The sequence below is a fragment of the Pacificibacter sp. AS14 genome (genome assembly GCF_038899935.1).
Taxonomy (GTDB): domain Bacteria; phylum Pseudomonadota; class Alphaproteobacteria; order Rhodobacterales; family Rhodobacteraceae; genus Celeribacter.
The window spans coordinates 228,604-285,061 of sequence record NZ_JBBMQI010000002.1 but is presented as its reverse complement, the minus strand read 5'-3'; the positions used below and the strand labels follow the sequence as shown (position 1 = coordinate 285,061).

At 52.3% G+C, this 56,458-nt stretch carries 53 protein-coding genes and 1 tRNA gene (1 of these 54 cut by a window edge); 27 read left to right on the top strand and 27 right to left on the bottom strand.

Annotation, left to right across the window (positions count from 1 at the left end; all coding sequences use genetic code 11):
* Nucleotides 1–116 precede the first annotated feature (116 nt).
* The 6 genes from WNY38_RS04220 (at nucleotide 117) to WNY38_RS04195 (ending at nucleotide 4,493) form a co-directional block, all read left to right on the top strand.
* On the top strand, nucleotides 117–1,127 hold the full coding sequence (locus WNY38_RS04220) for an NAD-dependent epimerase/dehydratase family protein (protein WP_342856077.1): 1,011 nt from the start codon (nucleotides 117–119) through the stop codon (nucleotides 1,125–1,127).
* A gap of 106 nt (nucleotides 1,128–1,233) precedes the next feature.
* A tRNA-Ser gene (locus tag WNY38_RS04215) sits at nucleotides 1,234–1,323 on the top strand.
* Nucleotides 1,324–1,472: 149 nt separating this feature from the next.
* A complete protein-coding gene (locus WNY38_RS04210) occupies nucleotides 1,473–2,339 on the top strand; it encodes an integrase arm-type DNA-binding domain-containing protein (protein WP_342856076.1) in 867 nt (288 codons plus the stop codon).
* Nucleotides 2,340–2,658: 319 nt separating this feature from the next.
* Nucleotides 2,659–3,354, top strand: coding sequence for a hypothetical protein (locus WNY38_RS04205; RefSeq protein WP_342856075.1), 696 nt, complete (start codon nucleotides 2,659–2,661; stop codon nucleotides 3,352–3,354).
* Nucleotides 3,355–3,392: 38 nt separating this feature from the next.
* Complete coding sequence (locus WNY38_RS04200) at nucleotides 3,393–3,611, top strand: MerR family transcriptional regulator (RefSeq protein WP_342856074.1); 219 nt, start codon at nucleotides 3,393–3,395, stop codon at nucleotides 3,609–3,611.
* A gap of 438 nt (nucleotides 3,612–4,049) precedes the next feature.
* Nucleotides 4,050–4,493: a hypothetical protein gene (locus tag WNY38_RS04195; RefSeq protein WP_342856073.1), complete on the top strand. Its 444-nt coding sequence runs from the start codon at nucleotides 4,050–4,052 to the stop codon at nucleotides 4,491–4,493.
* A 322-nt stretch (nucleotides 4,494–4,815) separates the two neighbouring features.
* On the opposite strand, the gene WNY38_RS04190 is transcribed toward WNY38_RS04195, so the two are convergent.
* Nucleotides 4,816–5,484 carry a TonB family protein gene (locus tag WNY38_RS04190; protein ID WP_342856072.1) on the bottom strand — a complete coding sequence of 223 codons (669 nt, stop codon included), beginning with the start codon at nucleotides 5,482–5,484 and terminating at the stop codon, nucleotides 4,816–4,818.
* A 224-nt stretch (nucleotides 5,485–5,708) separates the two neighbouring features.
* Here WNY38_RS04190 and WNY38_RS04185 point away from each other — a divergent pair, with 224 nt between their 5' ends.
* Complete coding sequence (locus WNY38_RS04185; RefSeq protein ID WP_342856071.1) at nucleotides 5,709–6,203, top strand: MarR family winged helix-turn-helix transcriptional regulator; 495 nt, start codon at nucleotides 5,709–5,711, stop codon at nucleotides 6,201–6,203.
* Between the two features lie 16 nt (nucleotides 6,204–6,219).
* Here the strand turns inward: WNY38_RS04185 and WNY38_RS04180 are convergent, their stop codons facing one another.
* The 5 genes from WNY38_RS04180 to WNY38_RS04160 form a co-directional block, all read right to left on the bottom strand.
* Entirely contained in the window at nucleotides 6,220–8,181 is a 1,962-nt protein-coding gene (locus tag WNY38_RS04180) for a TonB-dependent receptor (RefSeq protein ID WP_342856070.1), read from the bottom strand.
* Between the two features lie 143 nt (nucleotides 8,182–8,324).
* Complete coding sequence (locus tag WNY38_RS04175) at nucleotides 8,325–9,089, bottom strand: ATP-binding cassette domain-containing protein (protein WP_342856069.1); 765 nt, start codon at nucleotides 9,087–9,089, stop codon at nucleotides 8,325–8,327.
* Complete coding sequence (locus WNY38_RS04170) at nucleotides 9,086–10,030, bottom strand: iron chelate uptake ABC transporter family permease subunit (RefSeq protein ID WP_342856068.1); 945 nt, start codon at nucleotides 10,028–10,030, stop codon at nucleotides 9,086–9,088. Before WNY38_RS04170 ends, WNY38_RS04175 begins: the two co-directional genes overlap by 4 nt.
* Entirely contained in the window at nucleotides 10,023–10,952 is a 930-nt protein-coding gene (locus WNY38_RS04165; RefSeq protein WP_342856090.1) for an iron chelate uptake ABC transporter family permease subunit, read from the bottom strand. Before WNY38_RS04165 ends, WNY38_RS04170 begins: the two co-directional genes overlap by 8 nt.
* 22 nt (nucleotides 10,953–10,974) lie before the next feature.
* Nucleotides 10,975–11,889: a siderophore ABC transporter substrate-binding protein gene (locus WNY38_RS04160; protein WP_342856066.1), complete on the bottom strand. Its 915-nt coding sequence runs from the start codon at nucleotides 11,887–11,889 to the stop codon at nucleotides 10,975–10,977.
* A gap of 430 nt (nucleotides 11,890–12,319) precedes the next feature.
* Between WNY38_RS04160 and WNY38_RS04155 the strand changes: the two genes are divergently transcribed.
* Genes WNY38_RS04155 through WNY38_RS04145 form a run of 3 tightly spaced genes read left to right on the top strand, consistent with a single transcriptional unit; the run spans nucleotide 12,320 to nucleotide 13,818 of the window.
* Nucleotides 12,320–13,015 carry a MotA/TolQ/ExbB proton channel family protein gene (locus WNY38_RS04155; RefSeq protein ID WP_342856065.1) on the top strand — a complete coding sequence of 232 codons (696 nt, stop codon included), beginning with the start codon at nucleotides 12,320–12,322 and terminating at the stop codon, nucleotides 13,013–13,015.
* A gap of 12 nt (nucleotides 13,016–13,027) precedes the next feature.
* Entirely contained in the window at nucleotides 13,028–13,402 is a 375-nt protein-coding gene (locus WNY38_RS04150; protein WP_342856064.1) for a biopolymer transporter ExbD, read from the top strand.
* A complete protein-coding gene (locus WNY38_RS04145) occupies nucleotides 13,402–13,818 on the top strand; it encodes a biopolymer transporter ExbD (RefSeq protein WP_342856063.1) in 417 nt (138 codons plus the stop codon). The genes WNY38_RS04150 and WNY38_RS04145 overlap by 1 nt, the downstream gene beginning before the upstream one ends.
* Before the next feature lie 11 nt (nucleotides 13,819–13,829).
* Here WNY38_RS04145 and WNY38_RS04140 read toward each other — a convergent pair whose 3' ends face one another.
* From WNY38_RS04140 to WNY38_RS04085, 12 genes are all read right to left on the bottom strand, one after another.
* Entirely contained in the window at nucleotides 13,830–14,369 is a 540-nt protein-coding gene (locus tag WNY38_RS04140) for a siderophore-interacting protein (RefSeq protein WP_342856062.1), read from the bottom strand.
* On the bottom strand, nucleotides 14,366–14,605 hold the full coding sequence (locus WNY38_RS04135) for a toprim domain-containing protein (protein WP_342856089.1): 240 nt from the start codon (nucleotides 14,603–14,605) through the stop codon (nucleotides 14,366–14,368). Before WNY38_RS04135 ends, WNY38_RS04140 begins: the two co-directional genes overlap by 4 nt.
* Before the next feature lie 97 nt (nucleotides 14,606–14,702).
* Entirely contained in the window at nucleotides 14,703–15,863 is a 1,161-nt protein-coding gene (locus WNY38_RS04130; RefSeq protein WP_342856061.1) for a Gfo/Idh/MocA family oxidoreductase, read from the bottom strand.
* 16 nt (nucleotides 15,864–15,879) lie between these two features.
* Nucleotides 15,880–16,965, bottom strand: a complete 1,086-nt coding sequence (gene ugpC, locus WNY38_RS04125) for a sn-glycerol-3-phosphate ABC transporter ATP-binding protein UgpC (RefSeq protein ID WP_342856060.1) — start codon at nucleotides 16,963–16,965, stop codon at nucleotides 15,880–15,882.
* 1 nt (nucleotide 16,966) lies between these two features.
* Entirely contained in the window at nucleotides 16,967–18,166 is a 1,200-nt protein-coding gene (locus WNY38_RS04120; protein WP_342856059.1) for an ROK family protein, read from the bottom strand.
* On the bottom strand, nucleotides 18,163–19,026 hold the full coding sequence (locus tag WNY38_RS04115; RefSeq protein WP_342856058.1) for a carbohydrate ABC transporter permease: 864 nt from the start codon (nucleotides 19,024–19,026) through the stop codon (nucleotides 18,163–18,165). The genes WNY38_RS04120 and WNY38_RS04115 overlap by 4 nt, the downstream gene beginning before the upstream one ends.
* Nucleotides 19,019–19,894 carry a sugar ABC transporter permease gene (locus WNY38_RS04110; protein ID WP_342856057.1) on the bottom strand — a complete coding sequence of 292 codons (876 nt, stop codon included), beginning with the start codon at nucleotides 19,892–19,894 and terminating at the stop codon, nucleotides 19,019–19,021. The genes WNY38_RS04115 and WNY38_RS04110 overlap by 8 nt, the downstream gene beginning before the upstream one ends.
* Nucleotides 19,895–19,947: 53 nt before the next feature.
* On the bottom strand, nucleotides 19,948–21,228 hold the full coding sequence (locus tag WNY38_RS04105; RefSeq protein WP_342856056.1) for a sugar ABC transporter substrate-binding protein: 1,281 nt from the start codon (nucleotides 21,226–21,228) through the stop codon (nucleotides 19,948–19,950).
* Nucleotides 21,229–22,230: 1,002 nt separating this feature from the next.
* Nucleotides 22,231–23,163, bottom strand: a complete 933-nt coding sequence (locus WNY38_RS04100) for an ABC transporter permease (RefSeq protein WP_342856055.1) — start codon at nucleotides 23,161–23,163, stop codon at nucleotides 22,231–22,233.
* A 1-nt stretch (nucleotide 23,164) separates the two neighbouring features.
* Nucleotides 23,165–24,247 carry an ABC transporter permease gene (locus WNY38_RS04095; RefSeq protein ID WP_342856054.1) on the bottom strand — a complete coding sequence of 361 codons (1,083 nt, stop codon included), beginning with the start codon at nucleotides 24,245–24,247 and terminating at the stop codon, nucleotides 23,165–23,167.
* Nucleotides 24,244–25,827 carry an ABC transporter ATP-binding protein gene (locus WNY38_RS04090; protein WP_342856053.1) on the bottom strand — a complete coding sequence of 528 codons (1,584 nt, stop codon included), beginning with the start codon at nucleotides 25,825–25,827 and terminating at the stop codon, nucleotides 24,244–24,246. The genes WNY38_RS04095 and WNY38_RS04090 overlap by 4 nt, the downstream gene beginning before the upstream one ends.
* A 67-nt stretch (nucleotides 25,828–25,894) precedes the next feature.
* Nucleotides 25,895–26,929: a BMP family protein gene (locus tag WNY38_RS04085; protein ID WP_342856052.1), complete on the bottom strand. Its 1,035-nt coding sequence runs from the start codon at nucleotides 26,927–26,929 to the stop codon at nucleotides 25,895–25,897.
* Between the two features lie 103 nt (nucleotides 26,930–27,032).
* Here WNY38_RS04085 and WNY38_RS04080 point away from each other — a divergent pair, with 103 nt between their 5' ends.
* The 8 genes from WNY38_RS04080 to WNY38_RS04045 all read left to right on the top strand — a co-directional run bounded on the left by WNY38_RS04080 (nucleotide 27,033) and on the right by WNY38_RS04045 (nucleotide 35,459).
* Complete coding sequence (locus WNY38_RS04080; RefSeq protein WP_342856051.1) at nucleotides 27,033–27,500, top strand: hypothetical protein; 468 nt, start codon at nucleotides 27,033–27,035, stop codon at nucleotides 27,498–27,500.
* 576 nt (nucleotides 27,501–28,076) lie between these two features.
* Nucleotides 28,077–29,564 carry a 4-hydroxyphenylacetate 3-hydroxylase N-terminal domain-containing protein gene (locus tag WNY38_RS04075; RefSeq protein ID WP_342856050.1) on the top strand — a complete coding sequence of 496 codons (1,488 nt, stop codon included), beginning with the start codon at nucleotides 28,077–28,079 and terminating at the stop codon, nucleotides 29,562–29,564.
* 78 nt (nucleotides 29,565–29,642) lie between these two features.
* Nucleotides 29,643–30,053 (top strand): nuclear transport factor 2 family protein, encoded by a 411-nt coding sequence (locus tag WNY38_RS04070; protein ID WP_342856049.1) that lies wholly within the window; start codon nucleotides 29,643–29,645, stop codon nucleotides 30,051–30,053.
* Between the two features lies 1 nt (nucleotide 30,054).
* Nucleotides 30,055–31,494, top strand: coding sequence for an amidase (locus tag WNY38_RS04065; RefSeq protein WP_342856048.1), 1,440 nt, complete (start codon nucleotides 30,055–30,057; stop codon nucleotides 31,492–31,494).
* A complete protein-coding gene (locus WNY38_RS04060; protein WP_342856047.1) occupies nucleotides 31,491–32,795 on the top strand; it encodes an amidase in 1,305 nt (434 codons plus the stop codon). Before WNY38_RS04065 ends, WNY38_RS04060 begins: the two co-directional genes overlap by 4 nt.
* The gene (locus tag WNY38_RS04055) at nucleotides 32,792–33,901 is read left to right on the top strand and encodes an AbrB family transcriptional regulator (protein ID WP_342856046.1); all 1,110 of its coding nucleotides are present in this window, start codon (nucleotides 32,792–32,794) and stop codon (nucleotides 33,899–33,901) included. Before WNY38_RS04060 ends, WNY38_RS04055 begins: the two co-directional genes overlap by 4 nt.
* On the top strand, nucleotides 33,898–34,410 hold the full coding sequence (locus WNY38_RS04050; RefSeq protein WP_342856045.1) for a flavin reductase family protein: 513 nt from the start codon (nucleotides 33,898–33,900) through the stop codon (nucleotides 34,408–34,410). The genes WNY38_RS04055 and WNY38_RS04050 overlap by 4 nt, the downstream gene beginning before the upstream one ends.
* A gap of 14 nt (nucleotides 34,411–34,424) precedes the next feature.
* On the top strand, nucleotides 34,425–35,459 hold the full coding sequence (locus WNY38_RS04045) for a 2,5-dihydroxypyridine 5,6-dioxygenase (RefSeq protein ID WP_342856044.1): 1,035 nt from the start codon (nucleotides 34,425–34,427) through the stop codon (nucleotides 35,457–35,459).
* Nucleotides 35,460–35,546: 87 nt separating this feature from the next.
* On the opposite strand, the gene WNY38_RS04040 is transcribed toward WNY38_RS04045, so the two are convergent.
* Complete coding sequence (locus tag WNY38_RS04040) at nucleotides 35,547–36,731, bottom strand: alanine--glyoxylate aminotransferase family protein (RefSeq protein WP_342856043.1); 1,185 nt, start codon at nucleotides 36,729–36,731, stop codon at nucleotides 35,547–35,549.
* A 290-nt stretch (nucleotides 36,732–37,021) separates the two neighbouring features.
* Between WNY38_RS04040 and WNY38_RS04035 the strand changes: the two genes are divergently transcribed.
* Together WNY38_RS04035 and WNY38_RS04030 are read left to right on the top strand one after the other, a co-directional pair.
* Nucleotides 37,022–37,687: an FCD domain-containing protein gene (locus tag WNY38_RS04035; protein ID WP_342856042.1), complete on the top strand. Its 666-nt coding sequence runs from the start codon at nucleotides 37,022–37,024 to the stop codon at nucleotides 37,685–37,687.
* The gene (locus WNY38_RS04030) at nucleotides 37,677–39,227 is read left to right on the top strand and encodes a GMC family oxidoreductase N-terminal domain-containing protein (RefSeq protein ID WP_342856041.1); all 1,551 of its coding nucleotides are present in this window, start codon (nucleotides 37,677–37,679) and stop codon (nucleotides 39,225–39,227) included. The genes WNY38_RS04035 and WNY38_RS04030 overlap by 11 nt, the downstream gene beginning before the upstream one ends.
* Before the next feature lie 351 nt (nucleotides 39,228–39,578).
* Here WNY38_RS04030 and WNY38_RS04025 read toward each other — a convergent pair whose 3' ends face one another.
* Nucleotides 39,579–41,285, bottom strand: a complete 1,707-nt coding sequence (locus tag WNY38_RS04025; RefSeq protein ID WP_342856040.1) for an aconitase family protein — start codon at nucleotides 41,283–41,285, stop codon at nucleotides 39,579–39,581.
* Nucleotides 41,286–41,500: 215 nt separating this feature from the next.
* On the opposite strand from WNY38_RS04025, the gene WNY38_RS04020 reads away from it, so the two are divergent.
* The 5 genes from WNY38_RS04020 to WNY38_RS04000 are packed head-to-tail and all read left to right on the top strand — an operon-like array spanning nucleotide 41,501 to nucleotide 45,469.
* Nucleotides 41,501–42,313: a transporter substrate-binding domain-containing protein gene (locus tag WNY38_RS04020; RefSeq protein WP_342856039.1), complete on the top strand. Its 813-nt coding sequence runs from the start codon at nucleotides 41,501–41,503 to the stop codon at nucleotides 42,311–42,313.
* Nucleotides 42,314–42,373: 60 nt separating this feature from the next.
* Nucleotides 42,374–43,036, top strand: coding sequence for an amino acid ABC transporter permease (locus WNY38_RS04015; RefSeq protein ID WP_342856038.1), 663 nt, complete (start codon nucleotides 42,374–42,376; stop codon nucleotides 43,034–43,036).
* Between the two features lie 10 nt (nucleotides 43,037–43,046).
* Nucleotides 43,047–43,709: an amino acid ABC transporter permease gene (locus WNY38_RS04010; protein ID WP_342856037.1), complete on the top strand. Its 663-nt coding sequence runs from the start codon at nucleotides 43,047–43,049 to the stop codon at nucleotides 43,707–43,709.
* Nucleotides 43,706–44,428, top strand: a complete 723-nt coding sequence (locus WNY38_RS04005) for an amino acid ABC transporter ATP-binding protein (RefSeq protein ID WP_342856036.1) — start codon at nucleotides 43,706–43,708, stop codon at nucleotides 44,426–44,428. Before WNY38_RS04010 ends, WNY38_RS04005 begins: the two co-directional genes overlap by 4 nt.
* Nucleotides 44,429–44,437: 9 nt before the next feature.
* The gene (locus WNY38_RS04000) at nucleotides 44,438–45,469 is read left to right on the top strand and encodes a proline racemase family protein (protein WP_342856035.1); all 1,032 of its coding nucleotides are present in this window, start codon (nucleotides 44,438–44,440) and stop codon (nucleotides 45,467–45,469) included.
* Nucleotides 45,470–45,504: 35 nt separating this feature from the next.
* Here WNY38_RS04000 and WNY38_RS03995 read toward each other — a convergent pair whose 3' ends face one another.
* Complete coding sequence (locus tag WNY38_RS03995) at nucleotides 45,505–46,185, bottom strand: GntR family transcriptional regulator (protein ID WP_342856034.1); 681 nt, start codon at nucleotides 46,183–46,185, stop codon at nucleotides 45,505–45,507.
* A 162-nt stretch (nucleotides 46,186–46,347) separates the two neighbouring features.
* Between WNY38_RS03995 and WNY38_RS03990 the strand changes: the two genes are divergently transcribed.
* Nucleotides 46,348–47,364 carry an Ldh family oxidoreductase gene (locus WNY38_RS03990; RefSeq protein ID WP_342856033.1) on the top strand — a complete coding sequence of 339 codons (1,017 nt, stop codon included), beginning with the start codon at nucleotides 46,348–46,350 and terminating at the stop codon, nucleotides 47,362–47,364.
* A 48-nt stretch (nucleotides 47,365–47,412) separates the two neighbouring features.
* Here WNY38_RS03990 and WNY38_RS03985 read toward each other — a convergent pair whose 3' ends face one another.
* The 6 genes from WNY38_RS03985 to WNY38_RS03960 all read right to left on the bottom strand — a co-directional run bounded on the left by WNY38_RS03985 (nucleotide 47,413) and on the right by WNY38_RS03960 (nucleotide 53,593).
* Complete coding sequence (locus tag WNY38_RS03985; protein WP_342856088.1) at nucleotides 47,413–48,654, bottom strand: FAD-binding oxidoreductase; 1,242 nt, start codon at nucleotides 48,652–48,654, stop codon at nucleotides 47,413–47,415.
* Nucleotides 48,654–49,964 (bottom strand): TRAP transporter large permease subunit, encoded by a 1,311-nt coding sequence (locus WNY38_RS03980; RefSeq protein WP_342856032.1) that lies wholly within the window; start codon nucleotides 49,962–49,964, stop codon nucleotides 48,654–48,656. The genes WNY38_RS03985 and WNY38_RS03980 overlap by 1 nt, the downstream gene beginning before the upstream one ends.
* Nucleotides 49,965–49,967: 3 nt before the next feature.
* Complete coding sequence (locus tag WNY38_RS03975) at nucleotides 49,968–50,501, bottom strand: TRAP transporter small permease subunit (RefSeq protein WP_342856031.1); 534 nt, start codon at nucleotides 50,499–50,501, stop codon at nucleotides 49,968–49,970.
* Between the two features lie 56 nt (nucleotides 50,502–50,557).
* Nucleotides 50,558–51,622 carry a TRAP transporter substrate-binding protein DctP gene (gene dctP, locus WNY38_RS03970; protein ID WP_342856030.1) on the bottom strand — a complete coding sequence of 355 codons (1,065 nt, stop codon included), beginning with the start codon at nucleotides 51,620–51,622 and terminating at the stop codon, nucleotides 50,558–50,560.
* Between the two features lie 67 nt (nucleotides 51,623–51,689).
* Nucleotides 51,690–52,646 (bottom strand): proline racemase family protein, encoded by a 957-nt coding sequence (locus tag WNY38_RS03965; RefSeq protein ID WP_342856029.1) that lies wholly within the window; start codon nucleotides 52,644–52,646, stop codon nucleotides 51,690–51,692.
* Nucleotides 52,637–53,593, bottom strand: a complete 957-nt coding sequence (locus WNY38_RS03960) for a dihydrodipicolinate synthase family protein (RefSeq protein WP_342856028.1) — start codon at nucleotides 53,591–53,593, stop codon at nucleotides 52,637–52,639. Before WNY38_RS03960 ends, WNY38_RS03965 begins: the two co-directional genes overlap by 10 nt.
* Before the next feature lie 834 nt (nucleotides 53,594–54,427).
* Here WNY38_RS03960 and putA point away from each other — a divergent pair.
* Nucleotides 54,428–56,458, top strand: partial view of a bifunctional proline dehydrogenase/L-glutamate gamma-semialdehyde dehydrogenase PutA gene (putA, locus tag WNY38_RS03955; protein WP_342856027.1) — the 5' portion only. The gene runs 1,575 nt beyond the window's last position; the window shows 2,031 of its 3,606 coding nt (coding positions 1–2,031); its start codon is at nucleotides 54,428–54,430; its stop codon lies beyond the right edge, outside the window.

Genomic DNA, 56,458 nt, shown 5'->3' with positions numbered 1-56,458 from the left:
TCGCCAACCGCGTCACCGATGACATCGCCGATGCCCCCGACAAAATCTTCACCCGCGACCTCTTCGGCGCGGATTGATATCTCAATCGTCTCTTAAAGACCTCTCAAGGACTTATCATGCGCACAGCACTTGTCACCGGTTCTGCCGGTTTTATCGGCTCTTTCGTTTGTCGCCGCCTGCTCGATGACGGCTTTCGGGTGATCGGCCTCGATTGCCTGTCTGACTATTATGATGTGGCGCTCAAAGAGCGGCGTCATGCAATGCTGATGCAGTCTGAGAATTTCCGCGCTGTGATCGATAAGGTGGAAACGCCTGGTCTGTTGATGGATCTGTTTTCTGACGAAAAACCCGACGTGGTGATCCATCTCGCAGCCCAAGCTGGTGTGCGCTATTCGATCGAGAACCCGCGGTCCTATTTGGAAAGCAACATCATCGGCACGTTCGAGCTGCTTGAGGCCGCGCGCGCCTATCCGCCCGAACACATGTTGCTGGCGTCCACGTCGTCTGCTTTTGGGGCTAACACCCAGATGCCTTATGCCGAAACCGACAAAGCCGACCACCAGATGTCGTTCTATGCAGCAACCAAAAAATCGACCGAAAATATGGCGCATTCCTACGCTCATTTGTTCGATTTACCGATCACCATGTTCCGGTTCTTTACCGTCTACGGCCCTTGGGGGCGCCCCGATATGGCGCTGTTCAAGTTCACCAAAGCCATTCTCGAAGACACGCCAATCGATGTCTACAACTACGGCGATATGAGCCGCGATTTCACCTATGTTGAAGATCTCGTCCACGCCATTCGCTTGCTGATCGATACCCCGCCTGTGCGCCCCGTAGATGGTATCGTGGCTGAGGGCGACAGCCTATCGCCTGTTGCACCGCACCGCGTGGTCAACATCGGCAACTCAGATGCTGTGCAACTGATCGCCTTTATCGAAGCCATCGAGGCCGCCACCGGCAAAACCGCCAAACGCAACCTGATGCCGATGCAAGCCGGCGATGTCCCTGCCACTTGGGCCAACGCGGACCTGCTGAAATCTCTCACAGGCTACACCCCCAAAACCGCCGTACCTGAAGGCGTGACGAAGTTCGTTGAGTGGTACAAAGACTATTACAACGTTTAGTGTTTGTTAGGATTTCGCATCCGCAGTCCAGTTTTTTTGACAAGAATATGAAGTCACAGCTTTTTTGATCTTGTCTCCCCTTTGCTGGACCGTTAGACGGGTCAGCGGAGACGTGGCCGAGTGGTCGAAGGCGCTCCCCTGCTAAGGGAGTAGGCCCGGAAGGGTCTCGAGGGTTCGAATCCCTTCGTCTCCGCCATCATACCTTTTTGTACGATTTGAAAGAGCCGCTTTGAGCGGATTTTTTCTTTTGTTTGCATGGATTTAATCTCTTTTTTCGATTTCCTTGAGTTTTGTCCAATTGCGTCTATATTTGCTCCTTGAGTGGTAGAGAATGTGGTATGTATTATGGCCCTGTCTGGTAAGTTGACTAAGAAACTCGTCGAGAATCTACGCGCTGGGCGGTACGGCGATGGCAGTGGGCTGTACCTCGTTGTTGACCCCAGCGGTGCGCGACGTTGGATCGTTCGCGTTGTGGTCAAGGGCCAGAAGAATAAGAAGGGCGCGCCTCTACGCACTGATTTTGGTCTCGGCGGCGCTGACATCGTCACACTGAATCAAGCGCGCGAGCGGGCGCTTGAGTATCGCCGGATGGCAAAGCAGGGTCTCAATCCTCGTTTCAACGCGCACAAAGAGGTGCCAACTTTCGAGGAAGTCGCCCAACAAGTTCACATTGACCGCATGCCCACTTGGAAAAACCAGAAGCATGGACAGCAATGGATTAACACGTTGCGTGATTACGCCTTTCCTAAAATTGGCCGCATGCCGATCGATAGCATTGACCAGCCCGAGGTGCTGATGTGCCTGTCCCCGATCTGGACCGAAAAGCACGAAACCGCACGACGCTTGTCTCAACGGATTAAGATCGTTCTCGACGTCGCAAAATCCAAAGGATTGCGATCTGGTGAAAACCCCGTGACGGCGATCAAAGATGCGCAGGTCCTTCCGAAAGTAAAAGCAAAGCCAAAACATCACCTCGCAATGAGGTGGCAGGATGTGCCTGCGTTCTATGCCGATCTGACATCCCGCAATGCGATGTCAGCACGTGCGCTGCGCTTTACCTGCCTGACAGGGTCGCGCACCAATGAGGTTCTAGGCATGCGCTGGCCGGAAATCGACTTTGATGAACGGCTGTGGACCTGCCCTGAAGAGCGGATGAAAACCGGCGAGGTGCACCGGGTGCCGTTGACTGATGAGTTGCTGGCGATCATTTAACCGCTACTTGAGCTAAAGTCGGATTTTGTTTTTGAAGGGCAAAAGCGCCATAAGCCGATGTCAAACATGTCGATGCTGATGTTGTTGCGGCGGATGAATGTCGAGGGGGTTACAGTTCACGGGTTCCGATCGACATTCCGGGATTGGGCGTCTGAGGTGGCGAGCGCGCCGCGTGAGGTTGCCGAGATGAGCCTTTCGCATCGCGTGGGATCAGAGGTTGAACGCGCGTACGCTCGGTCCGACTTGCTGGAGAAGCGCAGAGCGCTGATGGATCAGTGGTCGCGGTTTGTGGCATCGGGGCAGTCTGTGGAGGCTCAAGATGATTAAGGTCACCTTAAACGAACTTGGCCTGGATTCCATTGACCTCATTAGGACTGCCTTGAGCGAAGAAACGTCGGATCTGCGCGAACGGGCCATCAAGAATGTAACCCATGATGTCGTGGCCCGTGGGGTCGATTTGCTCATACAGCAGCTGGGCCCAAAGTGGCAATCTGACCCGGCGAATTCAGAGTTTATTCAGTGGGTGGCTACGACGTCGGCCAAGAGAATTGATGCAGCGTATGAGCTTTCAGAGACTGGCAAGCGATACGATAGCAAGAACGAGAAGAAACTCAACATTGCGGAACATATCGGATACATCGTTTGTCTGTCAATTTGGGATGGAAAATTTGAAGGCGTTCAGGTGGACGGTGGCATTCTTGATCAGGTTCGCGCGGAGGCAAAGAGAGATAAGATAACTGGCGCGCGCGACAAGGACACAATCAGAGAAATTTGGAAAACTTACCGCGGCGTTGTGCATTTGGGCATGGCGTTAAAGTATTGCGAAGACAATCCGGAGCAAGGTTGGAATGTCCTGCATTTAGCTGAGGAGTTCCGGCGCTGCTTGAGTGAGCATTGCCCGAGGGGCACCAAAGTGCCGTACATCGATCCAGAAGAGCAAATTTCTTTTCTTTATATATCAGAGCTTTGGGGTCCCCGATTTGGAAGTCGGGGACTGACGTTTGATGTAGATTAGCGGGCATCCATTCGTTGTAAACCAAAGCAACCGAATGGATGTTGGCAGTGACGAACATATTTGAAAACAATCGTAGCTATGTCTTGGGTGATCCTGAGCTTGAGCTGCTGGGTGATCGTGACAAGCTGGCGCAATGGCGCCACAAAGGGATGGGCCCCGCCTATTACCGTCTGGGTCGTAAGATCGTTTACCGTGGTTGTGATCTCAATCAGTGGGTTGAAGCGCACCGCGTCGACCCCAATGCGGGTGGCAAGTAATGGTCCCCGCATTTCTTCTTTCGAGCCAATCATGGGTTATGTGCGCCCCGACGGTTTTCCCGCGCGATGAATTTGTGTTTGGAAACCTACAAGATTTGGGGGTCTAGCATTGCCCGCAAATTCGCCTCATAGCCAGCTGAACCTGTTCTCATCAGATCCTAACCCGGTAAAATCGGCTCAAGTACCTCGTCAGAAAAAAACACCTCGGTGCGAGAGCTGCGCTGAGTGCTTTCTTTCCGATCGCGAAGTGGCAAAACGCTACGACGTCTCGCGCGCGTCAGTTTGGCGTTGGTTGGCCAATGAGCCAACGTTTCCGGCACCCGTCAAGCTGAGCGCGGGCACATCGCGCTGGAAGCTAAGCGACCTCGTTCTGTTTGAAGCAAAGGGGCGTAAAGCCGAACGCAAAAAGCGCTCAGCAACGAAGTTGGGTGCGGGCTAATGGCAAAGTCCTACAAAAACGTGTTCCTTAAGAAGAATCGCGTCTACTCGGTCGAGCAGCTGATGATCGCGTACGGCGTTACCGCCAACACGGTCTCTAACTGGGTGAAGGAGGGGTTGATTCCCTCTGATGCGCAGAAGCCATATGTGTTCCGTGGGGCTGTTGTTGTCGCGTTCCACAAGCATCAACGGTCGTTGAAAGGCCGCAAACTTTTGCCTGCTGAGTTTTGGTGTCGGACGTGCCAAGCATCGGTCGAGCCCGGTCCAGAAGCCGTGACTAAAATCCGCGCAGCCAATGGACGCCCTATGCTCCAGGCGGCTTGCCCAGTGTGTTCACTCGCAGGCGCGAACGGCCCAAACCGGACCTTCGCTTCGACTTCAAATGCCGCGCTGCAGTCCGTCATTGCGGACATTCGTGCATCATTCAGCATTTTTGAAACCTAAGATATGATAAGCGGACATACCGCACGCGTGGCGAAGCAGGATGTGTTCGCCTGCATTGAAATGCTCGACAACCCAAACCGTAAGCACACCAACAATGTCATATTGTTGCCAGTTGATTATAGAACAGCACAAAAGAAAATGAACACGGCAGTCGTTTATAGAACTAGAGGCTATTCACCTAGCCTTTGGCGTATTAAACGATTTTCGACTTCAATCTGCCCAACACCCTAACGAATGCGCCGAGATCTAGGTGCGAAATTCGACTTTTAAAAGCCTAACACGGTGCGAATCATCAAGGTGGCGTATTGTGGATATTGACGGCCTATGGTGTAAATTTCAGAGTTAAATTATAGTCCAATGTGGGCCGTGAGACACCTTTGGGAACACGAGGAAAACGGCCAGATCGTTTGACGGCTTCAAGGGCGGCGGCATCGATCACAGCAACGCCTGATGATTTCACGACAGAGACAGATTTAAGATGACCGGTCGTTGCGAGTGAAATGCGGACGACGACGGTTGCCGCTTTATCCGTGCCGCGTGGATACCGCATTCGGCTATGAACGCGCGCGTTGATTTTTGCTTGCCATGCGGCTTCAAGGCGTTTGGACTTCCCTGATGTCGCAGCGGGCGCCGCAGCAGTCGATTGCGCGGCTCCCGTTCCTCCACCGGTGCCGGTAGCACGTTGTTCTCTTTGTCCAGAACTGGGGTTGGGCTGAGGCTGGGCTTGTTGCGCAGCGGGTTTTACTTCTGGCTTTTGCAATGGCTTAGGGGTTGGTTTTTCGACGACTTTGGGTGCAGCAGGCGTAGGCGGCGACGGCGGTGTTGGGGCCTCAAGAGCTATAGGCGCTTGCATGGTCTGCGGAATGGTTTGTGAGAAGTTGGTCGTCTGTATTGGCAAAGGGATTGCATCTGGTAACGGCGGTAACTTCAAGCCAAGCGGTGCGATAGACGTCATCGGCGGTGCATCCCATGTGTCTACAAGCGTGCTCAAGCTCTGGGAGGCTCCGACAAGGGTGACGGCGCTGGTCCCTTGAGTTCCGCCGGAGCTTGCGCTTTGCTCCGTAGAGACGAACGCCACAAGATGCAATCCGACCGCGGCGGCTCCAAATACAATTGCTTCGGCCGCCCATTTCATTGTGATAGCCCCATGGAAAGGCGTGTTGGCAGTTGGTCTTCTAAGCGGGTATAGAACATGTAATCAACGCAGGCAGCACAATGACTAAACCAGAAAAAGTTGACTACAAACAGTTCTTTGGCGATAGCGATCCAAGGATTGGCTACAACCGCGTATGGTTTTTCCTGATGCGAGCTCACCGAAAACTGCAGCCGCAGATCGCCAAAGTGCTGCGTGATCAGGGCATATCTGATCCGATTTGGTATGAAGTTTTGCTTCATGTCGAGGAGGCTGGAGAGCAAGGCCATCTTATGGTTGAACTTGAGACAAAACTGTTCGTAACGCAGTATGCTCTGTCGCGCCACATCACGAGGATTGAAAAGGCGGGATATATTCGCCGTGCCTACCTGTCGGACGGCCGGCGCAGGCAAGTGTTGTTTGTGACGGACAAAGGTCGTGGTTTGCATGACCGTATTTGGCCCGCCTATATGGAGGCGATGCAGACTGAACTGTCGCCTTTGATGAGCTGCGATGAAGCGTATGAGTTGGCATATATGATGCTGCGGATGTTGCCCCGCGATGGACCGGAAGAGTGAACCGCGGGGCATAAGCTTAGAATTCAATCGTTGCGATGACTGAGATCGTACGACCTGGCTCATCAAGTGTCGTGAGGCTAGAGTAGAGATCGCCATAATCGCTGCCGTAAGTGGCGCGGTCTGCATAATCTACATCAAACAGATTGTTGATTTCAGCACGGATTGTCATGTTAACGAGGCTTGTTGGCGGTGTGTATTCCGCAAAGACGTTCACAACTGTATAGGCCGGTGCTTCAACTGTGTAAGCGACGCCCGTGTCGTAAGCGAGCGCTGCATCGATGCTACCACCGATAAGCAGATTTGCGTTTGGCAGTTCTTGTTGAACTTCCAAAGCAATAATGTCGCCCAACGGCATGCCGTAGTCGAGCAAGTAGTAGCTCGCAACCAGTTCGCCATCAATCAGGCCTTCAGAGCGCGTGAAGGAAGCGCGCGCGAAACCACTGCCCCAATCGTATGTGCTGCTGAGGTTGAAGCCACGCGTTTCAAAGTCGATGTTACCATCATCGCTCCGTGCGTCTGTGATCTGAGTTTTGAACAATTCTGCACCTAGCGTCCAATCACCTGCGGCGTAATCAGCCCCCAGAATGAAGTTTTCAGACCGCGCCGTTTCCAAACCGCTGTAGTCCCAGTCATAGGTTGGGCTGTAGGCAGCGCGGTCCCAAAGGTCGTAGTTATCTGCAAGTTGAATACCGCCAAAGACGTTTGAATAGCCAGCGTTCACAGTCAGACCCGGGGCCACTTCATACACGGCAGATGCGTTGCTGCTGAGACCTGAGACGCTGTCTTCGTAGTCATCATACGCGCCAGAGAAATCTTGCCAATCAGCGCGCAGGCCACCGGATAATTTCAAACGCTCAGTTGGTTCAACACGGGCTTGTACGAAGAGACCAAAGTTGGTTTTTTCTTCTTCAGCTTCAAAAGTGGTGCCATCTTTGTAGTTGCTGGTTTGGTTGATGAAGTCCGCTCCAACAGTCAAAGTGCTGACATCAGAGAAGTGGAATACGTTTTGCACTTTTGCATTGAGCGTGCGGGTTGTCCCTTGGCTGTCTTCGTAATTGGGCGCATCAACCGTGTTTTCAGAAAAGCCGATGGATGCAGAAGGATCCCACATGCCGCCGCCATTGGTATTTTCATACTGCAAGGCGATCGTTGTACGTGTGGTGTCGTACTGAATTAAGTCACTGCCCGTGTAACCGAAGTTTGCTTTCGGGTTGCGCAACCCAGAATCGCTTGCTTTTTGCGCGGAGAACTCTACGCGGTGGCCCGCATCGGATTCATGCGCGAGTTTCACCAGGGCACTTTGAAGATCGGTTTCTGTCCCAAGCTCTTCTGCGCCGCTGCCGTCTGTGTAGTTATCGCCAGATGCGCGTTTGAAATACCCGAGCGCCTCATAGCCATCTTTGCGCGCAGCAACGGTGGTCGCGATTGTCGCCGTGCCGCCATTATCGCTAAAGCTTATGCGGGTGTTACCACCGAAATTGTCTCCATCTTCAAGGATATCGGCAACGTCCACAGTTTCCATAACAACAGCGCCGGCCACCGCATTTGGCCCAGCATCAGCAGCTGCAACACCAGGATCAACACGCACTGACTTCATCAAGCCAGGATCAAAAGCGTTTGAGCTTGCGTGGTGGAATACGCGGTTATTTTGAGACACACCGTCGACCGTCACAGCAAGGTTTAGCATATCGACGCCGTTAACGAAAATCTTTTGTGCAATAGGGATACCGCCACCAACTGAAACAGAAGAAAGGCCTGCGAAGAGATCTTTCAAGTCACCCATAGCTGCGCGCTCAAGTTCAGCTTCAGACACATAAACGGATGCTGCGTGATCCGCAGCATCGCCCAATGGATCGGCGCGCTGCACCTCAATTGGGTCAAGGGACACAACGTTTTGCGCGAACGCAGTCGTCGCCGCACAGATTGATAGAGCCGTGCTGCACAGCAAACGCGCAGCAGAATTGGATTTGTATGCCATGATACACCCTTCCAAATAGATTGAATTTTGCTGGAGTGGTGCCTCTGGCTTGCCTGTCAGGCGAGGTTTTAGTAGGCGTGCGGACCTTTGCATGCAAGTGCATGTCATTAATTTTTTACGCATATCACGTAAATGCAACACATTTAGAGCGGGCCGTGATGCGCAACAAAAAACTGTTCTCCTTGAGCGTGTATTTGGACATCGGTGTTGTAAAGATCCGACAACGATGAGGCGTGTGCCACGTCTCGTGTTGGGCCTGAAAACGCGACCTGTCCATTTTTCAAAGCGACGATGTGGTCTGCCCAAGACATTGCGAAATTGAGATCGTGCAACACGATGACGATGCTTTTCCCATGTTGGGCGGACATTTGTTTTAAATGCGCCATCAATGCGCGTGCGTGACGCAAGTCTAAGTTGTTGAGCGGCTCGTCCAACAGGACCCAATCCGTGTCCTGAACAAATCCCATCGCCACAAAAGCACGTTGCCGTTGCCCTCCTGACAGCTCATCGACAAACCGGTGAGCAAGAGGTTCAAGATCAAATTGGCTTAGCGCTTCGTCTATTTTATCCACGTCTATCTGTGTGGGACGACCGTGGTTGTGCGGCCAGCGGCCAAACCCGATCAGATCTCGCACGCGCAAGCGGCTGGCAACGCCGACGTGTTGGCTAACGATGGCCATTTTGTGTGCCAAAATACGGGGGTCGGTTTGTGTGACATCAAGTCCATCAATCTCAACGGTGCCCGTCGTCGCAGTGGCTTGCCGCGCAATGATGTTCAAAAGGGATGATTTTCCAGCGCCATTTGGCCCGATCAATGCGGTGACCTTACCCTTAGGTAAAGCCGTGGTAACATCCGAAATAATAGGCGTATCGCCAATTTTATAACTGACATGCTCAATAGAGATCATAGGGTTTTTCCTCGTGCCAGAAGAATAAGGAATAGCAACCCACCACCAAATTCGATGGCCACCGAAAGGGTTGATTGAAGGCGCATGATGCGTTCGAAATAGGTCTGCCCAACAACCAAAACCAGAGCTGAAATGAGAGCGGCTGCGGGTAAGATTAACGCATGTCGGTGGCTTTTCATCAAACTGTGCGCGAGGGTCGAAACCAATAAACCTAGAAAGGTGATCGGCCCAACGAGAGCGGTCGACACCGATACCAGCGCAGCGATGACGCACAATGTGGTGAATTGGAACCGGTCGTAATTGATACCCAATCCACGTGCCGTATCACGGCCAAGGGCAACAACATCCAGAACGGCACAGTGGCGCGCCAGCCAAATGCCGATCATGACAAGGACCACGACGGACGCGATCAATTCAATGCCGTTGATCGCGCTAAATTGAGCGAACATTGCGCCTTGGATATAGGAGAATTCAGATGGGTTGATCATCCGTTGGAGAAAGGCTGAAATTGCTCGGAACATCAGTCCGAACACGACCCCAACAAGGATCATCAAGTGGATATCTTTTCGACTGCGTCGCAGGATCATTCCAAACAGAGCAACTGCTGCGACGACCATCACCAAAGTATTTGCAGCAAACAAAGTGAGATCGGAAAGCCCAGCGTACCCAACCCCGCCTAAACTAAAAACGAAACTGGTTTGCACCAACAAAAACAAGGCATCAAACCCCATGATCGAGGGGGTCAAAATGCGATTTCCCGAGAGCGTTTGGAAGAGAACAGTCGCCAAACCTATCGAGATGCCAACTGATATCAGGGCCACTAATTTGACGCTACGAAGCTCTAGAATGAACCAGATACGCCCTGTTAATCCCCATGTTAGAAACACGCCAGAGGCCAAAGCAAGGCAGATGAAAAGAACGATGAGCCGTTTATCAAACATGTGACCGCCGCCCTAGCAAGAGCCACAAAAACACAGCTGCGCCCAAGATGCCGAAAACCGTGCCCGCTGGGATTTCATATGGAAAGCGCGCAACGCGTCCGATAATGTCGGATAGCAGAACGCAACCAGCCCCAAGCCCCGCCACAACTGGCAGGCTTTGACGTAGGTTGTCCCCCATGATCCGTGAGACAATGTTGGGCACAACCAACCCGACAAATGGCAGCATTCCGACGGTCACAACAACCAGCGCTGACACCAAGGCAACCGTCGAAACACCGAGGGCAAGCACATAGCCATACCGCAGGCCGAGCGCGCGGCTTGTATCGCGTCCAAGCCCTGCTACGGTGAATTGATCTGCAGAGAAATAAGCGAGCAAGGTTAGTCCGCCGGCCAACCAAAGCAGTTCATATCGGCCTGCCAAAACGCCTGAGAATTCACCGCTCATCCAAACGCCAATATACTGAATGAGATCGGCCTGATAGGCGATGAAGGTTGCCCCCGCGCCAAGAATCCCGCCGTAAATCAAGCCAACAATAGGGATCATTAGCGGGCGTTGGGGAGGTAATTTACGCACCAAGAAAACGAAGCCTAAGACTCCCAATAGTGCCGTGAGGGCGGCGACCGCCATCTTGGCAAAAATGGGCCACTGTGGTGCGAATACAGTGACCAAGAGTAATCCCAGCATCGCAGATTCTGTCGTGCCGGTCGTGCCCGGTTCAACAAACTTATTGCGCACCAAAAGCTGCATAATGACCCCTGATACGGCTATGCTGGCGCCGCTCAAAAGAGCCGCAAAAGTGCGAGGGCCGCGGCTTATCAATAGGAGCTGCATTTCACTTGGATTCAACCAAAGGCCAGAAAATGTCATGTCTCCTACGCCAACGAAAATGCTCACCCCAGATAGGATGAGCAACGTTGCGATAGTCCAAGCATAAGGGCGTGTCTTATGCACCGCCGCCGAAACCTGTGATGAAGGTATCAAACGTATGCATCATCGACTGATATCCACCGCCTGCGATGTAAACATTTGCGGAATTCAGGTAGATAACGTTCCCATTTTGCCATGCTGTGGTGCCCGCAACCAATGCGTTGTCCAATGTCACGGATGCGGCGTCGCCGTCTTGACCGATGGCCGCTGCGCGATCGATCACGATCAACCAGTCAGGATTTGCTTTCGCGATGAACTCAAACGAAATCGCTTCACCGTGGGTTTGCTCATCAACACCCTCGACGGCTTCAGGCAAATCGAGAACGTCGTGAATCCAGCCGAAACGAGACCCCGCGCCATAGGCGGAAACCTTTGGGCCGTTGGTCATCACGATCAGGCCGTTCCCTTTATTCGCGGCGGCGGCTTTGGCTGCGGCTGCTTTGGTACGAAACTCATTGGCAAGATGCATGGCCGTGTCTTCGGTGCCGGTCAATGTGCCAAAGGCGGCCAGACGGGATAGGGATTGCTCCATGAGAGTTGAGTTTTCGTCCGCCCAAATCGTCATATCAATCGTGGGTGCGATCTTGGAGAGAGGCTCAACTTGGCGCGAAGATCTGCCGCCAGCAATGATCAAATCAACTCCTAGGTTTGCGAGGCCTTCAAAGTCTGGTTCAAACAAAGATCCCACAGAAACGGCATTGTCAGCAACATGATCGAGGTAGTCGACATAATGGGGCGTTGAGATCCCTGCGATGTCAACACCCAGCGCATCTAGCGTGTCCACAGCAGCCATATCTAGAACCGCAATAGATGCAGGCGACGTCGCGACAGATACATCGCCAGCGTAAGTTGCGATGGGGGTGTCGGAAAAAGCGGGTGATGACAATGATACTGCGGCGACAAGTGCAGTTAATTTGAATGCAATAGACATAAGGGGCCCTCTGAGGATTTGCGTATGAGGGCTGGCGAGAGGCTTGCATCATTTTGATCGGATATATTTCGTCATAAGCGAGTCGTAAAGCATAATCTGACTTAAATAGTAAGGATATATTTTCATCTCTCCTTCTCAATCTTGACAGTTTACATAGGATACCCTAGCTCGTACTCACCTCGTCTGAGGCACAGCCCGCCAGATTTCTCGGCCAGCCAAATTTTGCTCTGACATGTGTCGGGGATATCACAGCGCAGCAATAGATACGCTGCAGCAGGCAAAGGGGCTCGAGCATGGCATGTCATTCTAATTTTTTATCGTGTGGTGGCGCTCCCCAGCGTTCATCTCTCGGGGCCTGTGATCCGGATCGGCCACTTGCCGCCCCGATAGACCTCGCAATGTTGACTTATCTGTCTGTTGGAGGCCAGCCATGTTAGCCGCACTTCACGCCTTCTGGGACCAATCATGGTCTGGCGCAGTTGGCTTTTTGGCCAATGGCGGTCCCTCGATTTGGGCCATTGCAGGGTTATCTGTGATCACTGTGAGCTTGATACTCTGGAAGACGTATCGGCTGATCGTCCTTGGTGCGTGGTCCGGTGGGGGCCGCGTCAATCGTGCTGTCGCTCTTTGGTCGCAAGGTCAAGAGATCCAAGCCGCACAAACGCTGGCAAGCCGCAAGACAATCCGCGCAGTCCTGATCCGAGCCGCGATGGAAGCTCGCCTAGATGACAGTCTTGATCACGCCGCAGCACAAGCTGAAACTGGGCGAGTGGCCCGCGAGCAGCTGGCGCGCGCAAAATCGGGTCTTCGCCCACTTGAATTGATCGCGACCATCGCGCCACTGTTGGGACTACTTGGAACGGTTCTTGGTATGATAGCTGCATTTCAGGCCTTACAGGAGGCGGGATCTCGCGCTGATCCGGCGGATCTTGCAGGCGGAATATGGGAAGCTTTATTGACCACTGCAGCTGGCATGGCGGTCGCCATTCCGGCCTCAATGGCATTGACTTGGTTTGAAAGTATTATTGACCGCCTTCGCCTTCAGATGGAGAGCGCTGCGACGATTATATTTTTGCGCCCAACGTCACCGAAGCAGTCACACCAAGCCGCAACCAAGACCGAGTAAGGGGCTAAGTGCATGGATTTTTCGCAACCCCGAAAAGCACGCAAACCGAGCCTGACGCCCATGATCGATGTTGTGTTTTTGTTGCTGGTGTTTTTCATGCTCGCCTCAAGGTTTGGAGCGGACATGCATATCCCAATGCAGATTTCAGGCGCTGGCACGGGATACTCTGGTCCGCCTCGTTTGGTCGATGTTCGGCCAGAAACGCTGTCGGTCAACGGCATCTCTGTGTCCGAGGACGGGATGATAACAGCGCTCAAGGGGCTCATTGATACGGCTGATGACATTGTCATCATCCGGCCGCGCGAAGCAGCTTCATTGCAGCGGGTTGTGACCGTCATGGGCTTATTGGGAGACGCGGGATTTTCTCGCGTTGTTTTGGTCAAGTGATGCAGTTTATTGACCCCGAGCGGCGCACACCCCCTGAATCAATAGTGCCAATGATCAATGTTGTCTTCTTGCTGTTGATCTTTTTTCTGATGACAGCGCAAATCGCGCCACCTGAACCTTTTCCGGTGGCGCCACCTTCTGCGGTTTCGGACAGCCAGGCCGATGGAGACCTCATCTTATATGTCAACGCAGATGGGTTGATTGCATTTCAGGACATCGAAGGCGAAGACACCGCACTACTTACACTTCAGCACGCATTAGATCGCCACTGTAAAGTCGAAAGCTGTGCCAGCGCGACGCCGCCCGTGTTGCTCCGTGCAGATGGGGACGTGTCAGCTGAGACAATTGCGGCGCTGTTGCCCAAGCTCGGCAGTGCTGGGTTTACAGCTGTTCAGCTCATCACGGCCTTGGACTAAGGGGCCTACCTTCAGGCGGCCTTGTTCTTTGCCTTTTGGTGTTCATCTTCTTTGAGGCCAATTTTCCAATATCCGGAAATATACATGTCCGATTTTGGCAACCTGCGGCGATTGACCAACTCTTCTCGAAGGGTCTTGATCATAGCACTTTCACCGGCAATGCAAGTCTGCACGGATCCTAGAAAGTCGGGAAGAGCTTTTATTTTTTCGACACTCTGCACCGACGGTTGATGTGGTGATGGCTGGATGATCCAGTCGATCGTCACGCCAACAGGTGCATCGATTACTTGTTGATCTTCAGGCGAGGTGATTTCAATAAATGCCAGTCCTTTAGCGTCTCGCGGCATGGCTTCAAGCGTGGCGGCGACCACGGCAAGCGCCGACATATCCGCCGCCAAAACATATGCGTCGGCAAAGAAGCTCTGGAGTTTGACTGTGCCAGCCCTAAGTGGCCCTAGTGCGCTTGTGGGATATGCTGCGCCTGCAGGGGTGCTCCGCAAAAGAGGTTGCGGGCCTTCGGCATTATATGGTGTTGGGGTGATTGCGTTCATGCTGCACCGCCTTTCATGTTTAAATAATCATTCCAATCTTGTCCTTGCGGGGCTGGGAGTAGAGATACAGCCCAGCCCAATGCGCTTGCTCTTTGTGCCAATGCCTGCGCAGCCCTAAGCCCAGCGCCTTTGTCGTCACTGTCGGATGCAATAATCATGTCGTGCGGTTGTGCTGGCAGGGATAGCGCCTGCATTCCTGACGTGGAAAGTGCCGCCCAGAGCGTAGCTCCCTGCAACAACGCCAATGCTATCAAAGGAGCGGCATCAAACTGCGACAGGTCCAGTGCGAATGCCGCGATGTAGGCGGCCGGGCACCCCGGAATGCGCGACCTCTTAAGTGACGGCCGATGACCGCAGCTTATAGCTGTCAAACCGCTGCCATAGTTCAGTGAGATCCAGCATATCCCCAGATTCTCGTGCCTGATCGAGGGCCATCGCGCAAATCCCTGCTTCCAGCGCGTCAACAACCGAAACGGGCAGATGGTCCGTTTCTTTTCGCAAATAGGCCGCAAGGTCTCGGCCCATTTTCGCGTCGGCACCGTAGTGGTCTGTCAGGCCATCAGGGCCCTTGGAATAATCCTTATCAAGCAGGCATTTGCCGGATGGGGATGCTGTCACGCGCATGACACCCCGCTGGAAATCACCTTCAGCCGTGCCTTTGGTGCCCGCGACGAGAAAACGGCGGTGCTGATCAGGGATGTTGAGGTTTGTATGGAATGTCATCGAGACGCCATTCTCATAGGAAATCAGGGCCGTTTGGTGATCGATGATATCAGCTTCAGCATTGAATGGGTCGTCGTTACTTTCCCAACGCGACTTTTTTAAATGAAGAATTTCCATATCCGAATTGTTGGCGGGCGCGTTCTCACAGAGGAAAGAACGTCGTCCCCCAAAGCTCGCGACCTTGCGGGGGCGCGAACGGGTAATCATGTTGTAAAGATCCAGATCGTGAACGCATTTTTCCACCATGAAGCCACCGGAATAGTGAACAAAACGGCGCCAATCTCGCATAAAGAATGCTCCATGAGCGGGCTCGATATGCTCGTTGGCTTCGAGAGAAACCACATCGCCGAGTTGTCCAGCCTCAAGTGCTTTGCGCAAATCCACCATTTGAGGTGCATATCGCAACACAAGGCCCACGAGGATCTGATCAGACCCGTATTCCTTGAGCAGCTCAGCAATTTTCCAAGTTTGCTCAAGCGTTGAAACGACAGGCTTCTCCGCAAACACCCGCACACCAGCATCTAGACCCATTCGGATCTGATCGAGGTGGACATGATTAGGTGATCCGACAAAGAACAGATCCGGTTTCGACTCTGCCAACATCGTTTCAATTGAATCGAACTGCGGAATGTCGCGATCACTCTCAAGCTCGCTGTGCAAACACGGTTGCGGATCGAAGTACCCGACATACTCAATCTCGGGCATCGCTTTTTTCATGTATTTGAGCACTTTTATTGATCGCAGACCAACGCCGGAAACAGCTACTTTCATTGTTCTTCTTGTCCTATTAAGAGATTTTGCACAGGGCCTTGCCGCTCTTCGTAAAGAGGTGGGCGTGTGCGACGTCGTATTTCAGCCAAATGCATCCTGTGTCAGGAAGATCCCGTAATCCGTCGAATGATGCGATCACCCGCGTGCCGTCCTTGAGGTTCGCGTGGATCAAGGAATTGCCACCGAGGCGTTCAACCAGCCGGACATCTGCCTCTAGTCCGTTTCCTGGCTCGCAAAGCTCAAAAAATTCCGGTCTCACACCGAGTTCGAGCTTGTCGTTGATGTTGACACCTTCGGGCCGCACCGGAATGATCGATTGTGTTCCGCTCGCAGTCTCAATGGCAATATGTTTCCCGACAGCCGTGACATCGACCGGGATAAAATTCATGCCGGGCTGTCCTATGAAGCCTGCGACAAACTTTGAGTTCGGGTAATGATAGAGGTCCATTGGAGAACCGAACTGCTCCACAACCCCATCACGCAGCACAACGATCCGATCCGCCATGGTCATCGCTTCCACTTGGTCATGTGTCACGTAGATCATTGTGGTCTTGAGGTCCTTGTGCAGCTCCGAAAGCTCCACGCGCATCTGGCCACGCAAAGAAGCGTCTAGATTGGACAAGGGCTCATCTAAGAGGAAGACTTCTGGGTTTCGGACGATTGCACGACCGATAGCAACGCGCTGGCGTTGACCGCCCGACAGCGTGCCGGGTTTATACTGCAGCCGCTTGCCGAGATCGAGGATGCGAGCCGCATTGGCCACGGCCTTCTCGATTTCCTCTTTGGACTTCTTCTGTAGGCGTAATGGGAAAGCGATATTCTCATAAACGCTGAGGTGCGGGTAGAGAGCGTAGGACTGGAAGACCATCGCGATGCCGCGCTCCACCGGCTCAAGACCGGTGACGTCGCGCCCACCAATATGCAGCGTGCCGTCAGAAATATCCTCTAAACCGGCAATCAGCTTCAAGAGTGTACTTTTGCCACAGCCGGATGGGCCCACAAAGACAACGAACTCGCCATCCTCAATTTCCAATGAAATATTCTTGAGAACTTCTGTCGTACCATATGATTTACAGATTGAATTGAGTGTCAGACCGGACATATCAAAGTCCCTCTTTTCGTGTTTCAGCATTGATAGGCGCTGGTATTTCTTGAGTTTTTGAGACGAATTGTTCCGGTTCCAAAAAGCTCTTCATGGCAATGCGTCCGGCAAGCAGGCTCATTGATGCAATGGGCTTGGCAACAATTTCTGGCGATGGCAGGGCAATCTCGAAATGCGCGTCTTTCGATGCGATTCCGAGCTTTTTGACTTCAACCTTGTCGGCAAGCATTTCCAATAGGTCTTCTGGCATACACGAACCGATGTAGACCGTGTCAAAATCCACGACTGCGATACACAACTCGAGTGCGCGTGAAATAGCCGATGAGGCCTGCGTCATCCATTCATTAAGGTTTTGGTGCTTTGCGTTTGTAAGTGCGTCAACACCTTGCCATAAAGACCAGTCGGGCAAATCTAGTGCTGCAAGCAACGCTGTTTCGGTTGGGCGAAACGGCCCGTCTTCAAAGAACTTCCCTAGCTCACCTGCATTGCCTGTTGCCCCGCCCAAGATGCGGCCGTCGCAGATAATACCACCGCCGATGCCACTTCCCAAAAGCAGCCCGATGAAATTTCGGTTGAAAGGCGACCCTATCAGACTGGCTGCGAATGCGCGCCCATCGTTGACCAAAGAGACCGGTAGCCCGATGAACTCCGATAGCTCGCCGTGCAGATTAATCCTTGACCAACCCAGTGGGTCGGAGCGCCCCACAATACGTTTGCCGGGTTCAAGGAAGTACCCTTGAACAAGGACCGCAGCCGCCACGATCCGGCCTGCGGGTGGATTATTCTTGATGAGATCTGCAATTGCATGACGCACCCCATCAAGCTGTTCTTGAGCATTAGGATATGGCTTTGTGATGCTGTTGCGGGCGATCCGTCGTCCAGAAAAATCTGTCAGATCGACAATACTGCATCCTTCTGCCACTGTGATGCCGAGGGTCAAGAGCGCTCCCGACCGTACGGACATCAGCCGCGGTGGCTTTCCTCGTCCTCCCGAAAGCTCCTCCACTTCATTGATGATCCCCAGATCGACCAGCGGATTAATGGCCCGCATCATTGTTTGCGGGGAAAAACCCAAGGTCTCTGCGACGTCGATGCGTCGGACGTTCTGGTTGCGCGACAGCACATCGAGGATTCCGCGCTGGTTTTTCGTCAGATCGAGTGTGGGGCAGTCGAGAATATCGATCAGTTTTAATCCGCTCATCCTTTCACACCCCCGCCGACAAAACCTTGCAGGATGTAGCGCTGCGTTAGCATGTAGATCAAAATCAGGGGTACGGTTGAGATCACCGAACCAGCCATAAGAAGCGTCCAGGAAGCCTCATATTGGTTGACAAAGGACATCAGACCCAATGGCACTGTGAACTTTTCCGGTGAATTCAAAAAAAGCAGCGGCCGCAGCAACTCGTTCCAGTTGTTGATGAAAGCGATCACGAACACGGACACAAGAGCGGGCTGTGCGAGTGGTAAATACACCTTATAGAAAATTTGAAAGGGTGAAGCCCCATCAACATAGGCGGCATCCGCGTAGTCACTTGGCAAACTCGCAAAATACTCCCGCAACATGAACGTTCCGAAGGCACCGACGAGGAAGGACGGAACAATCAACGACGCGAACGTATCAATCCAACCGATCCAACGCATCATCAAGAATTCCGGCATGATCGTCACCTCTGTTGGAACGAAGGCTGTTGCCAGAACAATCGCAAAGAGCACGTTCTTGCCCGGCAATTCGAGGCGGGCAAATGCATAGCCCGCGAGAGATGTGGTGAAGACCTGACCGATCGAGGCCATGAAGGCGACCCATGTGGAATTCAGAAAGAAAGACACAAAGCTCCGCTCCGTCCAGACTGTCGCATAGTTTGCAAATGGCGTGTCAGAAAAGAGCATCGACGGGACAAAGCTGGGGGGGATCTTGAAGACGTCCGACGGCTCTTTGAAACTGGTGATCAACATCCACATAAAGGGCGCCAACGTGACGAGTGAATATACTGCCAGCACCGAGTAAAGAAGAAACAGCGTTCCATTTTTACGACTGTATCTGGCCAAATTAAAGTTATTCATGGACCCATTTCCTCCGGAAATAGAAGCTGACCAGTGTCAAGAAGCCCAGAATGACGCACATGATATAGGACAGTGCCGCCGCATACCCGACCTCGAAATCGACAAAGGCTTTCTGATAGACAAAGAATGCCAGTGTCGTAGATGCTCTGTTTGGACCACCGTTTGTCAAAGCGTATGTGATCTCGAAAGTCTGCGTTGAGCGGACAAGCGCGATGATCAACACGAAGAACAGGCTGCGTGTAAGAAGCGGGACGGTGACTTTGCGGAAGCGTGCAATGGGCCCTGCTCCGTCGACGCGCGCGGCCTGATAAAGGGTCGGATCAATCGTTTGAAGCCCAGCAAGCAGCAAGATCATGTAAAACCCCACGTCTTTCCAGATCGAGACCAGTGCCACCGCGGGAAGCGCCCAGGCTGGGTCGGCGAGCCAAGCAGGCGGATTTTCGACACCGAGCGCAATCAGAAGGTTGTTCAGGACCCCGAACCTTGTCGAGAAGATCCAACGCCAAGCCAGCGCGATCGCAACCGTTGCGGTAATGTAGGGCACGAAGAACGCACCGCGAAAGAACGCTGAGCTGCGTAGGCCATTGTTCAAAACAACCGCGAGTACAAGCGCGAGAGCAAGAGAGCCAGCAACATAAATGACCGAAAAAATAGCCGAGTTTACAAAAACATCGAGCGAAATACTTGAGGTGAAGATATGCGCGTAGTTTTTCCAACCGACGAAGACGGCTTTGTCGAACACTTTCCACTCGTAAAAGGACAAGGCAAAGGACCAAATGATCGGGATAAGTCTGAAAATCAGCGTTCCCACAATCGTTGGCAATAGAAATACGAGCGCCGTGATTACTATTCTTCGACGGTTCTGCATATCGCAACTCCGGTTCAGGGGAATGGTCGGGCGCTTGCGCCCGACCATTCTGTTTACTGGCGTGAAAGAACGTCGTTACCGAATTCGACGAATGCTGTGACCGCGTCATCCAGTGTCTTGCGACCGTTGAAAACCTCGTCAAGTTCGCCGTTCATGCCGCCGGACCCAGAGGCCGCATAGCCGCGCCATGCGCTCCAACCTGGGGAAAAGCCTGCATAGATAGTGGATGCGCCGATATCGAGCAGCACACCCTTGTTTGCTGGGAGCTGATCCGTTTCGAGCCATTCTTCGCTTTCCGCGACAGGAATATAGGCCGGCACCTTACCGCCAAGGAAATCATCCGCTTCGACACCCTCGCCAGCGAGGGCTTGAATGAGCTCCCAGGCCAGTTCGGGATGTTCGGATGTGGCAGAAACGGCCAACATATCCGCCCAAGCGTATGAGGCGACTGTTTCGTCCGTTGCATCTGGACCGCGTGGAACTTCTGCGATGCCCCATTGGAACTGATCGCCGACAATCTCGCGACTATTTGCGATATTCCAGGAACCGTCGACCCACATCGCTGCCATGCCTAGTGGAAAAATATCTTGTTGGCGGATACCTTCCATATCTTGCGGCTTGGGTGCGACACCCTCAACATTTACCAAATCGGTCAGGAACTGCAGCGCATTGATGGCTTCTTCATTCAGCTCCAATGCCGAAAGATCGTCATTGAGATACCGCCCGCCATTGCGGAAAACCCAAGGCTCGATATGCGCGTAGCGGCCATAGAGGGAAAAGCCAAAGATTTCCGGACGCCCATCATCATTTTCATCGATCGTCAGCGCGTGCGCGGCCTTTAAAAAATCATCCCAAGTCCAATCAGCATTAGGAACTTCAATTCCAGCAGCTTCGAACATGTCTATGTTGTAGAAGAGCACAGGAGCGACCCAGTTCTGTGGGAAGGCGACACGTTTGCCGTTCACAACACCAACGCTTGCCGCTCCTTCGTAGTAGTTTGTCCATTCATCGTCGGAGACCAAAGACGACAGGTCGAGTAGATTTTCGGCCTGAGCCCATTCCTGCACGAATCCAGATGACATCATCATGACGTCAGGAAGATCGCCTGAGGCTGCTTGAGCAGTCAATTTGGGCCAGTAGCCGCCATTTGAAGGGATCGCCTGCGCTTTAACGATCACACCGGGGTGCGATTCTTCAAACGCCTCGATTGTCGACTGCTCCACTTCAAGCTGTGAAGGGTCCCAAGACATATACTGCAATACGATGTCCTGAGCCAACAACGGCGATGCCGTAACGCACAACATTAGTGCTGTCGTAAGTTTGAATTTTTGCATGCTTTCTCCATCCACAAAGTTTTATTCCTACATGGAAGTTATTTATTGGCTGCTCATGACGAGTTAATGAAGATCTGATGAAAAGCTCAATTTTCGTCTCGGGGAAATAGTAACTTTTCCGGCAATCAAGAAAGGTCTGGGGCGTCACACAACGTCGGCTTCGTCCGGAGGCTGTGCGAAAACTCGGCGAGCGTGAAATTCCAAAGAATCCCGTCCCTGCAGCAGCTCGTTCATCTGCATACCTGAGAACAAATTTTTGCAATACTCAGCATGTGGGGGAATCGTTCTCGTGGATTTGGCCCGGGAGGCGTTTTTACACAGCCTCTTTGCACACCGGACCTTATGACTGTTCCAAAAACATGACTGTTCCAAAAACGGCCCTTTGCACCAGTGACACAAACGTAGGGCCTTGGCCGAATTTAGACCAAAGTTGCCGCCCACTTGGTCCTCATGGGACGAGCATAGTGCGGACAAATTTGAGTTTCGGTGCCCTTGCGCCAATGTCGGCTAAGCTGATTAGGTAATCATGTTTTGATTCAGCGCTAAGGCACTTGCTGTCTGATTGAGCTGTTCCACATCCCCTGCATGCCTTTTCTGAAGCATTGACATATATCGCTCGATCATATCTTTCATGATCGTTTTACCTTCGGGTTGACGCTCAAGACCAAACACAAAAGATGGGAAATCAAGTTTTTCCTGAATCGCCCAGATATCCTCGTGCTGATCGGAAGGATGCTTGCTGGGTCCCTGACAGCAAGCCAGCCAAGCGGAACCATAGCACCTGCTTTGATCCTGGTTCGCAGGTGTACGATGGCATTTATCCTGATCTCAGCACGGGTGTCGATAGTCGTCCCGTTGAAGATCGTTGCTGCTGTGGCAATGAAGACTTCATCCTCAATAATGCAGCCATTTCAAACAGCACGCGCGCCAATCAATACGTTTTGGCCAATCGTCAGCGGACATGTGTAATGCATCGGTGATATATATGGCAAGGCGTCAGTCTCAACGTTCACCTCTGACATAGCTGGCACCTAAGGCGGCGGGAAGTTTTGCGTTGCGACCTGCAATCAATAGGACAAGCATCACTGCCGCAAAGGGAAGCATTTGTACGATATCCGTCGGTATATCTACTCCAGCAACTTGTAGGGCTGTCGCGGCTGACAGACACGTTCCAAAAAGCACCGCACCAAAGAGCACCCAAAGAGGGCGTCCGCGTGCGAGCATGGCGAGCACAATCCCCATAAACCCGTTGCCGTGCGTCATAAATGGTACGAAAACGCCCGCACCAACAATGGACATAAACGCACCGCCCAAGCCGACCAAAGCGCCACACCCGAGAACGGCATAGCTGCGGATTGCCAACACGTTTTGACCGGCAGAATCCAATGCTGCGGGTTTGTCGCCTGCGGCCTGAAGAGCAAGGCCGAAATGGGTGCGGTGGTAGATGTAAAACAGGATCGGCACCAATGCGATTGCCAAGTAAACTAAGGGTTCACGGTCAAAAAGCGCGGATCCGATGATCGGAATGTCCGCTAAAAATGGAATGCGCCATGTCGTAACATCAGGCAGACGCGGGTAAAGGCGGCTGAATTTTACATGGTGTAACAGGGCCGTGGCCCCTTCGGCTCCCAGTGTCAGCGCGATGCCGATGACGATCTGGTTGAGCCCCATCCGCACACAAAAAATCACCATCATCGACGAAACAAGCATCCCGCCCATAATGCCGCCTAAAATGCCAAGCCCGACACTTTCGGTTGCCCAAGCGACGTAAAATCCAAGATAGGCGCCGCCCAGCATCATGCCTTCGATGCCGACATTTAACACGCCTGCTTTTTCGGAGAGCTGTTCACCTAGGCCCGCAAACAAAAGCGGTACCCCAGCGGCAACGATGCCTGCGATCAGAGCAATAAGAAAGGTATCTGTAAACAGGGTCATGTTACGCACCTGCTTTCTGGCGTTTTGCGCCGTAATATTCAGAGATTGCCAACATCACGAGAAGAATGGCAACGGTGACGAGAGTAAAATAGTTGGGCACGCCAGTGCGCCGTGCTGCACTTTCAGCGCCAATGGATAGGACTGAAAACAGCCCCACAAAACCGATGGATGCAAAGCCATTAAACCGCGCCAAAAACACCAACGGAACGACTGCAAGCGAGTATCCTGGGTTCCAATCGGCACGAACATTTCCGTATTGCCCAAGGATCGCCACACCGCCAGACAAGCCAGCCAAACCACCTGAGATCGCAAAGACAGCAACTGTTAGCAATGGGACTGATAGCCCTGCGTGGATCGCGGCACTGGCATTGCCACCAACCACTCGCAAACGCAGACCAAATGCGGTGCGTGTCATCATATAGTGGACCAAAATGATCGCAACCAAACCAACGATCAAGCCACTTGATATGGTTGTTCCAAATAGGCTTGGCAAACGTGCATCAACCGGCAGGGTGCGGGTTTGAGGCACAGTGGTGCTTGGGTCAAGAAAGGCCAGTTTGACCAAAACAGACGCGAAAGAAATGCCCAAAAAGTTCATCATAAGCGTCGTGATGATCTCGTTCACGCCTTGATACGCCCGCAGGAATGCAGGCACCAAGGCCCAAATTGCGCCGAAGGCAGCAGACACCACCATGCCAATTAATAACCCGCACCACACAGGCATATGTGGTGCCAGCAAAGGTGTGATCGCCGCACAAAATACCGCGCCGATCAAAAATTGCGCGTCTCCGCCAAGGTTCCAAATGCCCGCGCGAAAGGCCACGATGAGTGCGGCTGCAATCAGCAAAAGTGGTCCCATCCGCGTGAGCGTTGCCTGCACGCCTGTGGGCGACATGAGCCCGCGACCGAATACATATCCATAATAAGAAAATGGGTTCACCTTCAATAACATAAGGATCATACCTGACAGGATAAATGCCGCAACAACAGGTCCTAGGCTCATCATAAATACGCGGGAAAGTGCTTTGAATTTTTGTTGTATATCTTTTGTCACTTTGGCTTCAGTCATTGTACCCGTATTCATTTTTCTGCCCCACTCATGAGTGCGCCAATCTTGTGTCGTGCCCCATTTGTATTTTCTACGATACCAACGATACGGCCCTGATCCATCACAGCAATGCGGTGACTTAAGCTTAATAGTTCATCGAGTTCAGTTGAAATTAAAAGGACGGCCGCACCGTTCTGTGCGGTTTCTCGAATACGCGTTTGGGTTGCTGCGATATTTGCGAGATCAAGCCCATACGTCGGTTTTTCAAAGATCACGGCCCGAACATCATCTGACAGCTCGCGCGCCAATAAAACCTTTTGGATATTGCCGCCTGAAAGCTTTGCAATAGGTGTGTCAATCGACGGTGTCCTGATGTCGAAGTCTTTCACTTTGGTCATAGCGTTTTCTTTGATCGCCGCAGTGTTTTCCAACCCTCTTTGCCAATATGGAACCTTGCCTATTTCCTTCAAAAGCAGGTTGATCGACATCGGAAAGGTTCCAACTGTGCCTTCTCCCATGCGGTCATCAGTGACATAGCGCAATCCACACGCTCGGCGTTGGCCAATACTTTTTTGGTCGATAAAGTCACCATCCATGACGATGCGTCCATCAGAGATTTTGGTTTGGCCGGCAAGGGTTTTGGCCAATTGTTTTTGACCGTTTCCGTCGATGCCTGCGATACCAAAGACCTCGCCGGGCCAAACTTTGAATTCGATATTGGACAAAGGCACACGCCCGCTCTCGTCATAGAGTGCAAGTACTTCCAGCCTAGGTTTGACTGTACGATCTATTGTATCGATCTGAGGAGGGGATGTCTTTTCATCGCCAGTATCTTGCGCGTCAAACATCAAACGCACCACTTGTGCGGTGGCGTCTTCTGGCGCGAGACCATGCAATGCATCTGGGGTCAGGCCGCCGACTTTTTTGCCGAGCCTAAGTACAGTAATGCGGTCTCCATATGCCACGGCTTCGTTGAGCTTATGGGTGATAAACACCACTGCCATGCCTTCGGCGGCAAGGCGGCGCATCAATTCACCCAGCCGTGCTGCGTCATTTGGGGTGAGCATTGCTGTGGCTTCATCAAGAATAAGAAGCCGTGCTCCACGCATCAAAGCGCGCGTAATTTCTGCCTGTTGTCGTTCGCCAAGTGACAAATCTTCGGTCACACTCATTGGGTCTAAGGTTACGCCAATACGCTGTGCCGCGGCGTTCATTTCTTTGGCCGTGCCGTCGCGATCGGGCTTGCGCCACCACGTCCGGCCAAGCGTTGCATTTTCAACCAAGGTCAGACTTGGGACGAGCATTGAGTGCTGGAATACGGTGCTAATCCCGATGTCCAGCGCCGTTGCTGGGGATGAGATTGCTTGTTCTATTCCGTCGATCAAGATGTGGCCATCATCTGGCTGCTGTAGGCCAGACAACATAGAAACCAACGTCGATTTACCTGCACCATTTTCACCCAAAAGCACATGCACTTCACCAGCACGGATTTCCATGTCGATGGAGTCATTGGCGATAATTCCGGGGTAGCGCTTGGTGACGCCTTCTAAGGTTATAACCGGCGGAACGTCTGTTGTGGGCTGATTGGGTGTGTGACGGGCTTGAGCGTCTAACATTTTGATCTCCGGGGGCAAAATATAGGCGGACCATTGAAAAATGGTCCGCCTTGTATGTTTGGCTGGTTTAGTCGCCGGACACCAATGCGTGAACTGAATCTGCATCGAACTTTGGTTCAATCACCAACGCGCCAGAAGTGATTTCGTCTTTGATGGTCATCACGTCAGTCCAAACATCGTCTGGGATGTATGGGCTTTTCAGCAGGTCGACTGATCCATCTGCAAGCGTGATGTCATAGTTGCGCGTGCCGAAAGCATCTGCGCGGATGTCATCAATCATGGCTTCATAGACGGGAGCAAGGTTCCACAGGACCGCACTCAAAAGATACCCTTTATCGATGGGCGTTTTATCGCCAATCACGTCAATGAACATGACTTTGCCGCCATCTGCCGCTGGAGTGGTTTCAACGGCTTGCAACATTCCGAAAGACGATCCGTTGCCCTGACCAAAGATGATGTCGGCACCTGTTGCGATCAACGATTCAGTGACGCGTTTGCCGCCTGCTGCGTCAGAATATGCTGCTGGGCCGATCACAGCATAACGGATGATAAGCTCTGGGTTGGTCGCTTTTGCGCCTTCAGCAAAGGCAGCAGATTGGGCGTTCCATGAGGGCGGCTCGCCTGATGTCACAAGACCGACAGTTCCAGACCGAGACATTTTGGCGGCAAGAACGCCAGCAAGGTATGCGCCTTCATGACCTGAGGCCGTGTAATCTGCCACCGCGCCTGCAGTCAGGGCGCTGGGGCTATCCACAACGGCAACCTTGACGCCAGTTTCGGTGCCAATTTCTGGCGCAGCGGTGTTGTAACCACCAGCATGTGCAATGATCAGACCAGGCATTTCTTCCGCCAGTTCACGCAGGGTAGGGCGCACATCGCCATATCCGAGGTTTTCCGCGACGATAATCTCAACACCTTTGGCTTCACCCGCCGCCATTGCGCCATCAATACCCTGTTGGTTCCAGCCAAAATCAGTTCCTGTTTCAGGGGTCAGGATAGCCATGCTGGTAATTTCTTCGGCCAGAGCAGCGCTGCCAAGGCTTGTGACAAGCGCAAGAACTGAAATCAGCCCAGCAGCGCTTTTTGTGGTCTTGTAAGTCATGTTTAACTCCATCTGTTGACAAATCGTTTTTTTAGTTTTCGTTTCTGTCGTCATCGCTCCGCATGATGCGCAGTGAATTTTTTACCCCCGAGAGGCTCTCCCCATGTCCAAATCCGCTTTGATGTTTTCTGCCGCGCTTGTTCTCTCAACCGCGGCTGCACCGCTTTTGGCCCAAGGCCATGGGCTAACCCCTGAGCGCGGGACAGAAGGATTGTCGCCAATCGTGTTTGATATTGAAAACACTGGTGAAATATCGCTCAGCTGTGGTATGAACTTGGCGCATTGGTATTCTTTAGAACTTGGACAAATTGCCCATGGCGTGACGCTAAGAGCCACGTTTTGGTCTGACCCTGATACGGGTGCTGTGGTGTTTTTGAACCCATTAGGAGACCAGATGCCAGTCGAGCGAATTTGGTGCGGTGTGGCTGGTCGCAGTTGGGACACTCGATTCGAAATGCCCTTTAAGCGCCGCGCGGGCGAGGTTGAGGTCGATATTGTATTGGCGTGCGAAGAGGGGCCAAAAGGCGCATCTTTGGACAATATCACTGACGTTGTCTGTACGCCGCGATGAAATCTTTTGGCTCTAACACGACTCATTTGCCTCGCACGGCATGGTTGTGCGAGGCAAATGAGTGACTGTAACAGGGCGTTCAGTGGCATGGATTTCAAAGGCCTCTTTCTTCGCACAATGGGCATAATATTTGAGTGGTCACGGTCCGTTTCGATGTGAGCTGCAAGTATGAAACTTGCGTCAACCGACCATTTATATTTCGAACCATATCGCTCAACTTTAGCACGTCAATGCAACTCAACCGTTTAATGGTTGCAATGTGTCGCAAAATATAGAGTTTGGGGGTGTTGCTCAAAAAAGCACCTAAATCATGTTATTTTATTGCTTGTTTGGTGTATTTTTCAGCGAAAATTTATAACGAGGGGTGTGGCGTTCGCCTAGAATTAGGGCGCTTAAATTGTCTTTTAAAAGTTTTAAGAAGCAACCAATACTTTTTGGTTGCATTGACTTGGTTGCGAATTCTAACGTGATGTCATTGCAAGATGTTCGATCTGAATAGGTCGGTCAAATTGATCAAAGGAAACTTTGGTGTGCCTTAGCGGCCAGCCATAGGGACGTTCAGGAGACGTATAGACAGTGCAACAGACATCTAAAGACGCGGCAAAGCCCGCACATCGCTTAAAAACCGGCGCTGAATTCAAGGCCTCACTTGATGACGGACGCCAAATTTGGATCGGTGGTAAAAAGCTCGATAAAGTCGCAGATGAACCTGCATTGGCTGCTGGTATTGATCTGATTGCGGGCATGTTTGACGACCAGTTCAAACCAGAGTTTTCTGAGGCAACAACCTATATCGAGCCGAAAACGGGTGAGGTCGCCAGCCGTGCATGGCAGATCCCGACCACGCCAGAGCAGTTGGCTGATCGCCGCAAAATGATCGAATATACCAGCTTGAAAACTGCGGGTACATTTGGTCGCCCGCCGGATTTGTCGCCTGCAATCGTTGCGGGGCTTATGGCTTATCAGGATGTTTTCAAAGAGAAAAAATCCATGATCGACGGCTGCAATCCAGATTTTGCACAGAATATCGAAGCCTACATGGATTTTGGGCGCAACAACAACCTTACGGCCTCTGAAAGCCTTGCGGGCCCCCAAACGGATCGCTCGAATCCCAAGGCGGCAGAGATGGCGTTTTTACGCGTCAAAAAAGCAACGAATGACGGTATTTATGTGTCTGGCGCTAAGACCGTCGGGTCGATTGCCGCGCAAGCGAATGACATCTTTTTCACTAACCTTGGAGGTTTGACAACGACACCACCAGAGGCGTGCGTTTGGGGTGCTGTGCCGATCAACTCTGACGGCATTCGTATGATTTCTCGCGAAATGGTATCACAACCCAACTCAGATAAATTTGACCATCCGGTTTCATCTATGGGTGAAGAGGCAGATCAGTTTATCGTATTTGACAACGTCTTTGTGCCCAAAGACAAGATTTTTAACCTTGGCGATCCAGATGGGATGTCTTGGTATGGTCGGGTCACGGGGTATGCGCATTGGCACGTGTTGACGCGGATGGCGGTGAAAGCTGAGCTGTTTGTCGGCGCAGGTCACATGGTTTTGGATGTGCTTGGCACAGGAAAAATCCCTGCAGTGCAACAGATGTTGGGCGAGCTTATTCAGTACGCACAAACTTTGCGGGCGTTTGTTATCGCAGCAGAGGCCAAGGCCGCGCTGTTGCCCTCTGGCGTGATGATGCCTGATGCAGCGATGCTTACCGCTGGCCGGCTTTATTCAATCCAAGAATACCCACGCATCATTCACATTTTGCAGGAAATGTGTGGCCAAGGCCTTGTGATGCGCTTTGGGAAAAGCGCGTTTGAAAATCCAGACATTGGCCATTATCTGCACGACCTTTTGCCCGGCCACGGCGTGTCCGCGATGCAAAAAGAGCTGTTGATGAATTTCATCTGGGACATGACCTCAGGTGCATTGGCGGGGCGCGTTGCATTGTTTGAAAACGTAAATTCCACACCTGCACCACGCTTGCGCGATCGCTTGTTTAATGAAGTGAATCGCGAAGCGTTTGTTGATCAAGTTAAAACCATTTCTGGCATGGATTGGTAATCAACACACCGTTTGGGCGCGCTATCCCTTTTCTGGCGCGCCCATTTTTATTGAAGAAAAAATGATGGAAATACCAATATGATAGAGCATCCAGTCTTGGCCGGTTTTTATGCAGCGTATAATGCACATGATGCAAAAGCTGCAGTCGCGCTTTATACACTTGATGGTCGTCATGATGAAATTTCTATGGGCAAAAGTCGCAGTGGCCATGTTGATTTGCGCGAGGGACTTGATGGGTTTTTCAAAATGCTGCCTGACGTCTGTTGGACCCCTTCAAAAGTGGTGCGGTCAGCCGATTGGTTGGCCGTGAGTTATCATATGACAGGCACATTCACCGCAGGGGCAAAAGATGGATCGGCGCCGGTTGCCCATAAAATTGCTTTGGACGGGCTGCATCTTTTTAAGCTGCAAGGTGACGCGATTGAAATCACACAAGACTATTGGGACAAAGATGTCTTTCTGTCTCAAATAAGCTCAGATAGGGCATAAAATGCTGACCGAATACGAGACTTTCGATGCAACTGCGGTCGCCGAATTGGTCCGATCAGGGGATGTCAGCGCGACAGAAGTGTTTGAAGCTGCACTGGCTCGGATCGCGATCCTTGAGCCACATCTCAATACAATCGTTCATCCGCATTACGATTTGGCCAAAGCTGACATCGATGCTGGCCTACCTGATGGCCCTTTCACGGGTGTTCCGTTTCTTATTAAAAACACGGGCATTGCCGTCAAAGGTATGAAAATGTCGACGGGATCTCGGTTGTTTCAGGATCATACGGATCAAAGCGATTGTACTTTGGCTGCGCGGTATCGTGCGGCAGGGATTGTCATCCTCGGTAAATCGAACACGCCAGAATTCGCGCTCAGCTTTGCCACAGAGCCGCGCAGTCACAAACCAACGAGAAACCCTTGGAATTTGGAACATAGTCCTGGCGGTTCATCAGGTGGATCTGCGGCTGCTGTTGCGGCTGGATTGGTCCCGTTTGCAAACAGTTCTGATGGAGCGGGATCGACCCGTCTTCCCGCAGCGCACACAGGGTTGTTTGGGTTTAAACCCAGCCGAATGCGCAACCCGATTGGGCCCTTTGCGGTCGAGGGTATCGCAGGCATGTCTACGCCACATGCCTTGACCAAATCGGTGCGTGACAGCGCCGCTTTGCTGGATGTCTCTAGTGGTGGGGATCAAGGGGATCCGTATGCGCAACCGTTCAAATCGGAGAGTTTTCTTGCCTCGGTCGCGCGCGATCCAAAACCCTTACGGATTGGGCTGACACTTGCTTCGCCATTGGGCACGCCCGTTGATCCGCAAATTCGAACACGCTGCGAAGAGGCTGCAAAGCTCATGGAAAGCCTTGGGCATCATGTCGAGATTGTCGAGGACGCGGGGTATGATGCAGGCGGGCTTAAAACCGCATGGCAAGTCATTCCCGGTGTCAATGTTGCAGCGGCCGTTTTGGCGCGTGGCAAGGCGTTGGGTATTGAGGATCCGGTGTCGGAATTGGAGCCCGTCAATGCGGAATGGGTGCGCAAAGCTTTAACGCTTTCTGGCATGGACTACCTTGCAGCGATCAATCAACTGCACGCGACTGCGCGCAGTTTGGGGCAGTTTTTCGACAGGTTTGATGTATTGATGTCGCCTGCTACAGCCGAGCTCCCGCCGAAAATTGGTGAAATGTCCAGTGAAACACCGGGCTTGGATGCTTTTTATGACCAGTTTTGGGCGCATAGTCCTTTCACTTGCGCGTTTAATGCATCTGGATTTCCAGCGATGAGCTTGCCTTTTGGCTTATCGACAAGTGGTTTGCCCATCGGTGTCCAATTCGGTGCGAATTTGGGCGAGGAAAATATGTTGTTGTCGCTCGCAGGGCAGTTTGAACGCGCAGCCCCTTGGGTACATATGCGCCCTGATTTGTCGGAGTATATGACATGAACGAGATCTTAAAGCTGGACGCGGTGGCGTTGATTTCGGAGGTTCAATCAAAACGCATCTCACATAGGGATGTTTGTGAGGCATATATCGAAAGAATTGCCCAAAAAGAAACGGATGTTGGTGCGTTTATCCACTTTGATCCTGACCAAGTGCGAAGCGTTGCAGATGGTTTGGACAAGCAGCAAGCCACTGGCCCGTTGGCGGGCTTGCCTGTTGGGGTGAAAGACGTGATCGACACCGTGGATATGCCCACGGGCTATGGCACCGATGCTTACAGTGGCAGTCGCCCTGTGTGGGACGCGCCCTGCGTGACACAATCCAAATCTGCGGGTGCGTTGATTATGGGCAAGACCGTTTCAACAGAATTTGCGATGGCCAGTCCAGGTGAAACGCGCAACCCGTGGAGCCCAGCGCACACGCCTGGCGGATCATCGTCAGGCTCATGTGCCGCCGTTGCATCAGGCATGGCGCTGATGGGGTTTGGTACCCAGACAGCAGGGTCCATTATCCGCCCTGCGTCCTATTGTGGTGTTGTCGGGTACAAGCCGTCCTTTGGACTGTTGGAGCCTGCCGAGATCAAAGTTTTATCGCATTCACTGGATACACTTGGGATTGTCACGCGGTCGGTTCGTGATGCGGCTTTGATTGTGTCCGTTTTGTCAGGGCGTTCGGGGCTTGCTTTGTCGCGAACACCTTGCTCAGCGCCTCGCGTTGGGCTGTTCCGCACACCGCCATTTGACATGTCTGAGCCTGCGACCGAGGCGGCGCTTGATCATGCTATCGCGCGGATTGAGGCCGCTGGCGGCACGGTGGTCGAAATTGACGTGCCCGAAGATTTTGTGACCACCCATGATCTTCATGCTGCGGTTATGGGCTGGGAAGTCACGCGCGCACTCAGCCATGAACGCACGGTATTATGGGATCAATTGACACAAGTGACCCGCGATTTTCTGACTGAGAAAGCCAAGGTGACTGCTTTAGACTATGATGCCGCACTGGCCGCTTTGCCGTTGATTAAAACATCTCTTGCGGGTGCAATGACGGATGTTGATGTGTTGCTTGCACCATCTGCGGCAGGTGCTGCGCCAAAAGGATTGGCATCAACGGGTGCCCCTACATTCAACAGCCCTTGGACGCTTTTACATATGCCTGCGTTGAGTGTACCGGCCATTCTGGATGTTGGTTTGTTGCCCGTTGGCGTACAAGTGATTGGCCGCGTCGGTGATGATGCGCGCACATTAGAGATCAGCGCATGGATCGAAGCTTGCCTTGATGCGCCAAAAGCAAAAGATTTTTTATGACTTTGCACAAAAAAATGAAATCGATGATGCAAAACAATACGCATCGCGGCCTACAATGGGCTGCAATTCTTACCTGCGCGATTGCTCTTGCGTCAATTTTGGGGTTGATCCATTTTCCGGCAGCTCCGCTTTTGGGGGCTATGATATCTGGTATTGCTTTTGGGGCAGGGGGCAGCAGCTTGCGGGTGCCGCGTCCTGCCTATCTGTTGGCCCAAGGGGCGGCTGGCGTGTTCATTGCCACCTCTATGTCGCCTGATATTTTTGTCGATATGGTTGGGGACTGGCAGTTATTATTGGCGGTAACCTGCGGGACGCTTGCGTTGGCGTTTTCAATTGGCTGGGCCATGAACCGGTTCACGGGAATGGCCGAAGACGTGGCAATTTATGGCAGCTTGCCGGGCATGTCTGGGGCTATGGTGATCATTGCCAGTGAACGTGGCGCAGATGCGCGAATTGTTGCGCTGATGCAATATGTTCGATTGGCCTCTGTTATCATATCGGTTGCGCTCTTTGCCTCGATGTTGCCCGACAGCCCTATTGCGTCGCTTCCCGAACGGAATATTTCGCCTGCCTCACTCATCATTGCGCCTGCCTTTGCGGCGCTTTCTTTGTTTGCTGCGCGGCTTAAGTTTTTACCTGCGGCAGGCATGCTGGTACCGATGATACTATGCGCTGTGCTTGAGGCCACTGGGACTATGCATTTGCAAATGCCTCATGTGTTGATCCTTGCAACGTTTGGGGTGATCGGACTTGAAGTTGGGCTTAAATTTAACCGAGATGTATTGGGCCACGTGGTCCGGTTGCTTCCAGCGGTGTTGGTGTCGGCATTCATGCTCATCATTTTAAGTGCTGGCTTGGGGTTGATACTTATGGCGTTGACCGATCTAGATATGAAAACGGCGCTTCTAGCCGCAGCCCCTGGCAGTATCGAAACTGTGGCGCTTGTGGCCATAGCCTCTAAGGCGAATGTCGCTGTCGTGATGGCATTTCAAACGGTTCGCATGTTTGCGGTCGTGCTATTTGGTCCTCTTATCGTCGATCATTTGAGGCGTCTGCCGATTTGGCGTGATACGGCCAAAACCACCCCCGTTGGGAGAGAAACATGACAATGCTTTTTCCCGAAGCCGACGTGACCGAAGGTTTGAAAACCGCAATGCGCTTTTTCGCGTCTGGTGTGACTGTGATTACGGCTGGGCAAGGTGATGCAAGACGAGGTCTGACAGCAACGGCATTTTCATCGGTTTCTATGGATCCTCCGACCGTTCTTGTTTGCGTGAACCGCACTGGCGAAGCCCATGAAACCATCGAAGCTGCGGGCCATTTTTGCGTGAACATTCTGTGCGAAGATGCGCGCGATCTTGCTGAAAGTTTTGCTGGGATGACTGACAAAACGGGTGCGGCACAATTCGACGGATTTGAGTGGGTCAATACAGATATTGGTGCCCCTGCTTATGCGTTTGCGCAAGCGTCAGTCGGGTGCCGATTAGAGCAAGCTGTTGTCGCGGGATCCCATTCCATTTTCATCGGAGAAGTCACTGAGGTGGCCGTGAACCCCGATCGCAAGCCGCTTTTATATTTCAACCGTGGCTTTAACCGCCTCGGCGCCCTTAGTTAAGTCAGGAGACATTCATGTCTATCAGCGACGCAGATTTCGTTATCGCTTGGAAAAACGTTCTTGAGCAATGCCAACTAAAACCCGGAGAGCAGGTTGCCATTCTGACCTCGGATGACAGCAACATGCAGATCGTCAATTGCGCGCGCACGGCCATTGGGCTTTTGGGTGGCGTTTTGACGATGATCAACTTGCCTGCAATCAATGGAGACAAGGCGCTTTCGCGTGATAAATCTGGCTACGTGGGCAAAACGCCTTTGGCTTTTAATACCGCAGCGCTTGCTGGGTTGAAGGCCACGGACCTTATCATCGATACGATGCAGCTTTTGTTTTCCCATGAGCAAGAAGAGATCCTGAAAACGGGTACACGCATGTTGTTGGCTGTCGAGCCGCCAGAAACGATGCTGCGGATGATCCCTTCACCTGAGGCCAAGAACATAGTCGTTGGGGCTAATAAATACATGGAGCCGGCAAAGATGATGACGGTCACATCTAAGGCGGGCACAGATTTTCGCTGCGCGCTGGGGCAATATCCTGTGTTGATGCAATATGGTCTTGCGGACCAACCTGGTCGCTGGGATCACTGGCCAAGCTGCATGATCGCGCGGTGGCCTGATGAGGGCAGTGCCGAGGGCGTGATCGTGATTGACGAAGGTGATATTCTTTTGCCATTCAAACGCTATGCCACCGATAAGATTATTTTGACGGTTGAAAAGGGCTTTGTGACCAAAATCGAAGGCGGTTGGACGGCAGAATACATGAAAACCTTTATGGACAGTTTTGATGACCCAGATGCTTTTGCGATGGCGCATGTCGGTTGGGGGCTTGAGCGTCGTGCCAATTGGACAACGCTCGGACTTTATGATCGTGAAGCGGCGTTGAGCATGGACAGTCGCTGTTTTGCTGGAAACTTCTTGTTTTCAACGGGGCCCAACACCGAAGCTGGTGGATCGCGCGACACGCCGTGCCATCTCGATATTCCTTTGAGGAGCTGTTCTGTATCACTGGATGGTGTGCCTATGACCAAAGACGGTGTTGTTGTTCACGACTAACGCTTGTAATTTTTACCATCATCAATGCGATGATCTTCGAATAGAAAGGCGACCTGTACGGGTCGCCTTTTTTGATACAAGCACCGTTTAGCTGCGCATGACAGTCTCGGCCGCAGTCACGGCTGAGCCGATATCGAATGGCTTGTCTAGCAACTGCCCCAAAGCGCCGCCCAGAGCCGTTAGCGCCAAAATGGTGTAAAGTGGATATGCGGTCGGCCCCATATGGCCGACACGCACCAGCTTGTTAAATGTCTCGGCGCGGCCAGACGAAATGACCACCCCGTAGGCTTCCTTCATCAGTGATCGCAAGTCCGTTTCATCGACGCCATCAGGTAATTTGATCGATGTGCACGTCGGGGACGCGATATTTTCACTGACGGCCCAAAGGTCTAACCCCATAGCTTTTATACCTGCACGCATGGCTTTGGCTGTTTTTGCGTGACGCGCCCAGACATTTTCGGGACCCTCTGCAAGGTAGCGATCTATTCCAGCTTCAAGTCCGTAAATTTCTGACACGGATGGGGTGAATGGAAATGGCTCTGTTGCTTTCCACGCGTCTTTCCAGTCCAAGATGGACAGGATCGACGCGCGAGGGGCAGCGCGATTGGCGGCCATTTTATCCCACGCGCGGTCTGACACGGTGAGGATAGACAGGGCAGGGGGACAGCCAAGGCATTTATTCGGCCCCGTGACCAAAAGATCAATGCAACAGGCGTCAATATCGACCTCGACACCAGCCCAAGCAGACACTGAATCAACAACAAACAAAGCACCGTGTTTACGCACAACTTGCCCGATGTCTTGGATCGGATTGATCGTGCCTGACGGGGTGTCGTGATGGCAAACCGCAACCAATGTAATCTCAGGATGTGCAGACAGAAACGCATCCACAGCTTCAGGGTCGATGACGTCGTTATAGGCCACACGAATTTCATGGAAGTCTTTCGCACGCGGTTTTAGCCATTCGCCATATCCTGCACCGTAAACACCCGACGCTAGGTTTAAGACCGCGTCTTCTGGAGCGACTAAAGAATGCGCCGCCGCTTCCAGCCCCAAAACGGGTTCGCCTTGTAGTACAATCGGCATATCATTGCTGCTCAACGCTTTGGCAAGCTTTCGAGTGACATTTTCATAATACGCCATGAAGGCTGGATCATAGTCGTAAAGCACTGGTTTGCCTAAGGCCGATAAAACCTCAGGGTAGCAATTGACCGGACCTGTCGTCAGAGTGAAAAGTGCGGGCGCTTGTGCGGCGGAAAGTTTTTGCGTCATGAATATAATCCTGTTGATGAGGCTTATTCTTGGTGCATTAAATGGAATGCAAATGGCCTGTGGCGTCAAATAAACACCAGAGTACAACCTCTTTCAACCAAAGCTTAACCAAGTTTATTTTTTGGTTGTGAAAGAATAAGAATTCACCCAATATTGGGCTAGTTATCGCTTTTGCCTTGTCGATGAGGGTATATTTATAGGCAATTTTTGCAGAGGGGCGGAGAGTTTAGCATATGGGTGACAAGGCATTTGAGCGCGATACGCGTCATCGCGATGAAAAAGGGGCCGATATGAGCACAGACAAAACCGAAGGATTGGTTGATCACCTTCGTGAGATGCTACAAAGCTCTTCTGAGCTTGCCCCCGAACGCATCCTTGCTGAACAATTTAACGTGTCTCGGCACACGTTGCGCAAAGCCTTAAAAACGCTGCGGGGGGCTGGTGATTTGCCTGCGGCCAAAAGTGGACGTCGTGCCAACACTGACGCCAGTCCTGCCAGTGCGCGCCTTGTGCAATCGACCAATCCGCTTGAGGTCATGGAAATGCGTTTGATGATCGAGCCTGCTTTGGCACGCCTTGCGGCGATGCGCGCTTCGCCTGACGAAATTTCACGCATCTTTCAAACAGCGCAATCGCCTGACAATTTGAGTCCTGCACAAGCTGACCAAGATTTTCACCGTGCGGTTGCGGCAGGGTCGCGTAATAGCCTTGCCTCTGAATTGCACATTTTGTTGCACCGTGTGCAAAACGACGCTCGACTGCGATTTACGGATAGCGACACGGATAGTCGCACCACTGAAGAACGCGTCAAGGCGCGCGATGCAGAACATCATATGATTGCGGAAGCCATCGCACAACGCGATCCGATTAAAGCCGAAAAAGCGATGTATGATCACCTTGAATTGACGCAGCGCAAATTGATGGGGCTTGGATTGAGGTCCGGTGATGTCATTTAAAAGCGACATTTTAATCCTCGGTGCCGGCTCTGCTGGATGTATTCTAGCAGCGCGTTTGAGCGAAGACCCAAACACAAGTGTCACATTGATCGAAGCAGGTCAAAAAGCCACTGATCCTGATATTGCAAAGCCCGATATGTGGCCATTCATTCAGGGCCGCGATTTCGATTGGGATTTCGTCACGACACCCCAAGCTGGCACGGCATCCCGCAGTCACCATTGGGCGCGCGGCAAGGCACTGGGTGGCTCCAGCAATCTACATGCTATGTTTCATGTTCGAGGTCACCAAGACGACTTTGCGCGTTGGGCTGAACTGACACAGGATGCGCGTTGGACTTACGCGTCTCTATTGCCCCATTTCAAGGCAACGGAATGTTGGAGTACTGGCGGCGATGAGCTGCACGGCGATGCGGGACCAATGCCAATTTTGTTGCCTGACACTCAAACCCACCCATTGGTGCGGGCTTTTATTGAAGGCTGGGCCGAATTGGGACTGCCAAAACTGCGCGACCATTGTGGTGATGAACTAATCGGCGCGGCGGCCAATGCTTTGATGATCCGAGACGGCATTCGGGTGAGCGTGGCTGATGCTTGGTTGACGCCACAGGTGCGAGCGCGCCCTAATTTGACAATCGTGCAAAACAGCCCTGTGCGGCGGTTGATCGTTGAAGGCACAGGTGTGCGTGCCGCTGAAATCCAGCAAGATGGCGCGGTAGAACTTTGGTCAGCAGACCGCGTTATTTTGTCTATGGGGGCCATTGGCAGTCCGCTGGCTTTGATGCGTTCGGGAATTGGTGATCCGGATGTTTTGCGTGCTGCGGGCGTTGACTGCATTCTTGAGCGCAAAGACCTAGGCCGCAACCTACACGACCATCTTTTGGGGGCGGGTAATATCTACCGCGCGGCTCAACCCATTTCTCCATCAAAATTGCAAATTTCGGAATCTCTGAGCTATCAAGCCGAAGATCCAAACCAAACCACAGGCCGACCCGATATCGTTGTGGGCTGTGTTGTTGCCCCAAGTGCTGCAGAAGCGTTGGATGCTCCTGAAGTTGGGGAAGGGTTCACATTGCTGTTTGGTGTGACCCATCCAACCAGCCGTGGAGAACTGTATATAACGGGGCCGGAGTTGTCCGATCCGCCGGTGATCAATCCTAATTATCTGCAGACCGAACGCGACAGGCATCTCTTTCGCGTGGCTTTAAAGCGTGCGCGCAGTGTTGGTCAAAGTCAGGCGCTTGCGCCGTGGGTCGCTGAAGAAATGCACCCAAGTCTAGATGAGTTATGCAGCGATGCAGCTTTGGATGCTTTCATCGCCAAAGCTGTCATCACGCATCATCATCCCGTTGCGACATGTCGTATGGGGGGGGACGAGAATGCAATCGTTGACGCTGGACTGGCCATGCGAGGCCTCGATAACCTATGGATTGTTGACGCCTCTGTCATTCCCGAAATTACGGCAGGGCCAATCCACGCATCAGTGATGGCTATAGCTGAAAGCTTTGTGGTGAACTGGAATAAGCGTGGCGAACTGGAATAAGCGCGTTAATTTTAAGTGAGTTAGAGAACACGTAAACAATTATTTTATAATAAAAACAATAAACTAAGTTATAGATATGATTTCTGCTGCTTAGGCGGCTTGCTCTGGGATATAGGATTGGATTCGTTTATTATAAGTATAGGGCATTTGTGATTGGACTCGAAGATTGGGCCTCGGGGTAAGGAACCTGAAAAGGTCTTGCCTCAACTGTTTCTGCGCAACAACTAGAATGCGAGTATCTGAGCGACGTGTTTGCAATGATCCCGACTTGGCGCGTGAGGGCAAAGAGCACCTTGTTCCCCATGGTTTTCATCTCTTTGCCTCTAAACGGTTGGGTGAAGGTGGAAAAGGTTAGCTTTTCGGCGTTAACCAAACCGGCAGTCCCGCTGCGGCGATGCCATTTACGGCGACGTCGGCACAGTTTTTTAGGCTGCCAAACCGCACATCGCGGCCAGTTAGGCCCTTTGCATAATGAGAATATTTTCCAGAGTTTGTCATCAATACTTTGGCAGCCGTGGGGAAAACGGGTTCAGTGATCGAGCACCAGCAAATATCAGGGAAAATGTGAACGCCTGCGGCCTCGAGCTGCGTGACGAGACCTTCTTTGGTTGCCAAAGCAAGCGTGTTGCGTCCGACGGTCAGAATGGTTTTTGTTGCAGGTGAACACTTACGTCCTTCAAGCAATTCGGAAAAGTTCCGGCACTCCGTGAGTGACGCGTGAGGGCTGCCAATTGCGATCAAATCTACCTGATCATTCGCAGCATTAAAGGTGCCCCAAAGGTCGATCAAATCTGCAACTGCGATGTCGCAATATATGGCGTCATCACGCAGGGGCAGGGTGCCCTCAGGGGTGTGGCCGCGCACATGTAACATCGGGGCCGCTGATGTCGTGCCAAAGGCCGCACAAAGCGCTTTGAGGTCATCTGTTGTGGGCGTGGCATGTTCCAATCCGGTCAGTACGGGAATGCCATTTGGGGATTTCGAGCCCGCCAGCCATCCAAGCATTGGCCAAATGGCATCATCATAAGTGTCAGGCAATTGGACACGGATCTCACACTGCGGCCTGCGGTTTTCTGTCAGATAGACGCCAGTGTTGGGCGCGCGCCCTGTCATGGCGATGAACAGATCTAGATAGTCAGGGTGTTTTTGCGTGCGTGCGCCAAGCACTGAGTTTGCATAGATAACGGCGTTGGATTCAGACCAACCAATGGCTTCGTCTTCGGCGGGGACGTCGTCGAGTAAATAGGGCGCGCAGGTGAATGTGGCTTGCGCCCCCATATTGACATAAGCGTCGGCCAATCGGCTGGCTTTGGAACCAAAGATCGGAACCACACCTTGCTTGGTCCAGTTCTCACGATCTACAGAAATCGCGTTTATTGTCGTGGGAATAACTGTTTTTGCGCCCATTTCTTGCATTTTTTCAGCGAAATCTAGGTTAGCGTCATGGGCCAAAATACATCCGTCAATATGTGCGCGAGACACATCAATCAGGCTGGTTGCGCCTTGTGCTGCAGCCATCAAACACAGGACGTCCATGGCAATTTTTTGCGCTTTTCCGCCGTCGCCGGCTTTCATACGCATGTCCGCGTCAGTTAATTGTAAATCCTGTGCGCCGGGAGTTTTCAGCGCGATTGTGCGGTCCTCAAACAAAAGCGCGTCACCGCGCACTTCGGCGTCATCCGCCTGAGCGAGGGCATCATAAATCGCCGCATCAAGGCGCAGGACTGCAATGGGGCGATCGAACAAGAGGCCCGCGATCAACGCGCCAAGTGTCAGGATATCTTCTTCTTCACGAAAGACGAGCGCTGCGGGCGCTTGACCGTTGCGTGCCAGCTGCAACATGACACCGCTGCCGCTGCATGAGCCTCTGGATGTTGGCATTAAGACGATCTTACCAGCAAGTGAAGCGCCGTGGTCGGGGTGGAGCGCGTCAATGATTTGGCCTGTATCAGGATCCACGCCACCCCAAAAGCTCAGCCCTTCTGTGCAGGTTAAAACTTGGCCGTCGGCATCACTCTTCACGAAAATGACTGCGGTGTGTTCAGTGTTCGTCATCATGTCTGGTCTTTCGGGCTGAATGAAGAGGTCAATATTTAGGCAACAGGGCGTTGCCGCCATATAGGCTTGCTTACAAGTGTCGGCTTTATTTCATTTGGTAAGGCACTTTTGAGCGCCTTGGGAAGTTCTGGTTGATTTCTAAGCTCTGCAACATGTATCCTGTATCCAATTAAGAAAAAAAGCAAGAAACAGAATCACTTCAACAGGGAAATGACATGAAAAAAACTATCCTTACGGCCCTTTCTGCGGCGGCCCTTTTAACCTCAGCCATGGTCACAACAGCATCAGCGGATACGCTTGACGATGTGGTTGATCGCGGTGTTCTACGGTGTGGCGTCGTTCTAGACTTTCCGCCAATCGGTTACCGTGACGCCAACAATGAACCCGCTGGCTTTGACGTAGACTACTGCGCCGATTTGGCAGCAGCTCTTGAAGTTGAACATGAAATTCTACCGCTGACATGGTCAGAACGTTTGCCTGTGATCGTCACTGGCCGTGCTGATGTCGTGTTCGGCGGCACCTCTGACAGCTTGGCGCGTGCGCGCACGGTTGGCTTTTCAATCCCTTACGCAATCTACTATGCACAAGGTGTTGTTGGCGCAGATACCGGCATCACCAGCATTGAAGATATTCGTGGCAAACGCGTTGCGGCTGCCGTGGGCACTGTGCCTGAGCAAGAGTGGCTCAAGATCGCTGCTGAATGGGGTGAAGAAGACAACTACCAAGGCTACCAGTCTGAAAACGAAGTGTTTTTAGCTGTTGCACAGGGTAAAGCCGATATCGGCATCACCACCAACACAACCGTTTTGCCAATCACACAGCAATACGACAGCATCGTTGCTGGCCCACGTATGCCATGGACAACGGATTACACCTCTGTTGTTGGCAAACGCGAAGACGTGACATGGTTGAACTACCTCAACTTGTTTGTCACACATCAAGTGCGCTCCGGTCGTTACCAAGAACTTTGGGGCAAATACGTTGGCGGTGAAGCGCCTGAATTGCGTATCCCTGGCGTAATGTACTAAATTAACCTCCCAGCCCACGACTGACGTGGGCTGGGCGTTTTTACCGAATGGGTTACATGCATGTTCGACTACAATTTCCATTGGCGACCTGTCATGAAAAGCCTGCCGGACTTGCTTGCCGCTGGTTTGACAACGCTCCAAATCGCTGTGCTGTCGATGGCCATTGGCATCATCATCGGATTGGCCTTGGCATTGATACGTATGAATATGCGCGGCCCCGTCAAATGGTTCGCATCAACTTGGGTCGAATTGGCCCGCAACACGCCCGCATTGTTCCAGCTGTTTTTCTTTGGCTTTGGCCTCGGCGCTATTGGGGTGCATTTGTCGCCACATACCATCGTTCTTGCCGCACTCAGTTTTAACTGTGCAGGCTATCTGGCCGAGAATTTTCGCGGAGGGTTTCAGGCCATTCCAGACACGCAAATTCGCGCGGCGCGGTCTTTGGGCATGACGGCTTGGCAAGCCTATACGCGCATCATCATCCCGCAAGTGTTTCGGATCGTCTATCATCCGCTGACCAACCAAATGGTTTGGGCGGTGTTGATGTCGTCGCTTGGAATGCTGGTCGGCTTTCGTGAACTTTCTGGCGAAACACAAGCGCTTGCAAGCCGCACCTACCGTATTTTTGAATATTTTGCGGTCACCGCGGTCATTTACTATGTCATCGTGAAACTTATTTTGGGGGCGTCGCGTTTGCTGGCGACCCGTTTGTTTAGGTACTAGGGAAAGACACATGGAACCGACGATAAGTTTCTTTTCTGGCCTGCAAATCAGCGACATTTGGTACCTGATGGAAGCCGCGTGGCGCACCGTTTTGATCTCAGCCTTGTCCATTTCAATTGGGACTGTACTGGGGGTCATCTTTGGGTGGATTCTATATGAAGGCCGTTGGGCGGCGGCGCTCACACTCGGTCCTTTGCTGGATGTGTTTCGCTCTGTACCGCTGATCATCCAACTTGTGCTGTTCTATAACTTTGCCCCCATCATCGGGCTGAACCTTGATCCCTTTTTCTCTGGCGTTGTCATCTTGGCCATTTATTGCGCGTCCCTTGTTGCGAACGTCGCCCGTGGGGGGATGGAGGCGGTGAGCCGCTCCATGCGTCGGGCCGCGCGCTCTTTGGGCATGAGCTACTGGCAAGACTTGCGCTACGTTGTGTTGCCAATTGGTGGTCGCGCTGTTTTCCCGTCATGGGTGGGCGTGGCGTTGGGTGTGATGAAAGATAGCGCTTTGGTCTCTGTGCTTGGCTACATAGAGCTGCTCAAAGCGAGCCAAATTTTGATCACACGCACGCAAGAACCTTTGCTGGTCCTGACAATCGCTGGCGCATTCTACTTTGCGCTATCTTATCCAATTTCGCGCTACGCCGCGAGTATCGAGAAACGGTGGACCTCATGATTGAAATTAGCGGATTAGAGAAATACTTTGGAACGCTGCACGTTCTCAAAGGCATCGATCTGACTGTGCCTAAGGGCGAAGTCTTGTCCATCGTTGGCGCCTCAGGTTCAGGCAAATCCACCTTGTTGTATTGTATCAATGCTTTGGAAGAAATTCAGGCGGGATCTGTAAAAGTTGACGGAACGGACGTCCATGCCAAAGGCACGGATATCAATGCAATGCGCCAAAAGCTTGGGATGGTGTTTCAGCAGTGGAATAGCTTTCCACACCTGACTGCGCTTGAAAATGTGGCTTTGTCCCCCAGAATTGTGAAGGGAAAAACCAAAGCTGAAGCACGCGATATTGCCGCTAAACGGCTGGGACATGTCGGCTTGGGCGACAAACTGAATGTTTATCCAAGCGCCTTGTCCGGCGGGCAGCAGCAGCGCCTTGCCATCGCACGCGCCTTGGCAATGGAGCCTGAATATATGCTGTTTGACGAGGCGACTTCTGCGCTGGACCCCGAGCTTGTCGGTGAGGTTCTAGACACCATGCGGTTGCTGGCTGACGAGGGTATGACCATGATTTGCGTGACGCATGAAATGAGCTTTGCGCGGGATGTTTCCGATCGGGTTGCCTTTTTCCATCAAGGTGTCATCGAAGAAATCGATACGCCTGACAATATTTTTGGTGCGCCAAAATCTGAACATCTGCAAAAATTCTTAGCCAACGTTCGATAGGCTTGGGGTATGCAAAGCACAAAAGTAATCCATGTTGTGTCGTGCCACGCCGAAGGTGAAGTTGGCGATGTGATCGTCGGTGGCGTGCTGCCACCGCCGGGAGAAACCCTTTGGGATCAGCGCAATTGGATCGCGCAAGATAATACGTTGCGCAATTTTGTCTTAAATGAACCTCGCGGCGGTGTCTTTCGTCATGTGAACCTGCTCGTCCCGCCAAAGCATCCAGATGCACAGGCCGCGTGGATTATCATGGAACCTGAAGACACGCCTCCCATGTCTGGGTCAAATTCGATCTGCGTTGCCACCGTCTTGCTTGATACCGGCATCATAGCAATGGAAGAGCCGGTGACGGAAATGACACTTGAGGCACCGGGTGGTCTTGTTCATGTGCGCGCCCATTGCGCGAATGGCAAAGCTGAACGCATCGAAGTTGAAAACCTACCTTCTTTTGCAGGTCTGTTAGGCGTGCCGCTCGAGGTCGAAGGCTTCGGCACAATTCTTGTAGATACGGCGTTTGGGGGCGATAGTTTTATAGTCGTTGACCCAGACACTTTGGGTCTGACGCTGGACGCGGATCATGCGCAAACTCTGGCGCAGCTTGGCGTCAAAATCACCAATGCTGCGAATGAACAATTGGTCTTTCATCACCCAACGCAACCTGACTGGCAGCATCATTCCTTTTGTCTGTTCGCGGGCGCTTTGACGCGTGATGCCTCGGGTCTGCGTGCGCAGTCCGTCGTGTCAATTCAACCCGGAAAACTGGACCGCAGTCCAACAGGCACGGCTGTGTCTGCTCGTATGGCATTGTTGCATGCCAAAGGCGACATGCAGGTTGGGGATCGATTGACAGGTGTGTCCATCATCGGATCAGAGTTTCACGGTGAAATTCTGGGCACAACCCGCGTTGGTGATGTGCCAGCCATTCGTCCGCAAATCAGTGGGCGCGGCTGGGTGACGGGCACGCATCAACATATGCTAGACCCAAGCGACCCGTGGCCCCAAGGGTACCGCATTGCGGACACGTGGCCGCGTTACAAATAGGTCTGCATGAAACTGCCTTAAGGGTATAATTTGGCTTAAGACGTTTCATCCGCGCGTTTGGTGGTCATCAATTTCAATAGATTGTCTTTGGTGTCTGAGATGTGGCGGGTCAATAAGGCGCAGGCTTCATCCACTTTTCCTGCGCGCGCAAGGGCAAGCAGTTCCCGATGCTCTTCTCGCGCGGGCCCCAATTGTTTCATGACACTCAGGTGCATGCGCACATAGCGATCCGATTGCAGGTTAATGCGCTGCAAAACATCATTGGTCAGACCGCGGCCTGCAGGGGCGTAAAGGGCTGCATGATATTTGAAATTCATCGCCCCCCATTTGCTGACATCGTCTGCATCATATGAAGCTTCCATCGCTTCTAGGACTTCTTCACAGCGCTCAATTTGATCCGCTGTCATTGCATGGATTGCGCGCCGGAACAGGTCCACTTCAATGAGAATACGCAGGTCAAAAATTTCGCCTATTTCGTCCAAGGAATGCTTGGTCACCGTGGCGCCTTGATTGTTGGTCAACTGCACCAAGCCTTCCGCGTCGAGCCTTTTCAGGGCCTCGCGTACGGGCATGCGCGATACATCATACTCTTTTGCCAAAGCTTCTTGTCGGATGGTGAACCCTTCTGGCAGGTCGCCATTCAAAATACGTTCCCGAATATCATTGGCAATGACGTCAGGCAGGCTCTGTCGGGTTATGGCGCGTTTGCTGGACACTTTATATTTCTCTTGTTCGTTGGTACTTTGGATACAGAGTGCTGTAATGTATTATTTTTCAATACTAATTTACCAAATTTTCAATTTGGAAAATCCTGTGTTGGCATGTAAGGCTTACGTATTCATTATCCAAATATTTGCTGTCAGTGGAAAAGTCAAATCATGAACAATGTCGTCAAAATTCCTTTGAATGAAATACATCCGCTGGCTTGTGACGTGCTGGTCGGTGCTGGTTATGACGCAGCGCACGCGAATGCGATCGCCAAAATGTTGTATACTTGCCAGCTGGATGATTGTCAGTCACATGGTTTGTTTCGGCTTTTCATGTGTATCCAAACAATACAAGCGGGCAAAATTGATGGCGCAGCTGTGCCAAACATTACGCAAACTGGCAAAGCTATAATCAAGGCCGATGCGCAGGGCGGCATGTCTTTGCTGGCGATGGAAGCGGCCATTCCTCAGTTGATTGAGAAGACCCGAGAGTTTGGAATTGCTGCTGTTGCGATCAATCGTTGTTTTCATTTTTCTGCCCTGTGGCCTGAGGTCGAACGCCTTTCAGATGCGGGCTTGGCGGCCATGGCTATGGTGCCCAGTCATTCATGGGTCGCACCGGCTGGCGGAACGCGAGGTACACTTGGCACCAATCCATTGGCGTTCAGTTGGCCGCGCAAAGATAAGACGCCATTTACTTTCGATTTTGCCACCAGCGCATTTGCGCGCGGAGAAATTGAGCTGTACAAACGTGCTGGTAAGCCACTGCCGGACGGCGTCGCGGTTGATAAAGACGGCAATCCGACAAATGACCCTGACGCGGCTATGGCCGGCGCGATGTTGACGTTTGGCGGCTACAAAGGCTCAGCCTTATCCATCATGATCGAGCTGATGGCTGGGCCATTGATTGACGATATGACTAGCTTGGACAGCATGGAATTTGCCGAAGGGCAGGGCGGCGCGCCTTATCATGGCGAGATTATTCTCGCCTTTGATCCGGCGCAATTTTCGGGCGGGAAACTTGCTGAAAATGACGCACGCGCCGAGCGATTGTTCGCAGACATTATTGATCAGGGGGCACGCTTGCCATCGCAGCGACGTTTCGAAGCACGGGCCTGTAATCTTGAACGCGGCTACGTTGAAGTCTCGGCTGATTTGTACAATGATTTGCGGGCGCTCTTGCCTTAGGTTTACACAGGGCCACAAACGAGGGACCGAAACTTGGCCCCTCGTTTGTTAAAAACGTGTTGGGGCAAAAGGCGCGATGGAAACGGCAGTTGTTTTGCCGCAGATCAAGGCAGCCACCAGTTCTGCCGTGCCTGCCGATTGGGTCAGCCCTAAGTGGCCATGGCCAAAGGCATAGATCACCTTGGATGCGCGTCTTGAGGCGCCAATCACGGGCAAACTGTCGGGCATGGAGGGGCGGAACCCCATCCACTGTTTGCCATTATCGGGTTTTAGGTCGGGTAGAAACTGTGCGGCCTTTTTCAACAAGGTGTCTGCGCGTTTGAAGTTCGGTGGTAATTTGAGCCCCCCAAGCTCAACCGCGCCGCCGATACGCACCCCGCCGTTGATGCGCGATGCAACGAACCCATGCCCGCCAAAAGTCAGCTGAGTGCGCAAATCAAATGCACCCGCAGGTAGGGTCGTGTTGTATCCGCGTTCGGTTTCCAACGGTATGCGATCCCCAAGTGTGCGTGCAAGATGATGTGACCATGCGCCAGCCGCGACGACGACCTGAGGTGCATGCAAAGGCCCGTTGGGTGTCAGCACTTCAACGCCATCATCGTTTTGGGCGAGTGCTAAGACCTCAATATGTTCAACCACTCCGCCGCGTGCTTTGAAAACTTGGGCCAGATGGTTGGCCCAACTACGCGGATCAACCGTATTCATCCAGTCTGGTGTGAAGGCCGCATGGGTGAACCTTGGGTGAATGCCGGGTTGAATTTCGGCGATCTCTGCGGGGGTTTTCAAGTGTTCAAACGCTATACCAAATTCGCGCCGCAGCTCCCACGATTTAAGGCTCGCACGAAATTCCTGTGCGCCTTCATAAAGTTGCAACTGACCATCGCGCTGCATCAATGGTTCGCCGTCTACATTTCTGATTTGGCGCTCAAGCGCAGTCCGAGAAAAACCATTGAGTGTTGATTGTGCCGAAAGTGCTGCTTGATATCTGTCCCGCCAACTTGCGCGCCAAAAACGTAGCATCCACGGCGCGATTTTCACCGCATAAGCAGGGGGTACTGACAGTGGACCAAGTGGGTCAAACAGCCACTTTGGGGCTTTGAGCATAATGCCGGGCGTGGCCAGCGGAACGATATCAGCAAATGCAAAAGCCCCAGCATTGCCTGCCGAGGCTTCATTGGCAATGCCAGACCGGTCAAGAACGCGGGTTTTATAGCCTTGGTTTTGCAGCTCCAAAGCTATGCTGATACCGACAATGCCAGCGCCAATGATGGTGACGTGTTTTTGCTTCATCAGAGACCCACCAGCACGGATGGCAGCCATGTCACGACGCTTGGAAACAAGATGATCACAACAAGCACCAACATTTGCGCGCCCACGAACGGCAGCACACCGCGGTACATCTGGCCATAGGTCATACTTTTGGGCGCGATAGATCGTAGATAAAAGATCGATGGGGCCATTGGCGGCGTCAAATATGAGGTTTGGATCACAACCAAAACCATCATGGCAAACCAGATAGGGTCAATGCCTGCGGTTTTCACGATCGGTGCAAAAATCGGAATAAAGATCAAGACAATCGACACCCAATCAAGCACAAATCCGGCAAAGAAAACCACGATCAAGAAAAAGGCGATGATACCCACATTGCCGTAGCCGATGGTTTCAACAGTATCGCGTACCAAATTGCCACCGCCAGTGACTGCAAAAATACTTGTGAACATGGTGCCACCCGCGATGATCAGCATGATCATCGATGTGATGCGCAAGGTCACACCAAGTGAGTCCATGATCAGCTTGAGATTTAACTCACGGAACATTAATGTCAGCAGCACAGTGCCCGCTGCACCAACCGCCGCCGCTTCAGTCGCCGACGCAATCCCTGCCAGCAAAGACCCAAGCACCATAACGATCAACGCCAACGGGGGCAGCATTGCGGTCATCGAAATCTTGAGTTTTTCAGTGACGGGCGTAGAGCGCTGTGCCAAAGGCAAAGGCGGCGCATCGTTTGGACGCATGATGCTGCGCACCAAGATATAGCCAACAAAGAACACAACCATGAGCAATCCAGGCAAGATCGACGCCGCAAATAGTTGGCCGGTTGAGAGCTGTGCAATGGAGGCATAAACAACAACGATGACGGAAGGCGGGATAATGGTACCCAACGATCCGCCCGCACAAATTGTGCCCGCGATCAGATCATTTTTGTAACCAGCTTTCATCATCGGTGGGATGGCCATCATGCCAACGACGATTTCAACGGCACCTACCACACCGGATGCGGCTGCAAAAATTGCGCACATCGCGATGGTGGACAAAGCGAGGCCACCGGGCAACCCACCGAGCCAAAGTTGTAGCGCATAGAACAGGCGTTTGGCGATGCCTGAGCGTTCCAACACCGCGCCCATGAAAATGAAAAGTGGGATCGCTGCGAGTACAAAATTTGAAGCGGTACTCAGCAGTGGGCCATAGAGTTGCAAGATAATCAGATCACCAAAGACCGTGTAGCCAAAGGCGACCGCGATGATCATCAAGGAAAACGCGACAGGCACACCGACGAAAACCAGCACGAACAATGCCGCAAACATAAGTAGGGGTATCATGGGCTAGCTCTCCAAATCTTGTCGTTCGGTGTTGGTTTCGCCGGGGGTTTTCGCGCCAGACAAATAGTTGACTGCTTCGACGATGAATTGCAGGGAAAACGCCAAAAGACCCAGTGCAATGACGGTATAGAATGGCCAGACATGGGGCGCCCATGGGCTGACGCTTTCCAGCTCGCCGGTATTGAACGCCTTGAGCGCCTTAGTTGCAGCCACGTTTGTGAAAGCAAATCCAATCGGTGCCATCACGAGCAGATAAACCAAGCCGTTCAGGATTTGTTGTACGCGGCGTGGGAATTTTTGCGACAAGAAATCAATGCGAACATGCGCGTCTTTTTGCAAGGAATATGCAGCCCCGAGCAAGAAAATAGACCCGTTCAGCATATAAGAAATATCAAAGGCCCAAAGGGTCGGAGCCCCAAAAACGTAACGTGCGATCACTTCGTACAGCATGGCAACGATCAAGCAAAAGATGACCAAGCGGCCGAAAAAACCCAAAACGGATGAAAATTGTTCGCAGATGTTGCGTAGGATTATCATTGCGGCCTCCGTAAAAGATGGCCAGCACTGGGGCCGACCATCTTAGTTAGGTTGAGTTATTCCGCGGAATCGCGAACCAAATAGCCTGAGTTTTCAGCCCAGTTCGTTTGGTATGTAAAATAGCTGTCGAGCACGTCTTGCATCCGCGGATTGCCAGCTTCAGATTGCTCTGCGGCTTTCTTTTGAGCCCAGTTGCGACCCGCTTGGCGGATCTTTTCGGACTCTTCTGGCACCATTGTGATCAGCTCGACGTTGGTCTCGCGGAATTCAGCCATGGCTTTGATGTCGGCATCGCCAAAGCGTGTGAAACCTTCGTAAGTGGTGAGTTTGGCGGCAGCTGTGATCAACTCTTGCAGGTCAGCAGGAAGCGCGTCCCATGTTTCTTCTTTGACGAACACTTCCCACATGAAGGACGGCTGATGAACGCCGGGCATAATCATGTAAGGTGCGACTTCGTGGAAACCTTCGGTGATGTTCGCGCCGGGGGTAGACCACTCAACGGCATCCACACCTTTGCGTTGCAAGAGCGAATAGATTTCAGTGCCCGGAACCACGGTTGGAACGCCGCCGAATTCCTCTTGCAAAACAGCCGCAAAAGCACCGGATGTGCGATATTTCAAGCCTTTCAGATCTTCGACTGTTTCGATTTTAACATTCGAATGCGCCATTATTTCTGAGGTGCCGACACCAACTACAAGGCTGTGCAGTCCCATGTCTGCGCTGCGAAACGCCTGCAACATCTCTTCGCCACCACCTTCATAAACCCAGTGCAGTGTTGCTTCTGGTGACATACCGCCGGGGAAACTGGCGAAAATGGCGTTGGTCGCGTCTTGGTTTACCAAATAAGACGGCGTGGAGTGGCCAACTTCGATCACGCCGTCTTGCACGACTTCATATGCTTTGAACGCAGGGGCCAGAACACCAGCGCCGAACGATTGGATGTCAACACGGCCAGATGTGAGGGAGGAAACGTTTTTAACAAACTGTTCCATGAATGTCTGATAGACAAACGACCCTTCGCCAACACCGGCAGTCATTTTCCAATCGACTTCAGCAGCATAAGCCGCACTAAATGAGGTCGCAACGATAGCAGTTGCGGCGAGCATGTTTAATATTTTCATAATATCCTCTGAACTGTTGGTGGTTTTTGGCACGCCCCTGTTTGAGATCACCGTTGCTATGGCTCGATTAAGTCGAACTCTGGTTTTTAGACGTAGATGTGATGCCGCCTTTGAACGGATCGTTTTCATGAAACAGCAAAATGCTTTCTGCCATAACAAAGGCTTGTCCGGTGATCTTTGGAATGACACCGCCGTTCGATCCCTTTTGGTAAGAGATCCTATACGGACTGCCGATCACGCTTTTTTGGACGATGTCCTGATCAGGTTCCAGTAAGCCATCAGCTGCTAAACAGGCCAATCGTGCAGAACTGGCCGTGCCACAGGGCGATCTGTCATAGGCGTCATCTGGGCAAAGTACGAAGTTACGGCTGTGAATGCCGTCTTCGGGCGATGGTTCTTGAAACACTATATGGTCAACAGGTTGCCCTGCGTCACCGCCAACACCCTGTGCGATTGTTGCCGCGCGAATGGCAATTGCCGCATCTGTGAGCGCGCGAATGTTTTTGACCTCAATGGCGATTGGGCTAGGATCAATAATGTAGAACCAGTTGCCACCATAGGCCACATCACCGGTAATCGTGCCCAACCCGTCGACCTCGACCTGAGCACCGTTATGGGTGCGGCGGCTTTCGACATTTGTGATGGTTGCAGTGTTCATATCGGTGAGGCAGATTTCAATCACACCAACAGGGGTTTCGATTTTGTGGGTGCCAATATCAATGCGGCCAAGATGGGCCAACGTCACAGCCAAACCAATCGTGCCATGACCACACATGCCAAGCACCGCTTCAGAATCGAAATAGATGACACCTGTGACGCAGCTTTGATCAACGGGTTCGACCAAAAGTGCCCCGACCATCGCGGTCTGACCGCGTGGTTCTAAGATGACTGAATGGTAAAAAGATCTGTGTTCTAAGGCCAATAATTGCGCACGTTTGGACAGTGGCCCTGTCCCAAGGTTAGGACCACCGCCAAGTATCACACGGGTGGGTTCCCCGCCTGTGTGACTGTCGATTACATGCATTCAGCAATGACTCCGCCAAGCTGGGACCAATCCGCGAACCATGTGCGGAACAAAGTGTATTGTTGCTCGCAATAGTTGCGCTGTGCGTCTGTCAAAACATCGGTTTCATTGAAGTGCAGGCGGTATTCTTCTTCCCCGTTCAAAACGAGCAAGTGCTTGTAGTAAAGCACCAAATCTGTGCCCTCATCAAAGCTGGACAGAACGCCAATGGCCTCTTCCAATTCCAAGGCGCGCTTGCGGGCTTCGGCGTGACCAGTGGCTGCTTTTTGCGATAAAGATGCCAATAGCAGTGCTTCTTTTGGCAATGCTGTTCCGATACCCGTGATCGAGCCCGTTGCGCCGCAATTGACGAAGCCGTGGAACACTTCAGTGTCGACGCCGACCATCAATGTGACTTGATCGTCTTGTGATGTGATGTGCTCGGCGGCATAGCGCAAGTCTTCTTTGCCGCCAAATTCTTTGAAACCGACCAAGTTGGAATGCTCTGCGCGCAAGGCAAAAAACAAATCAGCACGCGTCGCAAAGCCGTAAACAGGGCTGTTGTAGATGACGGCGTCCACATCTGGCGCGGCGTTCAAGATGGATTTGAAGTGGTTCTTTTGTGCGATCGCAGAGGACCCCCGCGATAAGACGCGCGGGATAACCATCAAACCAGCCGCACCAACTTTCTGAGCATGGGCTGCAAGCGCTGTTGCGGATTTTGTGTTGATCGCGCCTGTGCCGACGACAACTGGAACGCCGGCTTTTACGAGCTTTTCGACGCCTTCCATGCGCTGTTCATTTGACAGCAGGGGCCAGTCGCCCATCGAACCACAATAGACAACGGCAGACATTCCAGCCGCAATCATTTCTTTGCCCTTGCGCACAAGTGCCTCGAAATCAGGCGTGCGGTCAGCTTTGCATGGGGTCATTAGTGCTGGCATTGTGCCTGCAAAAATATTGGACATAGTCGTTTTCCTTAATTGCGCAGAGATCCCAATGGACCCTCGGCCTATCGACACTCGCAGTTTAATAACTGGTGAGCTGTGTACTCTAAGGCAGTTCTCTAATGCTTTGGGGGTGAGAAACCTGCTATAGGTGATGTATATTGGATTCTGTATCCAAAAAATAGAAGTAATTTACATCAAAGACAGTATTTTCTGCTATTGCATACTGATCTGCTCAAATTTAGCACTTCTTGTCTCCATCCGGCTTAGGCTTATCCATCTCTGCTATTGGGCCGAGGGCATTCCAAGGCGCAAACCGCAACGATCAAGACGTTCTTCAAATCCATCATGCTTGGGACATCTCTGCGCGATACCTTGCCATGCTGGGCGAGGCAGAATTGGTCTGGCGGTATTCTTGGGAAACACGGCGGCTGGTTGAGGGTCAGGGGGCTACATCAACAGATTACCATCCGCGACGCCGCCACTCAGCATTGGGCTGGTTTCGGGCGCATAGTCGCTTGAACGCGCACTTGGAGCAGTCCAAAAGCGCGACAGGCCCAATTCACATATTATTCCTAAGAATAGATCTGCCCATCAAGATTTTAAGGATAGGTCGCTGATTTGAGCAAGATGTAGAGTAAGGTACTTTTTTAGTTGATTAAGATAGACGCGCACTTCATGCCATGATGGAATGCGATGATTGTCACGTCACGAATCTTGGTACTGTAAATTCAGCGCGCAAACTCAGCATTGAACTCAGCCAAGCCTAAAGACAGCCTCTCTGCGATAACAAAAACCTCCACTTCTTTTTTATACCACCGTGCATACGGTCTCTTTTTTTGGGATACGACAACCATGACCAACGCTGCAATTCGCTCTGCATATCTCACGGATGAAACGTCTTTGGTTCGCAGGCTCGTGAATGAAACTCAACTGAGTGACGCCCAAAGAACCGCAATTTGTGCGCAGGCACAAAAGTTGGTGCAAGATGTGCGTGATACGGGCAAAATCGGCGTCATGGAGCGTTTTCTGTCTGAGTATGGCCTGTCAACGAATGAAGGCGTGGCATTGATGTGCTTGGCTGAGGCCATGTTGCGTGTGCCAGACACACATACCGTCGATGCATTGATCCGCGATAAAATCACGCCACATGATTGGGCAAAACATATCGGCGACTCTGGCTCAATTTTGGTGAATGCTTCGACTTGGGGTCTGTTGCTCACGGGCAAAGTTTTAGATCAAGATGGCACGCGTGTCGCAGGGACGTTGCGCGCTTTGGTGCGCCGCCTTGGAGAGCCCGTCGTGCGCACGGCTGTTGGCAAAGCGATGGCGCAAATGGGATCGCAATTCGTGCTTGGCCGCTCTATCGCTGAGGCGACAAAACGCGGTGATGCAATGGTCGCCAAAGGGTACACATATTCCTACGATATGCTCGGAGAAGCCGCCCGCACAGATGCGGATGCCTTAGAGTATCACGAGGCTTACGCACGCGCGATTAAAGCGATCGCTGTGCGTGCAAAACACCAAGATGTACGTGAAAACCCGGGTATTTCGGTCAAACTCTCCGCCCTTCATCCACGCTACGAATATGCGCAACGCAGCGAGATGCTGCCCGTATTGTGTGCGCGCCTTCTGGAACTTGCGCAAGCTGCGGCCAAAGCGAAAATCGGCTTCAACATTGATGCAGAAGAAGCAGATCGTCTCGATATTTCGCTCGAAGTGATCGAGCGTGTGCTGTCCGACGAAAGCCTTGCGGGATGGGATGGATTTGGCGTGGTGGTGCAAGCCTTTGGTCGGCGCGCCATGCCAACATTGGACTGGCTCTATGAACTTGCCGTTCGGCTGGACCGCAAGATCATGGTGCGCTTGGTGAAAGGTGCGTATTGGGACCAAGAGATCAAGCGCGCACAGGTCATGGGCCTTGCCGACTATCCTGTTTTGACACGTAAATCCCATACAGATGTTTCATATCTCGCTTGCTCTCGAAAATTGTTGGGTATGACCGATCGAATATACCCTCAATTTGCCACGCATAATGCGCATTCGGTTGCTGCCGTTCTTGAAATGGCCGACGATCCAAACAGCTTTGAATTTCAACGCCTCCACGGTATGGGGGAGGTGCTACATGACGCCGTGCTGTCACGGCATGGTTCCCGATGCCGCATCTACGCCCCTGTGGGGGCGCATAGGGATTTGCTGGCCTATCTGGTGCGCCGTTTGCTTGAAAATGGCGCGAACTCTTCCTTCGTGAACCAAATCGTAGACGAATCCGTGTCCGCCGAACACATCGTGCGTGATCCAATTGCCTTGGTCAAAGCAAGTGGTTTTCAACCCAGCAAAGCGATCGCACGCCCAAACGATATTTTCGCACCGCGCCTTAACAGTCGAGGATACGACATCACAGACCCGCTTGAGATTGCCAAGATCAACTCTGGCCGTGCTCAGTTTGCCGCGCCGTACCAATGGTCTGCAGCCCCTGTAACGTCGGCGCCGCACGCAAGTGGGACCGCGCGGGATCTGTTCAATCCCTCTGCGCCTCAAGAACGGGTGGGCACAGTGATTGAGGCAGATAAAGCGTTAACTGAAAACGCTGTGGGGCTTGCTGTTGTAGCACAAGGGGCTTGGGCGCAAATCGAGCCGAATGTCCGAGCGGCTTTGTTGCGTAAAGTGGCTGACCTGTATGAGGACAATGCCCACGAAATCTTCGAGCTTTTGGCCCGTGAAGCTGGCAAAACTTTGTTGGATGGCATTGCAGAATTACGCGAAGCCGTAGATTTTCTGCGGTATTATGCGGATGAAATACAGGATTTGAACACCGGCAAGTCCGCGCATGGAGTCATCGTTTGTATTAGTCCATGGAACTTTCCGTTGGCCATCTTCACAGGA

Coding starts and splice junctions, on each gene's coding strand:
- WNY38_RS04220 (WP_342856077.1), top strand. CDS start 117: ATGCGCACAGCACTTGTCACCGGTTCTGCCGGTTTTATCGGCTCTTTC.
- WNY38_RS04210 (WP_342856076.1), top strand. CDS start 1,473: ATGGCCCTGTCTGGTAAGTTGACTAAGAAACTCGTCGAGAATCTACGC.
- WNY38_RS04205 (WP_342856075.1), top strand. CDS start 2,659: ATGATTAAGGTCACCTTAAACGAACTTGGCCTGGATTCCATTGACCTC.
- WNY38_RS04200 (WP_342856074.1), top strand. CDS start 3,393: ATGTTGGCAGTGACGAACATATTTGAAAACAATCGTAGCTATGTCTTG.
- WNY38_RS04195 (WP_342856073.1), top strand. CDS start 4,050: ATGGCAAAGTCCTACAAAAACGTGTTCCTTAAGAAGAATCGCGTCTAC.
- WNY38_RS04185 (WP_342856071.1), top strand. CDS start 5,709: ATGACTAAACCAGAAAAAGTTGACTACAAACAGTTCTTTGGCGATAGC.
- WNY38_RS04180 (WP_342856070.1), bottom strand. CDS start 8,181: ATGGCATACAAATCCAATTCTGCTGCGCGTTTGCTGTGCAGCACGGCT.
- WNY38_RS04175 (WP_342856069.1), bottom strand. CDS start 9,089: ATGATCTCTATTGAGCATGTCAGTTATAAAATTGGCGATACGCCTATT.
- WNY38_RS04170 (WP_342856068.1), bottom strand. CDS start 10,030: ATGTTTGATAAACGGCTCATCGTTCTTTTCATCTGCCTTGCTTTGGCC.
- WNY38_RS04160 (WP_342856066.1), bottom strand. CDS start 11,889: ATGTCTATTGCATTCAAATTAACTGCACTTGTCGCCGCAGTATCATTG.
- WNY38_RS04155 (WP_342856065.1), top strand. CDS start 12,320: ATGTTAGCCGCACTTCACGCCTTCTGGGACCAATCATGGTCTGGCGCA.
- WNY38_RS04150 (WP_342856064.1), top strand. CDS start 13,028: ATGGATTTTTCGCAACCCCGAAAAGCACGCAAACCGAGCCTGACGCCC.
- WNY38_RS04145 (WP_342856063.1), top strand. CDS start 13,402: ATGCAGTTTATTGACCCCGAGCGGCGCACACCCCCTGAATCAATAGTG.
- WNY38_RS04140 (WP_342856062.1), bottom strand. CDS start 14,369: ATGAACGCAATCACCCCAACACCATATAATGCCGAAGGCCCGCAACCT.
- WNY38_RS04130 (WP_342856061.1), bottom strand. CDS start 15,863: ATGAAAGTAGCTGTTTCCGGCGTTGGTCTGCGATCAATAAAAGTGCTC.
- ugpC (WP_342856060.1), bottom strand. CDS start 16,965: ATGTCCGGTCTGACACTCAATTCAATCTGTAAATCATATGGTACGACA.
- WNY38_RS04120 (WP_342856059.1), bottom strand. CDS start 18,166: ATGAGCGGATTAAAACTGATCGATATTCTCGACTGCCCCACACTCGAT.
- WNY38_RS04115 (WP_342856058.1), bottom strand. CDS start 19,026: ATGAATAACTTTAATTTGGCCAGATACAGTCGTAAAAATGGAACGCTG.
- WNY38_RS04110 (WP_342856057.1), bottom strand. CDS start 19,894: ATGCAGAACCGTCGAAGAATAGTAATCACGGCGCTCGTATTTCTATTG.
- WNY38_RS04105 (WP_342856056.1), bottom strand. CDS start 21,228: ATGCAAAAATTCAAACTTACGACAGCACTAATGTTGTGCGTTACGGCA.
- WNY38_RS04100 (WP_342856055.1), bottom strand. CDS start 23,163: ATGACCCTGTTTACAGATACCTTTCTTATTGCTCTGATCGCAGGCATC.
- WNY38_RS04095 (WP_342856054.1), bottom strand. CDS start 24,247: ATGAATACGGGTACAATGACTGAAGCCAAAGTGACAAAAGATATACAA.
- WNY38_RS04090 (WP_342856053.1), bottom strand. CDS start 25,827: ATGTTAGACGCTCAAGCCCGTCACACACCCAATCAGCCCACAACAGAC.
- WNY38_RS04085 (WP_342856052.1), bottom strand. CDS start 26,929: ATGACTTACAAGACCACAAAAAGCGCTGCTGGGCTGATTTCAGTTCTT.
- WNY38_RS04080 (WP_342856051.1), top strand. CDS start 27,033: ATGTCCAAATCCGCTTTGATGTTTTCTGCCGCGCTTGTTCTCTCAACC.
- WNY38_RS04070 (WP_342856049.1), top strand. CDS start 29,643: ATGATAGAGCATCCAGTCTTGGCCGGTTTTTATGCAGCGTATAATGCA.
- WNY38_RS04065 (WP_342856048.1), top strand. CDS start 30,055: ATGCTGACCGAATACGAGACTTTCGATGCAACTGCGGTCGCCGAATTG.
- WNY38_RS04060 (WP_342856047.1), top strand. CDS start 31,491: ATGAACGAGATCTTAAAGCTGGACGCGGTGGCGTTGATTTCGGAGGTT.
- WNY38_RS04055 (WP_342856046.1), top strand. CDS start 32,792: ATGACTTTGCACAAAAAAATGAAATCGATGATGCAAAACAATACGCAT.
- WNY38_RS04050 (WP_342856045.1), top strand. CDS start 33,898: ATGACAATGCTTTTTCCCGAAGCCGACGTGACCGAAGGTTTGAAAACC.
- WNY38_RS04045 (WP_342856044.1), top strand. CDS start 34,425: ATGTCTATCAGCGACGCAGATTTCGTTATCGCTTGGAAAAACGTTCTT.
- WNY38_RS04040 (WP_342856043.1), bottom strand. CDS start 36,731: ATGACGCAAAAACTTTCCGCCGCACAAGCGCCCGCACTTTTCACTCTG.
- WNY38_RS04035 (WP_342856042.1), top strand. CDS start 37,022: ATGAGCACAGACAAAACCGAAGGATTGGTTGATCACCTTCGTGAGATG.
- WNY38_RS04030 (WP_342856041.1), top strand. CDS start 37,677: ATGTCATTTAAAAGCGACATTTTAATCCTCGGTGCCGGCTCTGCTGGA.
- WNY38_RS04025 (WP_342856040.1), bottom strand. CDS start 41,285: ATGATGACGAACACTGAACACACCGCAGTCATTTTCGTGAAGAGTGAT.
- WNY38_RS04020 (WP_342856039.1), top strand. CDS start 41,501: ATGAAAAAAACTATCCTTACGGCCCTTTCTGCGGCGGCCCTTTTAACC.
- WNY38_RS04015 (WP_342856038.1), top strand. CDS start 42,374: ATGTTCGACTACAATTTCCATTGGCGACCTGTCATGAAAAGCCTGCCG.
- WNY38_RS04010 (WP_342856037.1), top strand. CDS start 43,047: ATGGAACCGACGATAAGTTTCTTTTCTGGCCTGCAAATCAGCGACATT.
- WNY38_RS04005 (WP_342856036.1), top strand. CDS start 43,706: ATGATTGAAATTAGCGGATTAGAGAAATACTTTGGAACGCTGCACGTT.
- WNY38_RS04000 (WP_342856035.1), top strand. CDS start 44,438: ATGCAAAGCACAAAAGTAATCCATGTTGTGTCGTGCCACGCCGAAGGT.
- WNY38_RS03990 (WP_342856033.1), top strand. CDS start 46,348: ATGAACAATGTCGTCAAAATTCCTTTGAATGAAATACATCCGCTGGCT.
- WNY38_RS03985 (WP_342856088.1), bottom strand. CDS start 48,654: ATGAAGCAAAAACACGTCACCATCATTGGCGCTGGCATTGTCGGTATC.
- WNY38_RS03980 (WP_342856032.1), bottom strand. CDS start 49,964: ATGATACCCCTACTTATGTTTGCGGCATTGTTCGTGCTGGTTTTCGTC.
- WNY38_RS03975 (WP_342856031.1), bottom strand. CDS start 50,501: ATGATAATCCTACGCAACATCTGCGAACAATTTTCATCCGTTTTGGGT.
- dctP (WP_342856030.1), bottom strand. CDS start 51,622: ATGAAAATATTAAACATGCTCGCCGCAACTGCTATCGTTGCGACCTCA.
- WNY38_RS03965 (WP_342856029.1), bottom strand. CDS start 52,646: ATGCATGTAATCGACAGTCACACAGGCGGGGAACCCACCCGTGTGATA.
- WNY38_RS03960 (WP_342856028.1), bottom strand. CDS start 53,593: ATGTCCAATATTTTTGCAGGCACAATGCCAGCACTAATGACCCCATGC.